General features: G+C 33.1%; 46 protein-coding genes and 6 pseudogenes (1 of these 52 running past the window's edge). 35 read left to right on the top strand and 17 right to left on the bottom strand.

Features of this window, described 5'->3' with window-relative positions:
* The first annotated feature begins 593 nt into the window (after positions 1–593).
* Positions 594–1,460, top strand: a complete 867-nt coding sequence (locus DET63_RS09605) for an MBL fold metallo-hydrolase (protein ID WP_113936548.1) — start codon at positions 594–596, stop codon at positions 1,458–1,460.
* A gap of 164 nt (positions 1,461–1,624) precedes the next feature.
* Here DET63_RS09605 and DET63_RS09595 read toward each other — a convergent pair whose 3' ends face one another.
* The gene (locus DET63_RS09595; RefSeq protein ID WP_113936547.1) at positions 1,625–2,578 is read right to left on the bottom strand and encodes a nucleoside hydrolase; all 954 of its coding nucleotides are present in this window, start codon (positions 2,576–2,578) and stop codon (positions 1,625–1,627) included.
* Positions 2,579–2,611: 33 nt separating this feature from the next.
* Entirely contained in the window at positions 2,612–3,214 is a 603-nt protein-coding gene (locus DET63_RS09590) for a DUF2441 domain-containing protein (RefSeq protein ID WP_113936546.1), read from the bottom strand.
* Between the two features lie 225 nt (positions 3,215–3,439).
* Between DET63_RS09590 and DET63_RS09585 the strand changes: the two genes are divergently transcribed.
* The 4 genes from DET63_RS09585 (at position 3,440) to DET63_RS09570 (ending at position 6,639) form a co-directional block, all read left to right on the top strand.
* Positions 3,440–3,925: a DUF2798 domain-containing protein gene (locus tag DET63_RS09585; RefSeq protein ID WP_113936545.1), complete on the top strand. Its 486-nt coding sequence runs from the start codon at positions 3,440–3,442 to the stop codon at positions 3,923–3,925.
* A gap of 467 nt (positions 3,926–4,392) precedes the next feature.
* The gene (locus tag DET63_RS09580) at positions 4,393–5,217 is read left to right on the top strand and encodes an alpha/beta fold hydrolase (protein WP_235661808.1); all 825 of its coding nucleotides are present in this window, start codon (positions 4,393–4,395) and stop codon (positions 5,215–5,217) included.
* Positions 5,218–5,302: 85 nt separating this feature from the next.
* On the top strand, positions 5,303–5,830 hold the full coding sequence (locus tag DET63_RS09575; protein WP_113936544.1) for a GNAT family N-acetyltransferase: 528 nt from the start codon (positions 5,303–5,305) through the stop codon (positions 5,828–5,830).
* A 305-nt stretch (positions 5,831–6,135) separates the two neighbouring features.
* Positions 6,136–6,639 (top strand): GNAT family N-acetyltransferase, encoded by a 504-nt coding sequence (locus DET63_RS09570; protein ID WP_113936543.1) that lies wholly within the window; start codon positions 6,136–6,138, stop codon positions 6,637–6,639.
* Positions 6,640–7,121: 482 nt separating this feature from the next.
* Here the strand turns inward: DET63_RS09570 and DET63_RS30595 are convergent.
* Positions 7,122–7,244, bottom strand: a pseudogene (locus DET63_RS30595) (MarR family winged helix-turn-helix transcriptional regulator); the annotation flags it as partial.
* Between the two features lie 456 nt (positions 7,245–7,700).
* On the opposite strand from DET63_RS30595, the gene DET63_RS09565 reads away from it, so the two are divergent.
* Entirely contained in the window at positions 7,701–8,108 is a 408-nt protein-coding gene (locus tag DET63_RS09565) for a GNAT family N-acetyltransferase (RefSeq protein ID WP_113936542.1), read from the top strand.
* A gap of 66 nt (positions 8,109–8,174) precedes the next feature.
* Positions 8,175–8,828, top strand: a complete 654-nt coding sequence (locus DET63_RS09560; protein ID WP_113936541.1) for an MBL fold metallo-hydrolase — start codon at positions 8,175–8,177, stop codon at positions 8,826–8,828.
* Positions 8,829–8,954: 126 nt separating this feature from the next.
* Here the strand turns inward: DET63_RS09560 and DET63_RS09555 are convergent, their stop codons facing one another.
* The gene (locus DET63_RS09555) at positions 8,955–9,578 is read right to left on the bottom strand and encodes a TetR/AcrR family transcriptional regulator (protein WP_113936540.1); all 624 of its coding nucleotides are present in this window, start codon (positions 9,576–9,578) and stop codon (positions 8,955–8,957) included.
* A gap of 122 nt (positions 9,579–9,700) precedes the next feature.
* Here DET63_RS09555 and DET63_RS09550 point away from each other — a divergent pair, with 122 nt between their 5' ends.
* Complete coding sequence (locus DET63_RS09550; protein ID WP_113936539.1) at positions 9,701–11,932, top strand: MMPL family transporter; 2,232 nt, start codon at positions 9,701–9,703, stop codon at positions 11,930–11,932.
* A gap of 48 nt (positions 11,933–11,980) precedes the next feature.
* On the opposite strand, the gene DET63_RS09545 is transcribed toward DET63_RS09550, so the two are convergent.
* On the bottom strand, positions 11,981–12,163 hold the full coding sequence (locus DET63_RS09545) for a DUF4021 domain-containing protein (protein WP_002012828.1): 183 nt from the start codon (positions 12,161–12,163) through the stop codon (positions 11,981–11,983).
* Between the two features lie 201 nt (positions 12,164–12,364).
* On the opposite strand from DET63_RS09545, the gene catA reads away from it, so the two are divergent.
* The 5 genes from catA to DET63_RS09515 all read left to right on the top strand — a co-directional run bounded on the left by catA (position 12,365) and on the right by DET63_RS09515 (position 16,656).
* Positions 12,365–13,015 carry a type A chloramphenicol O-acetyltransferase gene (gene catA, locus DET63_RS09540; RefSeq protein ID WP_002085665.1) on the top strand — a complete coding sequence of 217 codons (651 nt, stop codon included), beginning with the start codon at positions 12,365–12,367 and terminating at the stop codon, positions 13,013–13,015.
* A 224-nt stretch (positions 13,016–13,239) separates the two neighbouring features.
* Entirely contained in the window at positions 13,240–13,764 is a 525-nt protein-coding gene (locus tag DET63_RS09535; RefSeq protein ID WP_113936538.1) for a GNAT family N-acetyltransferase, read from the top strand.
* Positions 13,765–13,801: 37 nt separating this feature from the next.
* On the top strand, positions 13,802–14,746 hold the full coding sequence (locus tag DET63_RS09530) for a GNAT family N-acetyltransferase (RefSeq protein WP_181777904.1): 945 nt from the start codon (positions 13,802–13,804) through the stop codon (positions 14,744–14,746).
* A 185-nt stretch (positions 14,747–14,931) separates the two neighbouring features.
* Positions 14,932–15,444 carry a GNAT family N-acetyltransferase gene (locus DET63_RS09525; RefSeq protein WP_113936536.1) on the top strand — a complete coding sequence of 171 codons (513 nt, stop codon included), beginning with the start codon at positions 14,932–14,934 and terminating at the stop codon, positions 15,442–15,444.
* A 306-nt stretch (positions 15,445–15,750) separates the two neighbouring features.
* Positions 15,751–16,656, top strand: coding sequence for a DUF2935 domain-containing protein (locus DET63_RS09515; protein ID WP_002165842.1), 906 nt, complete (start codon positions 15,751–15,753; stop codon positions 16,654–16,656).
* 97 nt (positions 16,657–16,753) lie between these two features.
* Here DET63_RS09515 and DET63_RS09510 read toward each other — a convergent pair whose 3' ends face one another.
* Positions 16,754–17,644, bottom strand: coding sequence for a DMT family transporter (locus DET63_RS09510; RefSeq protein WP_113936534.1), 891 nt, complete (start codon positions 17,642–17,644; stop codon positions 16,754–16,756).
* A gap of 114 nt (positions 17,645–17,758) precedes the next feature.
* On the opposite strand from DET63_RS09510, the gene DET63_RS09505 reads away from it, so the two are divergent.
* From DET63_RS09505 to DET63_RS09485, 4 genes are all read left to right on the top strand, one after another.
* Positions 17,759–18,376 carry an XRE family transcriptional regulator gene (locus DET63_RS09505; RefSeq protein WP_181777906.1) on the top strand — a complete coding sequence of 206 codons (618 nt, stop codon included), beginning with the start codon at positions 17,759–17,761 and terminating at the stop codon, positions 18,374–18,376.
* Between the two features lie 484 nt (positions 18,377–18,860).
* On the top strand, positions 18,861–19,811 hold the full coding sequence (locus DET63_RS09495) for a hypothetical protein (RefSeq protein WP_113936532.1): 951 nt from the start codon (positions 18,861–18,863) through the stop codon (positions 19,809–19,811).
* 241 nt (positions 19,812–20,052) lie between these two features.
* Positions 20,053–20,202 carry an aspartyl-phosphate phosphatase Spo0E family protein gene (locus DET63_RS09490; RefSeq protein ID WP_002012842.1) on the top strand — a complete coding sequence of 50 codons (150 nt, stop codon included), beginning with the start codon at positions 20,053–20,055 and terminating at the stop codon, positions 20,200–20,202.
* 158 nt (positions 20,203–20,360) lie between these two features.
* Positions 20,361–21,761, top strand: coding sequence for a protoporphyrinogen oxidase (locus DET63_RS09485; RefSeq protein WP_113936531.1), 1,401 nt, complete (start codon positions 20,361–20,363; stop codon positions 21,759–21,761).
* Between the two features lie 65 nt (positions 21,762–21,826).
* Here DET63_RS09485 and DET63_RS09480 read toward each other — a convergent pair.
* Positions 21,827–22,375: pseudogene (locus DET63_RS09480) on the bottom strand (hypothetical protein).
* A 230-nt stretch (positions 22,376–22,605) separates the two neighbouring features.
* Here DET63_RS09480 and DET63_RS09475 point away from each other — a divergent pair.
* Entirely contained in the window at positions 22,606–23,157 is a 552-nt protein-coding gene (locus DET63_RS09475; protein WP_002031946.1) for a GNAT family N-acetyltransferase, read from the top strand.
* A 43-nt stretch (positions 23,158–23,200) separates the two neighbouring features.
* Here DET63_RS09475 and DET63_RS09470 read toward each other — a convergent pair whose 3' ends face one another.
* Entirely contained in the window at positions 23,201–23,386 is a 186-nt protein-coding gene (locus DET63_RS09470; RefSeq protein WP_000286202.1) for a cold-shock protein, read from the bottom strand.
* 86 nt (positions 23,387–23,472) lie between these two features.
* The gene (gene cspD, locus DET63_RS09465) at positions 23,473–23,676 is read right to left on the bottom strand and encodes a cold-shock protein CspD (protein ID WP_002012849.1); all 204 of its coding nucleotides are present in this window, start codon (positions 23,674–23,676) and stop codon (positions 23,473–23,475) included.
* Between the two features lie 382 nt (positions 23,677–24,058).
* On the opposite strand from cspD, the gene DET63_RS09460 reads away from it, so the two are divergent.
* Both DET63_RS09460 and DET63_RS09455 read left to right on the top strand, forming a co-directional pair.
* Positions 24,059–24,955 (top strand): CPBP family intramembrane glutamic endopeptidase, encoded by an 897-nt coding sequence (locus DET63_RS09460; protein ID WP_113936530.1) that lies wholly within the window; start codon positions 24,059–24,061, stop codon positions 24,953–24,955.
* A 17-nt stretch (positions 24,956–24,972) separates the two neighbouring features.
* Positions 24,973–25,614 (top strand): DEAD/DEAH box helicase family protein, encoded by a 642-nt coding sequence (locus tag DET63_RS09455; RefSeq protein WP_113936558.1) that lies wholly within the window; start codon positions 24,973–24,975, stop codon positions 25,612–25,614.
* 37 nt (positions 25,615–25,651) lie between these two features.
* Here the strand turns inward: DET63_RS09455 and DET63_RS30915 are convergent.
* A pseudogene (locus tag DET63_RS30915) lies at positions 25,652–25,843 on the bottom strand (hypothetical protein); the annotation flags it as partial.
* A 383-nt stretch (positions 25,844–26,226) separates the two neighbouring features.
* Between DET63_RS30915 and DET63_RS09440 the strand changes: the two are divergent.
* Together DET63_RS09440 and DET63_RS09435 are read left to right on the top strand one after the other, a co-directional pair.
* Positions 26,227–27,000, top strand: coding sequence for a Cof-type HAD-IIB family hydrolase (locus DET63_RS09440; RefSeq protein WP_016126914.1), 774 nt, complete (start codon positions 26,227–26,229; stop codon positions 26,998–27,000).
* Between the two features lie 102 nt (positions 27,001–27,102).
* Positions 27,103–27,708 (top strand): PRK06770 family protein, encoded by a 606-nt coding sequence (locus tag DET63_RS09435; RefSeq protein WP_113936529.1) that lies wholly within the window; start codon positions 27,103–27,105, stop codon positions 27,706–27,708.
* Between the two features lie 113 nt (positions 27,709–27,821).
* Here DET63_RS09435 and DET63_RS09430 read toward each other — a convergent pair whose 3' ends face one another.
* Positions 27,822–28,691, bottom strand: a complete 870-nt coding sequence (locus DET63_RS09430) for a LysR family transcriptional regulator (RefSeq protein ID WP_002085642.1) — start codon at positions 28,689–28,691, stop codon at positions 27,822–27,824.
* Between the two features lie 129 nt (positions 28,692–28,820).
* On the opposite strand from DET63_RS09430, the gene DET63_RS09425 reads away from it, so the two are divergent.
* Positions 28,821–29,864 (top strand): aspartate-semialdehyde dehydrogenase, encoded by a 1,044-nt coding sequence (locus tag DET63_RS09425; protein WP_113936528.1) that lies wholly within the window; start codon positions 28,821–28,823, stop codon positions 29,862–29,864.
* Positions 29,865–29,971: 107 nt separating this feature from the next.
* Here DET63_RS09425 and DET63_RS30590 read toward each other — a convergent pair.
* A pseudogene (locus DET63_RS30590) lies at positions 29,972–30,404 on the bottom strand (hypothetical protein).
* A gap of 391 nt (positions 30,405–30,795) precedes the next feature.
* Between DET63_RS30590 and DET63_RS09415 the strand changes: the two are divergent.
* Together DET63_RS09415 and DET63_RS09410 are read left to right on the top strand one after the other, a co-directional pair.
* The gene (locus DET63_RS09415) at positions 30,796–31,920 is read left to right on the top strand and encodes a C45 family autoproteolytic acyltransferase/hydrolase (RefSeq protein WP_088032974.1); all 1,125 of its coding nucleotides are present in this window, start codon (positions 30,796–30,798) and stop codon (positions 31,918–31,920) included.
* A 54-nt stretch (positions 31,921–31,974) separates the two neighbouring features.
* Positions 31,975–32,238 carry a hypothetical protein gene (locus tag DET63_RS09410; protein ID WP_113936527.1) on the top strand — a complete coding sequence of 88 codons (264 nt, stop codon included), beginning with the start codon at positions 31,975–31,977 and terminating at the stop codon, positions 32,236–32,238.
* A 109-nt stretch (positions 32,239–32,347) separates the two neighbouring features.
* Here the strand turns inward: DET63_RS09410 and DET63_RS30910 are convergent.
* Positions 32,348–32,442: pseudogene (locus DET63_RS30910) on the bottom strand (tyrosine-type recombinase/integrase); the annotation flags it as partial.
* A gap of 1,449 nt (positions 32,443–33,891) precedes the next feature.
* On the opposite strand from DET63_RS30910, the gene DET63_RS09390 reads away from it, so the two are divergent.
* Positions 33,892–34,143 carry a DUF3947 family protein gene (locus DET63_RS09390; RefSeq protein ID WP_002136277.1) on the top strand — a complete coding sequence of 84 codons (252 nt, stop codon included), beginning with the start codon at positions 33,892–33,894 and terminating at the stop codon, positions 34,141–34,143.
* A 362-nt stretch (positions 34,144–34,505) separates the two neighbouring features.
* On the opposite strand, the gene DET63_RS09385 is transcribed toward DET63_RS09390, so the two are convergent.
* Positions 34,506–36,395, bottom strand: a complete 1,890-nt coding sequence (locus tag DET63_RS09385; RefSeq protein ID WP_113936526.1) for a YVTN family beta-propeller repeat protein — start codon at positions 36,393–36,395, stop codon at positions 34,506–34,508.
* A gap of 1,351 nt (positions 36,396–37,746) precedes the next feature.
* On the opposite strand from DET63_RS09385, the gene DET63_RS09380 reads away from it, so the two are divergent.
* Positions 37,747–38,058 (top strand): heterocycloanthracin/sonorensin family bacteriocin, encoded by a 312-nt coding sequence (locus DET63_RS09380; RefSeq protein ID WP_113936525.1) that lies wholly within the window; start codon positions 37,747–37,749, stop codon positions 38,056–38,058.
* Positions 38,059–38,366: 308 nt separating this feature from the next.
* On the opposite strand, the gene DET63_RS09375 is transcribed toward DET63_RS09380, so the two are convergent.
* Positions 38,367–39,269 carry a LysR family transcriptional regulator gene (locus DET63_RS09375; protein WP_088038438.1) on the bottom strand — a complete coding sequence of 301 codons (903 nt, stop codon included), beginning with the start codon at positions 39,267–39,269 and terminating at the stop codon, positions 38,367–38,369.
* Between the two features lie 129 nt (positions 39,270–39,398).
* Here DET63_RS09375 and gabT point away from each other — a divergent pair, with 129 nt between their 5' ends.
* The 6 genes from gabT to DET63_RS09345 all read left to right on the top strand — a co-directional run bounded on the left by gabT (position 39,399) and on the right by DET63_RS09345 (position 47,006).
* A complete protein-coding gene (gabT, locus tag DET63_RS09370; protein WP_113936524.1) occupies positions 39,399–40,724 on the top strand; it encodes a 4-aminobutyrate--2-oxoglutarate transaminase in 1,326 nt (441 codons plus the stop codon).
* A gap of 11 nt (positions 40,725–40,735) precedes the next feature.
* Positions 40,736–41,428 (top strand): MOSC domain-containing protein, encoded by a 693-nt coding sequence (locus DET63_RS09365; RefSeq protein WP_016126922.1) that lies wholly within the window; start codon positions 40,736–40,738, stop codon positions 41,426–41,428.
* Positions 41,429–41,685: 257 nt separating this feature from the next.
* A complete protein-coding gene (locus tag DET63_RS09360) occupies positions 41,686–42,570 on the top strand; it encodes a GNAT family N-acetyltransferase (protein WP_063219533.1) in 885 nt (294 codons plus the stop codon).
* A gap of 33 nt (positions 42,571–42,603) precedes the next feature.
* Positions 42,604–43,200 (top strand): DUF1349 domain-containing protein, encoded by a 597-nt coding sequence (locus tag DET63_RS09355; protein WP_113936523.1) that lies wholly within the window; start codon positions 42,604–42,606, stop codon positions 43,198–43,200.
* A 262-nt stretch (positions 43,201–43,462) separates the two neighbouring features.
* Positions 43,463–45,217, top strand: coding sequence for an ABC transporter ATP-binding protein (locus tag DET63_RS09350; RefSeq protein WP_113936522.1), 1,755 nt, complete (start codon positions 43,463–43,465; stop codon positions 45,215–45,217).
* A complete protein-coding gene (locus tag DET63_RS09345; protein WP_113936521.1) occupies positions 45,210–47,006 on the top strand; it encodes an ABC transporter ATP-binding protein in 1,797 nt (598 codons plus the stop codon). The genes DET63_RS09350 and DET63_RS09345 overlap by 8 nt, the downstream gene beginning before the upstream one ends.
* A gap of 560 nt (positions 47,007–47,566) precedes the next feature.
* Here the strand turns inward: DET63_RS09345 and DET63_RS09340 are convergent.
* Complete coding sequence (locus DET63_RS09340; RefSeq protein ID WP_113936520.1) at positions 47,567–48,151, bottom strand: LysE family translocator; 585 nt, start codon at positions 48,149–48,151, stop codon at positions 47,567–47,569.
* 59 nt (positions 48,152–48,210) lie between these two features.
* On the opposite strand from DET63_RS09340, the gene DET63_RS09335 reads away from it, so the two are divergent.
* Entirely contained in the window at positions 48,211–48,825 is a 615-nt protein-coding gene (locus tag DET63_RS09335; protein WP_113936519.1) for a helix-turn-helix domain-containing protein, read from the top strand.
* Positions 48,826–49,195: 370 nt separating this feature from the next.
* Here DET63_RS09335 and DET63_RS09330 read toward each other — a convergent pair.
* A pseudogene (locus DET63_RS09330) lies at positions 49,196–49,396 on the bottom strand (BclA C-terminal domain-containing protein); the annotation flags it as partial.
* 136 nt (positions 49,397–49,532) lie between these two features.
* On the opposite strand from DET63_RS09330, the gene DET63_RS09325 reads away from it, so the two are divergent.
* On the top strand, positions 49,533–49,777 hold the start of the coding sequence (locus tag DET63_RS09325; RefSeq protein ID WP_113936518.1) for a DUF4183 domain-containing protein. It continues 700 nt past the right edge of the window; 245 of the gene's 945 nt are visible here — the first part of the coding sequence; its start codon is at positions 49,533–49,535; its stop codon lies off the right edge, out of view.

Below are 49,777 nucleotides of genomic sequence, written 5' to 3'. Positions count from 1 at the left end.
GAGTGGTGGCTTCTTCTATAAGGAAGAACTGCTCTTTTTCGAAAGGGTGGTGCAAGTGGGGAAACGATTATTCGTTTCTAGTACCAACCAAAAACATACTTGGGGTGTTACTGTGAGGTGGCATGAATGCTAGAGCGTCAACTGTCTAGTGATAGATGAAAAGACCTAGCGTTCTAACTCAAGCCCCCACTGAAACGCTTCATCTCAGTGGGGATAGTTGACTCAGCTGATAACATGGTAGCCCTCCTTATTAAATTCATTGATCAACTTTTTACCTGTTAACACATTACCGAAATAGGGTATGATTGGTTCCTTTGCATTCCAGGTTCAACACCCCTTCGATATTGTAAAATGTATCTCATTTATACAAATTGTAATATAATTTAAATGTAAATTCGTAGCGTAAAATAGATTAAAAGTAACAAATGTTGAGAAAGGATTCCCTTGTCAAAATTAGTATTTGTATTTCACTAGATAATAAAAAATGTAGAATGATTTTTTCTGACATTGTTATTTATTAGTAATCAAAATACAAAATAAAGAATTTTCTCGGCTGGAAATTGTTACACACTCATAAAATGGAGGCAATAGTTATGCAGCAAATTAAAAAAATAGGAGACTCATTTTGGTATATGACACCTGTTTCTGAAACAGATAGACCTATATTAGGAATGGTCATTGGAAATGAAAAGACTTTGATGATAGATGCAGGTAATTCAGAAGCACATGCACAATTGTTTTTAGAAATGCTAAAAGAGCAAAATATCTCAAATCCTGATTTTGTAGCATTAACGCATTGGCACTGGGATCATATTTTTGGATTACCTGTACTACAAGGTGCATTATCTATTGCGCATTCTGAAACGAAAAGAGAGATGCAGAAACTAGTTTCTTATAAATGGACAGATGACGCGTTGGACACACGAGTAAAAGAAGGCACAGAAATTGAATTTTGTGCGGACTGTATAAAAAAAGAGTTCATTGAACAACCAAGAAATATTCAAATTATTCTGCCGACCTTAACCTTTCAGAAGCAACTTGAATTAGACCTTGGTGATGTGACATGTGTGTTAAAGCATGTGGGCGGAGACCATTCACATGACTCTGTTGTTATTTATATTAAAGAAGAAAAGATTTTGTTTTTAGGAGACTGTATATATGCAGATATCTTTTCTGCAAAGCGGAACTATACAACGAAACGAACGTTTAAACTGATACAAGAATTAGAGAAATTTGATGCCGAAACCTATATTCTTTCACATGGGGAAGCTATAGATCGAAATGAATTTTTGCGAGAGATTCGTTTATTAAAAACAGTAGGAACTTATACGGAAACTCATAAAGGCGATGAAGAGAAGATAAAGGCAGCATATAAACAAGAACTAGATAGAGAATTAAATGAAGATGAGCTAGAAACAATAACGTACTTTGTAAATGGTTATGAAATGGTTAATCTGTAAAACCTAACTCAAACCAGATTGAAGCTTATTCTGATTTGAATATAATTAAACTGCACAAAAAGAGTATTGAAAATTAATTCAATACTCTTTTTAATAATTAAATATTTAGTCCCAACCAATTTCTAAATTTTTTTGCTGGCTCATCAACTGGGTTTATACGGCTTTCAACACTGGTTGTGATTAGCAGCTTTTTTAGCTAATTCAGTAATATATTCAAAGAATGCATCACGTTTTACATCATAAATGACATTTACTGGTCTTCCGTTAGCAGTTTCCACTGTACGTCCTTGGCTGGGTCCGTATGTATGAACGATACTAGCAATCGTTTTTGTTTTTGCAAGATCAGCTTTCCCAACAAACGCAGCAGTTAATACATCCCACAAATAGTAGGTAGAGTTAGTTGAAAAGTGAACGAGAGGGGGGACCATCGCATAGCATTGACCAAGAAAATCAACACCAATATATTTACGCTCTTTTGCCCACTGTTCACGTATGTCTATAGTTAGCGGAACCTGGTTTGTACTTTCTAGAGTTACTAAATCAATGATTATATTAGCATTCCAAACACGAGCTACTGCTTCGGGATCCCAAAATGAATTCCACTCGGCTGTTCCGTCATGTTCCGGCTCATGTACATTGCCTGCAGTACGAAATGTACCGCCCATCCAAACGAGACGTTCAATTTTATCTTCGATTATTGGAGATTCATATAGTGCACGAGCAAGGTCAGTTAGGGGCCCTGTAAATAATAAAGTTGTTTTTCCATCAGTTTGTAGAAGAGTCTCTATTATATGATGATGTGCAGGTTTTTTTGATGCAGGTGTAACAACTTTCCCAGACTCATTTAAAATGGGTAAAGCATCTACATAAAATGCATGCATCCGCCAATCTTTTGGAAATGGATTTTTCGCACGGGAATTTGATGCTGCTACCTCAATATTATTTTTGCCGAAGCGATCTATAATTTTACGACTGGCAGACATCGCTGGTTTTAAATAACAATCTGCAGGAATAACTGAAACACCTGTAAGCTCTACATTTTCCATCTGGAGTAGTAAAAATAGTGATATTAAATCATCTACACCACCATCATGATTGAAGTACACTTTTTTCATCATTTTAATCTCCATTCTTTAATATTTAACCAGGAATTAAATTTTAATTGATGAACAATCATCAATAATTTCCACCACTTCAATTCTCCCATTAATCAGTAACTCAGGAAGTTCATTTCTAACGTTTCCTTTCCAATACTCTCTAGCTTGTTCCATTTTTTGAGCGAAAGGAATACCATCTTCTTTCGGTAAAAGACTTCCGTCACCTTCAAAAGAACTACCGATCACTCGTAGTTTAACAATCTGCAAAACATCTCGATTATAAGAATCAAATAAAGCTTTCCATTTCAAAGCATCTTCATAGCTTTTGGCAGCATATAAGCAAGACAACCTTGACGGATATTCAGGAAATTCTTGCAGTCTAACCATTTCTACAATCGTTTCTCTAACAGCTCTAATTGTTTGATCTATATAATTCATAACTACTTTAGCATTTTCATTATTTATATGTAATCCGTCACTTTTATAATGATTGTTTAAAATGTTTATGCCATCTTCACCGTTAGAGTTTAATTGTTCTCTTTCAAAAAAGAAGTGATAGAGGGTATTAGTTTGATTTTTATCGAAATGAATGATTTGTCCAATATTCATTTTTTTCCTTGTAACGATGTGGTATACGTAAAATTTTGTGTCATTCATGGTTATCCTCCTAGTAGTAATGTAATTCAATGTTAAATTTAGTAATTCAACATTGAAATATATAAAACCTTTATAATCATAAAGTTATAGAGTGGGATAGGATTCGAGTGGAAAGTGAAAGAAATGCACGTAAACGCTTTAAAAATGTTCACAAAATGTTCACTTACGAAGGAGTTTCCAATATCGATATAATGACAAAGACTCAAAGAGAAGGGATGATGAAAATTGCCAACAACAAGAAAGGAAAACCTCCAATTTGGTATGATGATGTGCCTCGGGATGGTTATCGTTATGACGTTTTACAATTTATTAATGAATGGAGCAGGAGGGCCAATTCATATTAAGGAGATCGCATTAGAACTAATAATTGGATTTATTATTGCGCTATTAATTGAAATATGTATCGTTGGACCATGTGCGAAAAAGATTGTATTTGCATTACCATTTGATAAATCAAAAAAAGTAAACATGATTATTGCGATGGCAACAACAATGGTAATCGGAATGGTATTCTTTATGTCATTTTACGGAATGGCTATGATGTATTTACATAATGGGTTACATGGTGACTCATTCATTTCAATTTATTTCTCGGTCTTTATTAAAAATTTTATTATGGCGTACCCACTTCAATTAATAATAATGGGACCTCTTGTACGTTTCTTATTTGGAAAGTTTGTTTTGAAGAATAAAGGTGTTAATGTAGCGTAGTTAAATTTATTTTATTCGATTATAAAAATTAAACAATAATATAGATTCAATGTATCGCAAGAATTTGAAATGCATGTAAACAAATGAATTATTGAAGTCATGTGAAAGTGATTTAGTTATGATAATAAACCTCTTAGTGTATGTTGTTAAAAAGCTGTACCTTTTTTGTATAAGGGTACAGCTTTTGTTGTAATATTTGTTTGGAATTTATATGGGGAAATGTAGCGATTATTCACCTGTAAAAAAATTAATATCAATTTAAAGGAGAGAGTTAAGTATGTAAAGAAAAAATATAAGTGAATGCGATCTCGATTTGTGGTGGGATAAAATACATTTAGTAGTTAGTTAAAAATGAAAGTCTAATAGTAAGGGCATTATACATAAGGGAGAGACGCAAAGTGATTAATTATATGTTAAAAGATGGTGAACGATATTTAGATATATCTGATATTAAACATTAGTATAAAATTGCAGGGACAGCTCATAATACAGTTCCTCTCATTATTGTACATGGAGGTCCAGGCGGTAATCATTACGTATTTGAGAGAACTTTGGGAATGAGGTTAGAAGAATATTTAACGGTAGTTTATTATGAACAAAGAGGATGTGGGCGTAGTGGGGCACCTCAAGATGATAATGACTATTCTATAAATACTTTAGCAGGAGATTTGGAGGAATTAAGAAAGCGATTAAATATAAACAAGGTAAATTTGTTAGGATATTCTTTTGGTGGACAACTTTGTTTAGAGTATGCTTTAAAATACCCAGAAGCAGTTGAGAAAATGGTATTACAGGCACCATTATTAGACGATTATGATGAAGTGTATAATGTGCAGATAGAAGGGTTCCTAAAAGTAACGGAAGGGAAAATGAAAGAACAAATATCTATAATTAGTAAGTCGGAAATCTCCTTGAAAGAAAAAAATAATCAAGTTTGGAACATTGTTGATACTGAAGTTGTTGATCGGCTATTGTTTAAAAATCACGAATTTGCAAAGTTAAATCGTAGTCTTTGGGAAGAAAGTCATTTAAATAATACAGGGGAGATGAGTAAAGTTATTTTTGAAACGAAATCAATTGTACCGCTTATTGAGCGCATTAATGATTTGGAACAAGATACATGTGTCATTGTTGGAGTGTATGACTATAATACTGGTGTGGAAATGAGTAAAAGGATAACGAGTCATATGAAAAATAGTAAACTTGTTATATTTGAAAATAGTGCACATTTTCCAGATATCGAAGAGACAGATAATGTATGTGAAACGATTATAGAGTTTTTAGAAATATAGTATAAAAACACGAATAGGATTAATTGTTTGAATGTTTAATTATATAATAAATGAATTGTTTGTTTATAATTGGGGAGGATGCAATATGATTGAATATAGAAAAGCAAGAGTGGAAGATATACAGGGGATTATTAAAGTGTGTTCAGACGGTTATAGAAATACATATCCAGGTTTGTTGCCCCAGCAATACATAGAAAGTACGATCAAGGAGTTTTACAATGAAGAAAGAGTGAGAAGTGAAATATTAAATATTAGCCAAGAGTGGAATGGCTGGTTTGTTGCAAGTGATAATGGAGAAATACTCGGTGCTGGTGGAGGTGGTTTCACTGGTAAAGAGACAGCAGAGTTATTTGTAATATATTTAAATCCAAATAGAAAAAGAGAAGGCATTGGTACAGAATTACTTTCTATAATTACAAATAATCAAATTGAACGTGGTGCAAAAGAACAATGGGTTTCAGTTGCAAAAGATAATGATATGGGAATTCCATTTTATGAAGCAGTTGGATTTAAATACCAAGATGGAAGACCAGCTTATGGGCTACCTGTAGGCGAAGGTTTCACATCTATTCGATACAAACGTGAGTTAGCAATTAGCTTAGTTGAAAGATAAGTAAAAAAGACCTCGTCCGAATTAAATTTAGTTTATAGTTGTTGAAGTCAATAAAAGTAAAGGCAAGGACCTATTTGATATGTATAGTATGTTTTTGCCTTTATATTATAGTTAGTTTTGAAAAAAGTTTGATAAAAAGGTCTATTTTGTAGGGTAATTACCCATGCATAAAATAACACTAATTTTTTGTACACTGTTGCTATAAATTCTCGCGAGAGTTGGAAAATAGCCGGGTTTCCAACCTGATGTGGTGATGAGGTGCGAAGCTATTATGAGTGCAGTGACATAACTAGGAGGTTTCCACTATGACAGCTTTATTTAAAGCTATGGAGTTCCAGCTGAAAACTGAACGACTTGATCTGAGTATGTGGGAGGAATCCGATTCAGTCTGGATGAGAAAATTAATTGGCGAACGTGGTGTGGATATGCCAAACCTTGACGCCGTTGGTAGCAAGCTTATCGAGATGCGTAAGAGGGCAGTCGAAAATGGTATTTCCCTTCTCACTATCCGCCGACGAGACGAAGGTGATTTCATCGGATACTGTGGCTTGATTATCGGTCGTTCCACACTGGAAGAGCCGGAGATCGCATACGAGTTGCTCCGCAGTGCTCATGGCAAAGGCTATGCGACTGAGGCAGCATCTGTTGTTCTGGACGCTGCGATTGCTACGGGGCGCCACAGACTTTGGTCGACTGTAGGCGCTTGGAATGTTGCGTCCTTCCGGGTGTTAGAAAAGATAGGATTTAAGAGGCATCACAGTACGTGGGACGAGCGCGGTGAGATTGTTTGGAACGTACGCGACCTTTAGAAATCCCGGACCTAACTCGAAACTATTGAAAAGGAGAAGAGGTCATTAATTTGGGCGAGAATCCAGATAAAGATAAAAGAACTGATTTATAATCCAAATAGTGACAAACTATAACTGAAGCATGTTCTCCTTCCACATTCAGTAAAAGATAAGCCTTTTTATTAACAATGGGTATTTCGTGAACTCTCATTAAAACACTCTCTCGTCCTTTGTTTATCTTTAAGGCTGCCTCTAATCAAATTAGGATTTTTTATTTAATGTCCTCGAAAGCGGAGTACTGCCTTCGCACCGAGGCTTTGTCCTCCTCCAAAAACCAATCGAACGTTTCAAGTTATATATCTTTATTATACTGATTAAACTAAATATTTATTGTTTACTTATTTCATTCATTATGTAAATAAAAAGAATAATTTGCCCTCATAATGGACTAACTATCCTATAGATTATTATATGAATTTAATAAAATCGAGGTCTTCTTTTGTATACTCAACTATGTGTTGCTCTAAATGTGTAAATTCAGTGGATTTCTCTGATAATAATTTAAAAGTACCTGACATATTTAATAATAAATTCATGTATTCGTTTGTTAATTCTTTATTAGTCATTATTTTTCGTGTCCTTTATCAATTTAGTAATTATTTTATTACTAATATCAATGTTATGTAAATCGTGAGAGATGCAGTAGAGGAAAAGTTAAAGTTTTTTATGAGCGGTGAATAGAAAGATTATAAAATATTACTTTATACATAAAAAACTAATGAAGCCAATGTCTTTTTCGGTCATTATACTATTAATAATTTTATGGTAAAATCTTTTACATAATGAAATAAAGGGGTAGTACTCTATGGGTTATTTCTCAAATAGTTTATTAGTTTTGTTTGTTCTTATCGTATGTAGCTGTATGATTTTTGGTTGATAATATAATGATGGATTTATAAAAAAGAAGGTAATTCACAATGGTGAGATGCCTTCTTTTTCTTATTGAAGTATTGTTCTAGTCAGTTTAACGACGGTCAAAATTTTTTTGGAATAAAACAAAAAGGATGATAGGGAGTATTTACATGAAAACTATTTTAAATTACACGATTGAACCCCCTAAAGATTTCAATGAATTATTAACTATGTATGAATCTTTAGGATGGAATTCTCTTAAATTATCGGTTAACGAGTTAGAGCAAATGTGTAAACAAAGTTGGTATGTGATATATGCTTTTAAGGAGCAACAATTAATTGGGATGGGACGAGTAATATCAGATGGTGTAATAACGGGTATTATTTGCGGTGTATGTGTATTGCCAGAATATCAGTCCATGGGCATTGGAAAAGAAATAGTGGGACGATTAATCCAGCACTGTGAACAAAACAAAGTTATTCCCCAACTTATGTGTGTAGAAAATCTGCAATCTTACTATGAATCTATAGGGTTTAAGGCATTCTCTATTGGAATGACAAAACATATTATAAGATAGCGGGGCTTTATATTTTCGGTGTACTTGTACATATGTTCAAACTTTATCATAAAGGAGCATAAAGTTATGAAGATTGCTAAAGGGGTAGAGATGTTACATCTTGAATTTCAAGAGTATATTATTCACCCAATTCTTTTATGGGATGATGAAATGGCAGTTTTAATAGATGCTGGATTTCCTGGACAAATTGAAGATATACGAATAGAGATGGGGAAGGTTGGAGTATCGTTTGATAAACTAAAAGCCGTGATTTTGACGCATCAAGATATAGATCATATAGGTAGTCTTCCTGAACTATTACAAAACTGTGGAAGTAATATAAAAGTCTATGCTCACGATTTAGATAAGCCGTATATCGAGGGGGAGTTACCTTTGTTGAAGGATGCACAAGTACAGAATCCTCCGAAAGGAAAAGTGGATGATACTTTGGTTGACGGCCAAGAACTTCCATATTGCGGTGGTATTCTTATTATTCATACCCCAGGGCACACTCCTGGTCATATTAGTTTATATTTGAGACAAAGTAAAACTCTTATCGCTGGGGATTCAATGTATAGCGTAAACGGAATTTTAGGTGGAATTCATGCCCCAACTACTTTGGATATAAAAGAAGCGCAAAATTCTTTGAAGAAGTATTTAAATCTAGAAATTGATTCTGTAGTTTGTTACCATGGTGGAGTAAGTAAGGGGAATATAAATGCACAAATTCAAAAGCTGTAGATAAGAATTTTTTGTTAATCGGTGCTAAAGTATAATCTAATTGCTAGTATATAAATAAAACCCTTAAATTAATAAAGAGCATGTTTGAAGGAATTTCAAATGTGCTCTTTATTAAATATAATCAATTTAATTTTGATGACTTAATCCATTCCAATAAAACGAAACGATTTCTTTTGCTAATTCATCTATATTTGCAAGAGTAGGGTTGTGATTCTCATCTTTAAAATTCCCGATTGATAATAAAGCGACGAAAGCATGGGCAGCAAATTTAGGATTTCCTTTAGGAATTTCTCCAAGGAGAATTGCGTTATCTAGCGCTTTTTCCAACACTTCATACATGTTATCCTCGGCATTTTTTAATTCCTTTAATTGCTCTTCAGATAAAGAAAGTTTTGCATCTTTCATAAAATTATTCATATCAATATCCATCGTTGCGTGTAAGTATACTGTAGCAAAGTTCAATAATCTTGCTTCCAAGGTTTTATTCGTAGAGAGTATTTGATCCATATTTTCTCTTATTCGTACCATCATTTGAATCATAGTAGCGGTAAATAAATCCGCTTTTGTTGAATAGTAATAGTAGACGGTTGCTTTTGTAACACCACATTCTTTCGCGACCTCATCCATCGAAACAACTTGATAATTTTGAGTGAGAAATAACCTAGTTGCAACTTCTAAAATGATTTCTTTTGTAGACTTTGTATTTTTATTTTGACGAGGCCTTCCGAGAGGACGTTGTTTTTGATCCAAATACATTCGCTCCTGACATTTATTATTGAGATAATTATAACATAATTTTTTAATCATTCTTGATTAATTAACCGACCAGTATATATAATTAATGTTGGAGGAAAAAAGGAAGGTGGGGTTTTATGAAAAAGCACCCGTTACATATGTTAGGGAGGCTTGTAGCAGGGGAGAATACGCAATGGATAACTTTATCGGTATGGATTCTTATTACATTAGTACTTTCATTTACGTTACCACAAGTAAACAGTACGAAAGAACCGAATCCGAAAAATTTACCTGAAACAGCTATGTCACAGCAAGCTGAAGCACTTATGAAAAAAGAATTTCCTAATAATGCAGGAAACCCGTTGTTAGTTGTATGGCATCGGGATGGTGGATTAGAGTCAAAAGACTACAAATTAATACAGGACGTTTATAAAGAGTTAAAAACGGACTCTTTAAAAGAACAATCATTGTTACCACCATTTGATACAATTCCAGAGCAAGTATTATCAAAAAGTGCATCAAAAGATGGTACATCATTTGTCACACCAATATTTTTTAATAAATCTGCTGGAACGGATATATTAAAAGGTAATTTAGAAGAGTTACGAAAAATAGTAAATAGTAAAGTGGATGAAGATCCGTTCAAACAAAAAATTACCGACTCTGGTTTACATGTTCGATTATCTGGACCTGTAGGTATTCAAACGGATGCGGTAAGTTTATTTAGTCAAGCTGATGTGAAATTATTAGTTGCTACTGTACTACTAGTATTGGTTTTATTAATTTTACTGTACCGTTCACCAATTTTAGCAATTTTACCTTTACTCGTTGTTGGTTTTGCATACGGAATTATCAGTCCGACACTGGGCTTTTTAGCAGACAATGGATGGATTAAAGTAGATGCACAGGCTATCTCGATTATGACTGTCTTACTGTTTGGAGCAGGAACGGATTACTGTCTATTTTTAATTTCAAGATATAGGGAGTATCTGTTAGAAGAAGAAAGTAAATATAAAGCACTGCAACTTGCGATAAAAGCATCAGGTGGGGCAATTATAATGAGTGCATTAACTGTCGTACTTGGATTAGGAACATTATTACTTGCTCATTATGGAGCCTTTCATCGATTTGCAGTACCATTTAGTGTTGCTGTATCCATAATGGGGATTGCTGCTTTAACAATTCTTCCGGCATTTTTATTGATTTTTGGTAGAGTTGCATTTTTCCCATTCATACCGAGAACAACTTCGATGAATGAAGAGTTTGCAAGAAAGAAAAAGAAAGTAGTAAAAGTAAAAAATACTAAAGGGTTCTTTAGTAAAAAACTTGGGGATATTGTTGTACGTAAACCGTGGACAATTATTATGCTAACTGTATTTTTATTAGGAGGATTGGCTTCATTTGTACCACGTATTCAATACACGTACGATTTATTAGAATCATTCCCGAAAGATATGCCATCACGTGAAGGGTTTACATTAATTACTGATCATTTTTCAGCTGGAGAATTAGCACCGGTAAAGATTGTAGTTGATTCAAACGGAAAAGATTTACCTATTAAACAAGAAATAGAGAAATTATCTTTTGTTAATAAAGTGAAAGAGCCAATGAAGGGAAAAGAAAATAATCAATTGCAAATGTATGAAGTTTCTTTAGCGGAAAACCCATACTCAATTGAAGCATTAGATCAAATCCCTAAATTGAAAAATAGTGTAGAAAAGGTATTAAAAGATGAAGGAATTAGTAGAGCTGAGAATCATTTATGGATTGGCGGAGAAACAGCTTCCTTATATGATACAAAGCAAATTACTGAACGGGATGAAGCGGTTATTATTCCGGTTATGATTAGTATCATCGCTTTACTTTTACTCGTGTATTTACGTTCAATCGTTGCGATGATTTACTTAATTGTAACTGTCGTTTTATCTTTCTTCTCTGCATTAGGAGCAGGCTGGATTTTACTGCATTTCGGTATGGGAGCTCCCGCGATACAAGGCGCGATCCCATTATACGCATTCGTATTTTTAGTTGCTTTAGGAGAGGATTATAATATCTTTATGGTTTCTGAAATATGGAAGAATAAAAAGAAACAAAATCATTTAGAATCAGTTAAAAATGGTGTTATACAAACAGGTAGTGTAATTACATCCGCAGGTTTAATTTTAGCAGGAACATTTGCAGTGTTAGGCACACTTCCAATTCAAGTTCTTGTCCAATTTGGTATTGTAACTGCAATTGGTGTATTACTAGATACATTTATTGTAAGACCATTACTTGTACCAGCAATCACAGTTGTTTTAGGCCGCTTTGCTTTTTGGCCAGGGAAACTTTCTAAAAAGAGAGAAGAAGTACAAAAATTGGATGTATAATAGAGAAGAACCAAGGATATTTTCCTTGGCTCTTTTCTATGTAGTTCATTAATTTTTTGAAGTCAAATCATCAGTTACAACGTGATCAGCATCTTCAATGGTTGTTTCGGGCATTCCATATAAGCCGTTCATTGCTTGTTCTTCGATATTAAGATTTGCAGTATTATTATTTTGAATAGATGTAGTGTTTTCGATAACATTTTCTTTTTTATTTACATTTTTGTCATTCATGCTTGAATCCTCCAAACATCATTTGATTTATTAATAGTATGTGGATGGATTTCCAGAAATATGTGAACGAATTTCTGCAGATGTTATATAGTTAAATAAAAAGCTTAGTATTAAATTTAAACTGTAAGGAGTGAACAAGTGTGGTGAAAACAAGAAAGTTAGCCTTCTAAAATAAAAATAAAATTTTAGGAGGCTATTAAAATGAAGTTTCATGTAATTGACAGAGAAAATTGGAATAGAGAGCAGTATTTTGAACATTATTTAAAATTAAAGTGTTCGTTTAGTATGACAGCGAATGTTGATATTACGATGATGCTAGAGGAAATACATCAAAAGGAAATTAAATTTTATCCGACTTTTATTTATGTAATTTCTAGAGTGATAAATAAACATACAGAATTTCGAACATGTTTTAATGATGAAGGAGTTTTAGGGTATTGGGAGGAAATGATACCTAGTTATACAATCTTTCATAAAGATGATAAATCTTTTTCAAGTATATGGACGGATTATTCTAGCGATTTCCACATTTTCTATAAAAACTATGAAGAGGATATGAGATGTTATGCTAATGTTCATGGTTTCTTCACGAAAGAAAATATTCCGCCAAATATTTTTCCGATTTCTGGTATACCTTGGACTAGTTTTACAGGATTTAATTTAAATATTAATAATGATGGTGATTTTTTATTACCAATTATTACTTGTGGGAAATATTTCAATGATGGAAGCAGGGTTATGCTACCTGTTTCATTGCAAGTACATCATGCGGTTTGTGATGGATATCATGCGAGTCGATTTATAGAGGATTTACAGGAGCTAGCTAATACTTGTAACGAGTGGCTTAAGTAATATCTAATTATTAATTATATAAAATTGAAAATGAATAAGCGTTAAAATAAAAAGAAGAGAACATATGTATATTACATGTTCTCTTCTTTTTATTCATTCATACTAAGTAACAGTGGAAAATATAGGTTGATTTGTAGTTTAATAGTAAAGAGAGTGATTAGTTTTAAAATTCTTTATTTTATAATTATTTAAGGGTTCAAATGTTTTAATAGGGGGAAGGTAAAGTGAAATTCATACGTATTGAAAAAGATGAAATCCTAATTAATAATATGGCAAAATTGTATTGTAAAGCATTTGAGAAAACAAATTTTACTGAAATGATTGAGAGAATGAAAAGACATATAGAATATGCAGATTTTAAAGGTATAATAGCAATAAATGATGAAAATGAGGTAGTTGGTTTTACTTATGGTTATCGCTCATTAGAAGGGCAGTACTATAATCAATTAATGAGAGAAGCGTTAAATCTAGAACAAGCAGACGAATGGTTACAAGATTGTTTTGAATTTGTAGAGTTAGCAGTTCACCCACAATATCGAAATGAAGGTCTTGGAATGAAATTACATAATGAATTAATAGAAGGGATTTCAAATAGAACGAGTATTTTAACAACACAAATAAACAATGAAAAAGCGCGTTCTTTATATAAAAGATTGGATTGGATGGATGTATTAGAGCCATTTCACCCAAGTAAAAGTGATGTCCCATATGTAATAATGGGAAAAATATTAAAGACAAAAGTAAATTAATAACTATATCGTTCACAAAAGTTATCGGTTTATAACAATGAAGGGGAAAACAAAAATGACAATAATATCTATAGAAAAAGCTACAATTTTAGATGCTGAAAAGTTAACAGAAATAATGAAAAGAACATTTGATGAAGAAGCAAAGCGATGGTTATACGGCCAAGGTGATGTAATTGATTATAACATTCAACCGCCAGGATATTCTTCAGTTGAAATGATGAAATATTCAATTGAAGAATTGGATATTTACAAAGTGATAATGGATGAAAAAGTAATCGGGGGAATTATAGTTACGATCTCTGGTAAATCGTATGGAAGAATCGATCGTATTTTTGTAGAGCCTTTTCTTCAAGGAAAAGGAATTGGATCGCGGGTTATTAAGTTAATAGAAGAAAAATTTCCGAACATAAGGATTTGGGATCTTGAAACATCTAGTAGACAAATTAATAATCATCATTTTTATAAAAAAATGGGCTATGAAATAATTTTTAAATCTGAAGATGAGTATTGCTATGTAAAAAGAAAAAATGTAGATGCAGTTGGAGAGAACCTAATTAAAAATAAAGATATGAAAAATGGTCAATACGAAAACTGTAATTTGGTTAATACAGAATATTATCAAGTAAATTTAAAAAATAGTGCATTTGTTGGTAGTAATATAATGCATATGAATATGAGTAATTGTAATGTAAGTCAATCAAAGTTTAGAAATATAAATTTTAGAAATTCCTCATATGCAGATTTAAATCTTTCTAGTAGTAAATTTAATTTGGTGAAATTAGGTGGAGTGCAATTCCAAAATACAAGTCTTGGAGATGAGAAGGAACCTATTTCATTTGAAAACTGTGATTTGGAAGGTAGTACAATACATAATAGTAACCTGAAAAATATTAAAATAATAAATTGTGATATAACTGGTATGAAAATAAATGGTATTCCAATAGAAAATTTGCTTGAGTTGTATAATAGGGTAAAAAATTAAATAAAAAATCACTTAGCATATTCTAAGTGATTTTTTCATTTTGAACGAGAGGGAATATAAGAGATGATGTTCAAAAAGCGAATATTATATCGAAATAATTATATGAAAATAACACAAAGAAATAAGGGTTGGCAGGATTTTAATATGGGATATTAGAATATTATATTTGAATGGAGGGGGAAAAGATGGAGATTAACGTTAGAGCAGTAGAAACACAAGATGCTAGAGCAATTCATCGTATATGCATTCAAGATGATGTTTTACCATATATGGTTTTCCTACCTAGTATGCGTGTAGATGCAATGGAGAATAGAATTCGAAATTTAGCACAGAATCAATTTGAATTTGTAGCAGAATATGATGGAGAAGTTGTTGGATTTGTCGGTTTAACCCAAAGTCCAGGGCGAAGATCCCACTCGGGTGATTTATTCATCGGAGTAGATAGTGAGTATCACAATAAAGGAATTGGAAAAGTACTTCTTACAAAAATGCTTGATTTAGCTGATAATTGGCTAATGTTAGAACGAGTGGAACTTGGTGTATTAGAAACGAATCCTAGAGCCAAAGTATTATATGAAAAATTTGGATTTATCGAAGAGGGTGTAAAGGTTGGGAATTTGAGGGCTCATGGGAACTTTGTTAACGAAATCATGATGAGTCGTTTTAGACCAAATGGTTTGATTATACATAATAAATAGGGGGGTAAATTGAACAGAAATATCGATTTGTTTTGAAAAAATTATGGCAAAAGGACGCCATACTTTTTTTAGTTTATTAAAAATAAAGAGCAATTTTTATTTAAAGGATGTTTTAACGGATGAAGCATTAGGAATCATCTTAATCCGGAAAGCATATGACTTAATAGAATCTATTTCTATGTGCAAGGGGAATGCATATGTGGAAATTTCAAAAACCTTGAAAAAACGATTGCATAAGTATATTTAAATTTTATTTATTTTCATACATAGTATAATTGAGCATTCAAGGAACAAGGAGTGATTGTAATGTCGACAGACCAACCTATTCCTGGACATTTTATTATGGACCCACAGCGAGCTATGCTGTTGCCACCGGAATTGAAAGCAGCTCCATCTGAATCATTAACAGAACAATTATTTATTGAACGATCTATAACTGAAAATAGATTTTGGTTACGTATTATGAAAGAGCATGCTTTGTTTCTTGGTGAGGGGTTTAATCGTAACGATAAAAATTTAATTCAGCAAGTAGAACAGTTTTATAATCAGTTTGATAGGCAGCTGCAAAAAGCATTTACTATTCCACAAACTGTTCAAGCGGTAAGGCAATTAAATGAAGAGAGCATTCAGTTAGTGTATGCTTTTCGTAATTATAAAAGAAACTTACTAATTTTAATCATCAATTGTAAAGTGAAAGGGTTTAATTTTCCACTTTTAGTGGATCATGTTGCACGAGAAGCGGAATATTTTATGCGGACACTTCAAAAGTTTAATGAAGGCAAGATGGATCCTATTCAAGATGCGATTATTAGCGAGAATGTTTTCTGGTTACGAATTATGATGGAACACTCACGTTTTATTGCTTCATTACTGGATCAATCGGAGAGAAATCTTGTTCATACAGCGTTGAAATTTGGAGATGATTTTGAAATTCTTCTTAATCAAGCTAGAGATGTTGAATCGATGTTATATCAAAAAGAACCGACATATCCGATTATAGGAAAAATGAATAAAGATAGTGAAAATGCTACTGTTGAGTTAAGGAATTTCAAAAAAGCAGGATTAGAGTTAATTCAAACATGCCAAATTCGAAATGTCATAAATCCATTGCTTGCTGATCATGTTACAAGAGAGGCAGAGCATTTCCTCTTTATGATTCATGTATTGGAGCAAAGGCTAAAGCAAAAGCAAGTGGAACAATCTCCGCAATAATAAATAAACAAGAAAAGCGTGGCAAACTAATGTCATGCTTTTCTTGTTTATCCCGCTATTTGTGGGCAGTAAAACTCCCACTGATTAAAGTTTCACTTTATAAATTGTGATTCAATTGTTTCGGTTGTAATAAAAATATTGCTAATCCAATGAAAATAAGTAGAATTCCTAGTCCTTGCTGTAAAGAAATTGTTTCATCTAAAATGAAATAGGCTAAAATACAAGTTCCAATTGTCTCTCCTAAAATACTCATCGAGATAACAGTAGCGCTCATCCATTTTAATAACCAATTGAAAATTGTTTGTCCTAAAATCGTTGCAATGAATGCAAGACCTATAAAGGACCACCATGTTTGTGTAGTGTAATTGAAGAAAGATGACTGCTGTGTGTAAGCAAATATACCCAGAAAGAGTGAACTACTGCCATAACTAATTACCGAGTACGGTATTAGGGATAGGTCTTTACGAACATGTTGACTAATGAAAAAGTAAGCTGTTATGACGCCAGCAGCAATAAAAGCTAAAATATCGCCGTATAAAGCCTCACCACTAATTTGAAAATCTTGCCACCCAATCACGATACTTCCTGAAATTGCAATAAGGCAGCCTATAATTGCACCTTTCGTAAACCGTTCCTTAAATAAAAAATAACCACCGACCATTGAAAATAAAGGTTGCAACGTTACAATAACTGTAGAACTTGCTACAGAAGTATACTGTAATGATTCAAACCATAGTACATAATGAGCTGCTAGAAATAATCCAGATAAGAGTCCAAATCCCCAGTGCTTTTTTGATAATGAGCAAAGTTCGCTTCGATTGTTTGTATTAAATATTAGAAACGGTAAAAGAATTACCGTAGCAAACAATAATCGATAAAAAGCAGTGATTGCTGCAGGGGCATCTGCTATTTTTACGAAGATTGCTGAAGTAGATAAGGCGAACACACCGAAAAATAAGATGAAATATGAAAGAATAGGTGATTTCAAAGTTTGTCCCTCCGTTTGATTGTTTATTATAATGAACTGTATATAATATAATGTACAAAAGTTAGTATATAAGCCTAAGATGAAATAAGGAAGGATTAATTGCCACTGTTTAGTATGTCAGCACAAAAGGAACGAAAGATGTATTATGATGGACGAAAGGAAGTTGTAACAATGATTCATTATCGACTAGGTCAAACTGTTTTAAGTTATCGTAAGAAAAATAATATGACAATTCGTAAATTTGCTGATTATGCAGGAATCAGTACTTCACTTATTAGTCAAATTGAAAGAGGACATGCCAATCCTTCTTTAAATGTATTGGAATTAATAGCGAAAGCATTAAATGTACCGCTGTTTACTCTTTTTATTAATGATATTGATACAGACTCACTTATTTCTAAGAAGAAAGATCGGAAAAAAGTATATCGAGAAAATAATGATCATATTGTTTATGATGTGTTAACACCAGATTTTATGAAAGCTCGCATTGAAATGTTAATGATGGATTTAAACGGATATGCAAATACAACAGAAAGTCACTATTCCCACGAAGATAAGGAAGAAATTGCAGTTGTAATGAAAGGGGAAGTGTATGTGGAATTGGAAGGGAATGAATATTTTTTAGAAGAAGGAGATGTTGTGCGTATTCCACCGAACGTGAAACATAGATTTTTGAATAAGAGTGATGAAATGAATCACATCTTATTTGTATTAACACCTTCGTTAAGCTAAGGAAGTAGCTTAAGGATACATACTAAGTGGTAACATAATAGAAAGTATCAATTACATAAAGATTCGCGTGTATAATAAAACAACTATCTATAAATACATACACATTTGATTTTCACTTTGTATGTTTAAGAAGATGAGAGGCTTGACGAAAAATTAAGATAGTTCCATGACTATCAAACCAAATAATTCAGATAAACAAAGAGTGAAAATTTTTAAGGCTTTGGCAGGAGTAAAACGAGAGATTGTTCGTTATTTATTTCATAATCAAAACAAACACAATTGTGGAAGATTGAGACTGCATTAGGGATGAATAAGTATCATCTCAAAATATTATTAGAAGCAAATTTAATTCTTGTTGAGCGACAGGGGCAATTTAAATTTATAGCTGTAAAGGAGGAAACTTTTCAAGAGTTTTCACCTGGCTTTTTGCCGACTTTGTAGATGCTGAAAAGTCATTTTTATTAGGGGGGAAGAGCGGATAATAATGGGAAATATAAATGTATTAAAAGATGGGCTCTCAATTATATCTCAATGTAAAAAAGAAACAAATGATATTTGGCATGCACATTTCGGAGCAGCTGCCATTGCTAGTTATTTTTTTACGAAAAACAATAACATTGATGAAAAAACTGCCTGTAACATTTATTCTCAAGCGAAAATGATGCTCCATAAGCAAAGGTTAGGCGAAACAATTGATAATAAACAAGGTGTCGATTATCAAAGTGCTGAAGAAACGATAATCAAATCTTTGGAACAAACGATTGATGAACTCCATTGGGTTGGTCATAATGTAATTTACGCTTCTTTAAGTTTACTAGCCATTAAGGAGTTAAGTCATTGGGGGAGTGAGCAAGATATTAATAATATAGCAAACCTTATATTATCGTTTCAAAAAACAATTCCCGGTAGATCTTGGATTGGTTTTACAACTAAAGAAGTAAAGCGACTAATTATAAATAATGAGGAGATTCAAAGCGAAATTAAAAACCCGAAGCAATTATCTGAATTTATTTTAAATGAGTTATCTAAATTTAATGTTATATATAAGGCAGAATCACATCACGATTTAATTGGTCATATGCTTACCTTCTCACATGCGATTAATATATTATATGACTTAGGGCATATAGAATTATTTCAACGAGGAATAAAACCACTATTAAAGCTAGTTTATGTACTTAGAAAAAGTCGCAATTTAATGCCGAATGCCCAAATAATATTGAATTCTCCTGTAGATCGTTTACCTCTCACAAAAGCAAAACAAGTTGATACACTTCCGCTAGATAATGCATTCTGGCTTAAAGACTACAGCGAATTTAATTGGGATTTTGGGCACATATTTAAATTTTCATATAGTTATTTTGATCACTTAACAAGGGTTCCAGTATATAAAGATAAAACATTTGAGAAATTCTGTTGTATTATTAATGAGTAAAAGTGTCTAACTTTAAATTAATAGTAAATGGCACACATTCATAAACTAACATAGTTATAAAAAATGGTAGGAAATTATAATGACCTGTAATAATAGGCTTAGTTTAAGTCTCTTTTTTTGTTAGTAGTATATTGTTTTTTCAAATATGTAAGATTTTACATTAGCATGAGACTTTTACTTATTATGTAAGTAGGCTATACTAAAATACATATATTTTGAAATTGGAGCGAATAAAGACGACATGGAATTAGTGAAGTTAGAAAAAATAATTGAATTGAAAAAAGAAGAATTATTGAATCTAGTCTCAAATTATGGACTTCAACATGAAAAAGTAATAGCACTCAGCCAAGAAATTGACAAATTAATAAACTGGTTTATGTTTTTAAAATAGAAAGAACTATGACGTGAGTTGAATATGTTATAGTTCTTTTTTATTCATATATATTGTCTAATTTCTTACAGAATGCGCAAGCTGCTAGTCGACTATGATAATTTTTGGTTATAATAATAAAGGAATTATTAATTGTATCGGTTAGGGGCGCAGCAAATATGAAAACAGTCGTTGTCATCGGTGGAGGTATTACTGGACTTTCTACTATGTTTTATTTAGAAAAATTAAAGAAGGATTATAATATAGATTTAAATTTAATCCTTATTGAGAAAGAAGAGTATTTAGGTGGTAAAATCCACAGTGTGGAAGAAAATGATTTTATTATGGAATCTGGAGCAGATTCTATTGTAGCTCGTAATGAACATGTTTTGCCGCTTGTAAAAGATTTAAATTTAGAAAATGAAATGGTATATAACGAAACAGGTATTTCTTACATATACTCTGATAACATATTACATCCAATTCCTGCTGACACTATATTTGGGATTCCTATGAGTGTTGAATCATTATTTAGCAGTACGCTAGTCTCAAAAAAAGGGAAAATCGTTGCTTTAAAAGATTTTATTACGAAAAATAAGGAGTTTACAAAGGATACATCACTTGCTGTATTTTTAGAAAGCTTTTTAGGGAAAGAATTAGTGGAAAGACAAGTTGCACCTGTGCTTTCAGGTGTATATTCTGGTAAATTGAATGAGCTTACAATGGCATCTACGTTACCATATTTACTTGAGTATAAAAATAAATATGGAAGTATTATTAAAGGTTTTGAAGAGAATAAAAAACAATTTCAGTCAGCAGGAAATAAAAAGTTTGTATCATTTAAAAGTGGACTATCTACGATTATTAATCGCTTAGAAGAAGTGCTGACGGAGACTGTCATTAATAAAGGTGCTGTAACAACAGTGATAAGTAAAAAAGGGGATCGGTATGAGGTTTCTTTTGCAAATCATGAGACAATACAAGCTGATTATGTCGTTTTAGCAGCTCCACATGATATCGCACAAACGTTATTACAGTCTAATGAGTTAAATGAGCATTTTAATAAATTTAAAAATTCATCGCTTATAAGTATTTACTTAGGTTTTGACATACTAGATGAACAACTACCGGCTGACGGCACAGGTTTTATCGTAACGGAAAACAGTGATTTACATTGTGATGCTTGCACATGGACAAGCAGGAAGTGGAAACATACATCTGGTAAACAAAAGCTATTAGTAAGAATGTTTTATAAGAGCACTAATCCAGTATATGAAACGATCAAAAGTTATAGTGAAGAAGAATTAGTACGAGTTGCTTTATATGATATTGAAAAGAGCCTCGGAATTAAAGGTGAACCGGAAGTAATTGAAGTTACAAATTGGAAAGATTTAATGCCGAAATATCATTTAGAACATAATCAAGCTGTTCAATCATTACAAGAAAAATTGGCCATGCTTTATCCTAATGTATACTTAGCTGGTGCTTCATATTACGGTGTAGGAATTGGTGCTTGTATTGGAAACGGAAAGAATACTGCCAATGAAATAATTACGACATTGAATGAACAGTCAAAATAATAATATTGAATACATATGTAAATAAAATGTCCCTCCAACATAATGGAGGGACATTTTATTTGTAATTATTTAACATTAATTGCAATCTTTTTATGATTGGCTTTATTCTCTTTAATAGTTAATGTTATTTTTCCAGATTCTTCAAATGAATACGGTGAGAGCCGATAAAGTTCTTTAATACTATGTTTTTCTTTTAATTTATTTGTAGGAATTAATGTTATATTAGGCTTCCATGTTTCCTGTTTGCCTGAAGGGTAGTCTACTATTATTTCTGGATTATTTAATTGTATTGTTTCCCAAGAGACAAAATACAGTTCAACTTCTGCATCTTTTTTTAGTAATTTTTCTGAGAAATAACCAAACTCACCGACATTACCAAAAACAGTGAAATTTTAATTTTGCAATTTAATATCTAAATATCTAGGTTGATATGTTGCTGCGTGATACATTCCGTATGAAAGAGAGAGTGTGGCAGCGATTAATATACCAACTGAAAATGTCTTAAAGCTATTTCCTTTAAAACTTGTCATCATAAATGAGTTTGGTGTGAATTTTTTTGCGAATAAAAAAATGAGTAAAATGAGCAAGAGGGATAAGCCAATGAAAATATACATAAAGTTTAAGCACCTCCGTAAGAAATATTTACTGTTTTTCTATATTTTAACATGAGAGGGTGTAAATTAGGGGTGGTTTTTAGAGGGGAATTAATAAATACAACGAAGTTATATATTATTAATAGGATAAACATCGCTAGAAATATTTGATTTGTGGGACATTAAGGACTTTCCTAATTATAAATACTTTTTCTGCTATAATAAATGAGTAGAGAGAAAGGAGTGATCCTATGGTATTTCCTATGTTAGAAACAGAACGCTTGCGCTTAGTTGAAATAGAACAATCTTATTGTCAAAAAATATATGAAATATTCTCATTAGATGAGGTAACGTGTTATTATGGTATGAATTCTTTTACTGAGTTTGGACAAGCTTCACGTATGATTGAATCTTTTTCAAAAAATTACTTTGAGAAAAAGGCAATGCGTTGGGGGATTGTATTAAAAGACACAAATAATTTAGTAGGAACAATTGGATTAAATAATTTACAACTTTGGAGTAAACGCTCAGAGATTGGATATGATTTGCATCCTCGTTATTGGGGGAATGGTTATGCTTCTGAAGCTGCTCGAGAAATTATTACTTATGGATTTCGAGATTTAGGCTTATTTAGAATTGGAGCTATTACATATCCTGAAAATATAACTTCGTGTAATATGTTATCTAAATTAGGTTTTCAACAAGAAGGGCTGTTACGTGGATACATTCATCAAGGAAATAAACAACACGATGCATTAATGTATTCTATTGTACGAACAGATGTAGAGGATATTCATTATTAATAAAAAAGCCCTTCTTATTTAAAATAAGAGGGGCTTGTAAAAATCAACCTATTTTAGGTAATAAACGTTCTCCGCTTTTCATACTACTTTTACATAAAGGGCATTTAGGCTCTTCTTCAAATGAAAAGTTCTTTCTCATCCATCCTAAACAATCCTCTGATTCACATTCCCAAACAGGGGTTTGTTCTGGTGGTACTTCTGCTACATCGTTCTTTCGATTGCGATACATGTAACCACTCCTTTTATGTAAAAATTTTTAGTTATATATTAAAAAGGTTGTTAACCGAGCTGGTAACAACCTTTTTATTGATTGAATTATAGCTTTACAACGTTTTTAGCTTGAGGTCCACGGTTACCGTCTTCAACTTCGAAGCTAACTTCTTGACCTTCGTCAAGAGATTTGAAGCCGTCGCCAGTGATAGCTGAGAAGTGAACGAATACGTCGCTACCGTCTGCAACTTCGATGAAACCGAAACCTTTTTCGCTGTTAAACCATTTTACTTTACCTGTTAATGTCATGGTAATGCCTCCTAAAATTTAAAAAGATTACAATATGATCGGCCTTATTCGATTGAAAATAAAAGTTCACATATTATCAAAAATCCATAAGGAGTACAAAACATTCCTGATTGATACTTGATAATATGCAAAGAAAGTATAGTGCTAAATTGACCTTAATTACTATCTTACAACAAATGGTGGGAAATAGCAAGTGCTGGTAATACCAGTGAATGAATTGGGTGATACTGGTAAAAGGCACGAAGACATCTCTTTTATTTATATATTATTCCTAATCTGAATTTATTCCAAACAGAAATCATTTATTTTAATAAATATGTTTAAGGGAAATGATATATATTTCAAGAATACAGATGATTACAATAATAAGGAGGATAGAATATTGCTAAATAAACAATTTAAAATAATTGAAGCAGCAAAAGAAGGAAGAAGAAAAGTTCATCCTATTTTCGCTGTTATACTTGCAATTGTATTTTTAACTTTAGGTGAATTTTTCATGTTGTTTATGCTGTTTTTACCGAAAGCAGATACATCATTTGTAAAGGCAATTTATAGTAATATTGAGATGATATTAACGTTTGGTGGGGCTATATTTTTTATTTTTTTATGGATTAGGTTTGTAGAGAAAAGGTCATTTTCATCCATTGGTTTTTGGAAAGTGCAATGGATGAGAAAGTATTTGAGAGGTGCGTTAATAGGATTTATCTTCATTTCAATACCAGTAATTGTACTTGTATTAACAGGTATTGTAAAACTACAAATGCAACAAATTACGGCAACCGCCATATTTGGTATTGTAGGATCTTTAATTGCTTTTTTAATACAAGGTGCAACGGAAGAAATTATTGTACGAGGCTGGTTGTTTCCAGTTATTTCTGTTAGAAGTCGTATATGGGTTGGGATTATAGTGACGTCCTTTTTATTTGGTTTTCTTCATTTACTTAATCCAGGTATTACAATTCTTTCAATATCGAATATAATATTAGTTGGTGTATTTGCAGCTTTTTACGTATTAAAGGACAGTAGTCTTTGGGGGATTTGTGCATGGCATTCCATTTGGAATTGGGCACAATATAATGTCTATGGTTTTGCAGTTAGTGGCATGACGATATATTCAACACCACTATTTAAACCTGTAACAAATGGGTCAGAAGTGCTTCAGGGAGGCTCATTTGGTATTGAAGGTAGTATCATTACAACAATAATGCTTTCTATCGCTTCAATCGTTTTATGGAAACAGTTATGGGGGCGAAAAGTGAAACAACGAGATATTAGCTAATGAAAGAGGGAGAAAATATGGGGATTATAGCGTTTGAGGGAGCGAGTGCTGTTGGTAAGAGTAGCACATGTCGTGAACTAGAAAAAAATTATGGTGCATACATTATACCTGAAGTGAATTTTTTATTTGAAAGACCGAAAAATGAACATAATACATGGTATTTTGAAAAACAAGTAGAGCGCTGGAATATAGCAGTGCAGAAGTCGCAGCAATATGAAATTGTAATACTTGATGGTGATATTTATCAGCCACTTAGTTATAATTGGTGTTTCCATTTTGATATATTTAATCAGCCGTTATCTTTAATAGAAAACTTTTATAAAGAAAAACTGATCAATAAGGAAATTGGTTTTCCCGATCAATATTTTTATTTATATACGAATGATGAAGAGCTTAGAAAACGGAAAGAATCTGATGAGACGAAAAAAAGAAGGAACTTTGAAAAACATTTACATATATCAAAATCGTTTCAACGTTATTATGAAAATCTCAATACCGTCACAGATGGTTACTGTAATTTGATTGAAGCGAAAAGTGTAAAGTCGAATGAATTAGAAATTGTGAAAAGTTTAAACAGCTTGAACGTGTGTGAAAAAAGACGGTTTGATGTTTCGAGGTTAGAAGCTATTACGAAGTGGTTAAAAGAGAGTCGTGCATAAAAAACAACGAGTGCCTTATAAGGTACTCGTTGTTTTTTTATGCATATTGAATATGTGAGTTTATATATTGTTGTAAGTTTGATTTTTCATTTTTCTTAATAGTATTTGTATATTTAGGTAGAAAGAGTTGAGAAGGAGAAACTGGTAGTTCACTACAAACATCGATACCATAAACAGAATTATTCATAGTGAGAGAATGAATACATTTTAAAAGTGTAGATAGTTTCATCAAAGTTTGAAGATGTTAAACCATCATACAATAAGCTCATATTTATGCAGCTACTATAAATTATTAGGCTAGCATATATTTTTATAAATTTAAAACGAAATGCTTAGAGTGGAATTAGCATTTGAAAAAGACTGCACTTTTTGACGGAATAATCTTTCAATTTATAAAGAAAAGAAATACAATATAAGGAAATGCATGTATGATTCAGGAAATAGAAAATATGTAATAAATGAAAATGTATCCCGCTATTTGCGGGAAATAAGACTCGAAATTCAGCTGTGACAAAAAATTAGGCGGAGGTCTACTACCCGTAAAAGCTCGATTGGTTCAACAAATAATCGATGCTTCGAGTTATAACTTGTGAAGGAGGAATAAATATAAGCATGAAAAAGATTATTATTTCAGATCTTGATGGGACTTTATTAAGAAGTGATAAAACAATTTCAGAGAAATCTATTAATATTTTGAGGGAATGTAAAAATAATGGAGACGAATTGATTTTTGCTACGGCAAGGCCTCCAAGAGCTATAAATCAGTATATTCCCAACGTGTTAAAGAATGAGATTATCATTTGTTATAATGGAGCTCTAGTTCTTAAAGGTAATGATATTTTATATGAAATGAAGATTTCTAAAAATGATATTTTAGGAATCATAGAAATAGCAAAAAAGTATAATCTTCATCAGATTTGTCTTGAAATAAATGATAAGCTGTACTCAAATTTTGATGTTACTGATTATTTTGGTAATGTGCCGTGTGAAGTCATGGATATAAGAGAATTAAACTTTGAAAAAGCCTCTAAAGTAATTGTTTGTACTAATGGCTCAATAAATAAGGAGTTCACTAAGGAGTTGCCTGATGAGTGCAAGGCAGTCATTACAGATAACGGAACATTGTGTCAAATTATGCATACGGATGTTTCAAAATGGAATAGTATTCAGCATGTTCTACAGCACTTAAATCGAGATGTATCTGAAGTAATTGCATTTGGAGATGACTACAATGATATGGAAATGATAGAGAAGTGTGGGATTGGCGTAGCGATGAGCAATGCTGTTGAAGAATTAAAATCCGTCGCTAAATTTATTGCCAAAAGTAATGATGAGGATGGAGTTGCTACATTTCTGGAAAGTAATAGTTATATTTATGTTAATTAGTATGGAAAAATGAATCGCAGCAAGTTGCGAAAAAAGAGAAGCTACATCTGTTTTTGATAAATAGATATTATGAAAAGGGAAATATGGGAGGAAATAGGCAAGATGAAAACATTATTTAAAATAATAGGAATTATAGCTGGTATGGCAGTAATTGGAGTAGGTTTAACATATGGTATGCTGTATTATTTAAATAATAGTAAACCAGCTGCGAAAAAGACAACACCAGCAGCCCCCGCAATAGAAGTGCTAGCTGATAGTAATGTAAAAGCCGAAGATGCAAAGATGTTAGAAAACGGGAATTATTCATTGCCGAATAGTGGTTTTAATAAAAATTTCAAATGGACAGATGAGAACATACAGACAGCATTACATGAAATGGCACATCAAAAAGCGAAAGCAGATCAAAAATGGGGATATATCTTTATTACACAAGAACGTATTGAAAGTTTACTTGAAATTATAAATAGTAATGATGTTGCACAAAAAAGTACATATGTGGATATTTTAGAACGATGGAAACAAGGAAAATATGAAAAGGTTGATGTGGACCACAACAAGATTTGGAAATTACAAAGTGGGAATTTAGGAGAAGGGAAAGGAGTAATGTCAGAAAAGGAGCAAAAAGAATTAATTAATCAAGTTTTTATACAAAAAGGTACATATTCAGGTAGTAAATTAATTGCAGGTGGGGGACAAACTAATAAATAAGGTACATATTGATTTTGAAACACCTGTATTGTTATGAACACAAATGTTTTAACAAAAATGAGTAATTGCTTTTTAGAGCAGTTACTCATTTTTGTAATTACTCGCTTACTTTTCTATTCTATTCTCTCTAATAATGTAAGAAACGATTGTAAAACTGGTGATATCCATCTAGATTTATGATAGATTACGTGGCTTTGAATGACTGCTGGAGTTTCGATGGGCTGAAAACAGAGTTGCTCTTTTTGACAACTTTCTTGTACAACGATGTAAGGGAGAATTGAAATTCCTAACTCACACATCACAGATTGTTTAATGACTTCAACATTGGAAGTTTCGAATGTTTTAGCGGGAATATTCCCGCTTTGACGTAAAAAACGATCTACCATCGGTCTATAGCCGCAGCTTTGTTCAGTAAATATAAATTGAGTATTTTGTAATAAAAGGAGTGGATCAGTGTTTGAAGGGAAATGAGCAGGGAAAATCCATCCAAATGTTTCATTACATAAATTACACGTAATAAAATCATTATGCTCTATACTTTCTCCAATTATGAAGATAACATCGGTTTCTCCTTCATGTAGTTTTTTCAATGCTTGCCCATTGGTATTTGTCTCAAGTACGATATTTACTTTCGGATTTTCCTGTTTGTAAGTACGTAATAATTGTGGTAATCGATACACTGCCAATGATTCATTAGATGTAATAGTTAATGTTCCTTCTAAATGGTCACTGTTTTGAGGGATTTCTTGCGCTTTATCATAAATAGTAAGTAATTCTAATGCGTACGGATGAAATTGATGACCTGCTTTTGTAAGAAGTATTTTTTTTCCTAATCGATCGAATAGAGGAATGTTTAAATCGCTCTCTAATGATTTAATATGAGCTGTTACAGTAGATTGCACATAACCTAATGCATGAGCAGCTTTAGAAAAGTTGCCATATTTAACAATGGCACAAAATGTTTTAACATGTCTCATTTCCATAAGCGATACCTCTTTTATTATCATGATTTGTGAATGATTATATCATGTATTTCAATTTTTCAAATCATTAAATTTCTTTTAAAATTAAGTTGTGGAGAAATTTATTCAAGTGAAATTGGAGGAGAAAAAATGAGTGAAAAGAGCTATCATGTAGCTGTAGTTGGGGCTACAGGTGCAGTAGGGCAAAAAATTATTGCATTGTTAGATAGAGAAACGAAATTTAATATAGAAGAAATTACATTACTCTCGTCAAAACGATCTGCTGGTAAGGCAGTAAAATTTAAAGGCAGGGAGATTAAAATACAAGAGGCAAAATCAACTAGTTTTGAAGGTGTAGACATTGCATTTTTTAGTGCTGGAGAAGAAATTTCTAGACAATATGTAAATCATGCAGTTTCTAGTGGTGCAATTGTAATTGACAACACAAGTGAATACCGAATGGCACACGATGTACCACTCGTCGTTCCAGAAGTAAATGCACATACTTTAAGGAAACATAACGGGATCATTGCAGTTCCGAATTGCTCAGCACTACAGATGGTAACAGCTCTTCAACCTATTCGGAAATCATTTGGTATAGAACGAATTATTGTTTCAACGTATCAAGCCGTATCAGGATCAGGAATTCATGCGATTCATGAATTAAAAGAACAGGCTAAGTCAATGCTTACAGGTGAAGAAGTGAAGAGTACTATATTACCAGCGAAAAAAGATAAAAAACATTATCCAATTGCATTTAATGTTTTGCCGCAAGTGGATATATTTACAGACAACGATTTCACATTCGAAGAAGTAAAGATGATTCAAGAGACGAAGAAAATTTTAGAAGATCCAAATCTGAAAATGGCAGCTACTTGCGTCAGAGTTCCAGTTGTATCGGGGCATTCTGAATCGGTTTATATTGAACTTGAAAAAGAAGCGACCGTTGCAGAAATTAAAGAAGTACTACTGAATGCACCAGGTGTTATTTTACAAGATAATCCTAGTGAACAAATTTATCCAACGCCATTATATGCAGAGGGTAAAAGAGATACATTTGTAGGTAGAATACGCAAAGATCCGGATACGCCAAAAGGATTCCATCTTTGGATTGTTTCTGATAATTTATTAAAAGGTGCGGCTTGGAACTCAGTTCAAATCACAGAGACATTGGTGGAAAAGGGGATTATTTAGTATAAATTTATATAAACATTGAAAATAGGAGGATATATGGGAAACCGTTAATTATAATGGTTTCCCATTTTTTACTTAATGAGTATTCTCCTAACTTCAATTTGAATTTAATTTAAGTTAGTTTTTATAGTGTTTTTATAAATATCAATTTTATTTGCTGAGAATTTTAAAAATCTAGGCTCTCCATTAATTGTGAGATAAATATTAATTGAGATTGGCATCTCAACCTTTTTCACTACATCTTCTATAGCAAAATACTCATTTTCTTTTTCGTTATAAAAAACAATGGAACTATAATTAATACCTCGTTATTTTCAATATCAATACTACACATCATAGGGAATTTCTCATCATTATGTATTATTAATTCGCCAGTACTATTGAACCGTTTGATTCTTCTGTGAAATTTATAGTTTCCACTGGTTTTACCCACTTTTCATCGCACTCTTCATTTTCCTCTTCATCTATTGCCCATTCCCATATCGGGTTTTGTTTCAAGTCTTCAATAGTCAATTCATCAACTGGTTTGCTTTTATTCATATACAATTACTCCCTTTATCATAATAAATGGATGATTAAAAAAATTCTTTCTTCAACTGAACAATATGGCCATTTGCATCCCTTTGAAATACAAGTTTTCGCGTTTTCATAATTAGTTGAACGCCAATAAACAGGTTCAATGTAGAGTTTATTCCATTTGATATTATTTTAACTGGTTTCGAAATACTGTGCTCATCCTAATAACTTCTCAAACACTTGTTCTTACGGTGATTTTAACAATGTTTTGAGTAGGTATCAAATAGTTATTAACTGACCTGATTGAAAAGAAAAAAGGATCGTTAATGTATGTGGAAAAGAGCGAAAAACATCAAGAATGAACAAGAAAATTTTAGTATAATATGGATATATTCAATGTGAGGGGGAATTTAATGTGTATCAAATAAAGGGGTATTTTTCGTCACTAAAAGGAAATCATTATGAAATTGGTAAGCAACAAGGAGAATTCGTAAAGAAACATCCATATCTTATTCCACAATTTATACAGCAAGAAAATTTAATATGGGATAATCATTGGACAGAATCTAGAAATGTACTAAAACAATATTGTCCAGGAATTAATGAAGAAATTGAAGGCTTTTGCGAAGTATTGAAAATTCCTTCAAGGAATATGATGTATTATTATCAGACACTATTAAAAGCAGGTTGTAGTCATTGTGCAGTATTACCTAAAAAAACTGATTTAAAGCATACATATGTATTAAGAAATTTTGATTTATCACCCAAAATAGATGATATGCGTTTTTGTTCGACGCATGTTGAAGGTGCATATGCACATAGTGGTTTTTCTACTCAATATTTTGGCCGAACAGAAGGAGTTAATGAGCATGGGTTATCTATTACATTTTCAGCATGTGGTCAACCTGTAGGGAATATTGAAGGTTTAAGAAAACCGATGGTAAATGGTTTGCAATGTTTTGCGGTAATTCGAGTAATATTGGAGAAATGTAGAAATACGCATGAAGCTACATCTTTAATAAAAGAAATGCCTATAGCAAGTAATATTAATATAATTGTAGCGGATCCTTTAAACGCAGCACATATTGAAATATTTGACGGGCATAAATCAATAACAACAATTAATGAGGAAAGTCAAGCTTTTACCGTATCAACAAACCATGCAGTCAGTTCACCTATTCAGAAATTAAATAATAGGAAATTAGAACAATCTACAAAAAGATATCACATTTTACATGAGCATTTAAATCGAAATGAACAGGTGAGCATGGAATCTTTAAAAGGATTGGTAGAAGAAGAATATCCTATTGGGGTGACGGTGCATAATTATGAAGAGTGGTTTGGGACTTTGCATTCTGTATTAATTGATTTACAGGATCGTACATTGAATATTTGCTTCGGATCGCCACTTTTAAACGAGTGGTACTCATTGAAAGTTGGAGAAAGCCTTCCGTTTTCCGAAGTGAATGTGAACTTTAAAAATAAAACTTATGCTGACTTTTGGAGAGAAGAGAAAAATGAAATGACTCCTAAAGATTAAAAAGGAATAAGATGGTAAAATGAAGGGAGTGAAAATAGACAGGAGGGGTTGATATTGCTACAAGCCATGTTACCATTTGTTCTTATCTTATTTTTAGTCGTTTCGATGTATATAACTTATCAAAAAAGAAAAAAAGCAGGGATAAAAGGATTAAAAAGTGCATTAACTTCTATTTGTTGCTTTTTAATTGCAATCTTAAATTTGTTTGCATATTGGTTTCGTTTTGGCGGTATTTTTACTTGGCTAGTCTCAATTGTATTGTTGCTAGTAGGGGCATATTTTACAAAATATATTCCAATCTCAAAAAAGGTACACTAAAATTATATGAGTTTATATGTAATGTTTTATTTCAATGTGCTATAGATGCCTTTAAATCAATGCTTTTGAGCATTTCGATATGTGTTTGCAAACATTTTGCAAACACATATTAAAATATACTCTTCGTGAATGTTTTCGCTGCATCTTCTTGCATATTGGGTAAGACATGAGAATATACCCTTAAAGTTAAAGAGATATCAAATGCCAATGACAGAATTCATGAAGTTTGCAAAGTGCGAGAACGAAGATTTTTTTGACATCAAGCAGATGTACAGCGCGGAAAAAGCTTTCAAGAAAATGTAGAACCACGGAAATCTACATTTTGCTTACATGGGTATACGAGTAAATGTAGCTGGCAAGTGGGGTACGATCGTTGGAAACTAGAAAACTAATTTGTTCGATGGGGAAATAGAAGCGTACAACTGCCACCCTTATTGGGAAATTGCTTACTTCGATGAAGAAGGCAATGTGGTTCATAGCTGTCAAAAGGGAGAGTATGCGATATAAGTAAAAAAGGACGAGCAGTCGTACCTACTGTCCTTTATAGGAGAAAAATTATTCTGGACTAGAACTACGAATAACCAGAAAACGCGCTTTTAACCAGTGTTGTCAAAGATGTAATAATCTATGCAACAAAAAAGCTTAGTCGGAATTCAAAACACCAAAATGGCTTGCATTGGTAAACAGGCTCAAAAGTAGTATATGCAAAATGAAAAATTCCATACAAAAAGCAGACAACAATTTTGGTTGTCTGCCAGTGAGTCGAATGAGTTAGCTAATTGTGATAAATTGCTTTCCCATTACAAGAAGAGTGAAGCTGCTAGTTCAAACAGCTTGTAGGTAGTCTTTTCGATATTTTAAAAAATATACAGAGAAAGCAGATAAGTGACGAATCTACCTGCTTCTGCTGTAACAAAAGAAAGAAGTATTAGCCGTGGATACGGCGGCTTGAAAATAGTATGTATTGGTTTTGGAAAAATATTCAAGTAGTGAAGGGGAATGGGGACAAATTTGAGGGCTATTCACTCGAACAGCTTCGTACCCGTCACAGTCGTTATCCTATTGTGACGGGTATCTGACTTATATTATTGAGGGAACGGGACGGAAGGATGCCACGGTATTGTTGCAGGAATCCAGACGGACCTGCGCGCTTACCCCAGCATTCGCGAGCTGCGTCACGGCATTCAAGATAGCAGACTTTCTGCCAGATTTGACGGCTACGTTATAGTTCACGACTAGGGGACGAACTGGGTCCTGAGGAGGAAATCGATTGAGAAATGATTGATGATAGGTTGTTCTTAACGTGACGTTCGCTGTCAACGTGATACCTTCTATAGTAATGCCAGTCAGCGTTGTCCCGTTAAATGAGGTGAGTTTGACTGTAAGCATGTAACGGTTTTGCATATTTATTTTTCCTTTATTATTAGACTTAATTTATTTTATTCTTGTCTAACAATTTAGTGTAGACACTTGCATCATAATAAATTGAAAGATATATAAGATTATATTTTGATAAGGCGTGGAGATTAAAAAAAGGCAGTTGAACAAAAACGTTATTTGAATAAAAGCTAGTGGACTAGTTTTTAACACTCACTGAAATTAATACTCATAATATACTTTGTAATAACTTATATGGAAGTGAGTTGAATACTAATGTTTTATTCATATTTTGATACCCGAGATAGAATGCGTCCGTATGGTACGGCGGGTATTACGTATAGTGGAGCGCAAAGTACAATTCAAGCTGTTCAACAAGCGTTACAAGCACAGCAGCAAATGCAACAAATACAGCAAGGTATACAACCGTACTATTCATCTATGGAGTATTATTATCCAATGCATCATATTACACCATACGGAATTTCTGTTTCAACAATTCCATATGGAACTGTATACAATTTATAAAAATATGCGAGGGAATAAATTTGAGTATTTATATAAGGGCGCAAGTACAGAGCGCCCTTATAAGAAATGATTCGTATCTGATGAATTAATATTCAATTAAATGTGTAATTAAAATTAATATAAAAATTTTATTTTGTATGTATTTGAAACACGAAAAGAGCACTTAATAAAGTGCTCTCATGACGAGATCATTCACTCAAAAGAAAGGAATACACCATATCATACGAAAATATTTTGAAATGCTCTTGGGCAAATTAATTATTATTTATAAAAAAAGCAGCTAGCAAAAGCTAACTGCTCGGATATGATGGGGATTAATGGAAGAACAGAGAAATATGATTAGTGTCTCTCTGTTTTTTATATTATCCGCAAATAAATCCGGTTGCTATACCAGTTGGAGCAACACCTACTGGGACCGTATCAATAACCGTATTTGTAGCAGTATTGATGACAGAAACAGTATTACTAGCTTGGTTTGTAACATAGGCGCGAGTGCCATCTGGTATGATAGTTACTTGGTCTGGTGATAGTGCAACCGGAATGGTATCGATGACGGTGTTTGTCAACGTACTTATTACAGATACATTATTACTTACTTTATTTACAACGTAAATACGAGCTCCATCCGGTGTAATAGCTATACCAACAGGTTCGGTACCTACGTTAATTGTATCAATAACGGAATTTGTAGCGGTGTTAATAACAGAAACAGTATTGCTGTTTTGATTTGTGACATAAGCACGAGTCCCATCTAGTGTGAAGACGATTATCCTAGGTCGAATACCGACATTAATGGTACCAACAACTGTGTTGGTAGCAGTAGCGATAACAGAAATTGTATTACTTAATTCGTTTGCAACATACGCAAAGGTCCCATTTGGAGAAACAGTAATTCCTTGCGGAGCGATTCCAACATTAATGGTACCAACAACTGTGTTGGTAGCAGCGTTAATAACAGAAACTGTATTATTACCATGATTTCCAACATAAACAGTTGTGTTATTTGGAGAAACAGCTACACCAATTGGATTAGTTCCAACAGGGATGGTAGCGATAACTGTATTAGTGGCAGTATCAATAACGGAAACGGTATTAGAAAAAATATTAGTAACATAAGCACGAGTCCCATTTGGTGAAACTGTTACTTCGAGAGGTGCATTATCTACAGTGATTGTATCGACTACTGTATTTGTTCCGGTGTTAATTACAGATACTGTATCATCTGCAGGATCATCAATGGCTCCTGCGTTTGTAGCATAAACAAGGAAATTACATCCAGGTCCCGTCGGCCCAGTAGGTCCCGTCGGTCCAGTTGGCCCCGGTGGGCAATCACAATCTCCCGATGGCCCAGTAGGTCCCGGTGGTCCTGCAGGCCCTTGAATACCTTGCACGCCTTGAGGTCCAGTAGGCCCTTCGGGCCCTTCAGTTCCTTGAATGCCCTGCACGCCTTGAGGTCCAGTAGGTCCTTCAGGTCCTGCAGGCCCTTCAGACCCTTGAATGCCTTGCACACCTTGAGGTCCAGTAGGTCCTGGTGGACCAGGAACTCCTGTTCCTGTCCCTGAACCAGTAGGTCCTGGTGGTCCTTGAATGCCTTGAATACCTTGCACACCTTGAGGTCCAGTAGGTCCAGTAGGCCCTTCAGGCCCTTCGGTTCCTTGAATGCCTTGCACGCCTTGAGGTCCAGTAGGCCCTTCAGGCCCTTCAGTTCCTTGAATACCTTGCACGCCTTGAGGTCCAGTAGGCCCTTCAGGTCCCGTAGGTCCCGTCGTTCCAGTAATGTTTAATAGTGAACTATTCAAGACTCCTTGTAAAATTAAGCTAAATGTCTGCTGCAACAAGGGGTCCGATATATTTGAACAACTAATAAGCGAAGACAAGTTTTGGAATAGAAATTGGAACAATGCTGAGATTTGAGTGAGAGATGCAGTAGGTAAGGAATTGATTAATTGGTTTATAGTTCGTAAAACTAAATTTCTATTTGGTGTATTTGGTTGTACTGCTATTAATAAATCATTTAATGCCTGTAATGTTATTTGGAGTATATGTCTAGTTGTAGGATTTGGTGTTGTGAAGAAAGAAAGAATAGCTTGGTTTAATTGGTTTATTATTTGCAATAATTCTTGTTGTTGAGAATTTGAGAAAAAAACAGGTGTACAACAATTACTTTGATTACAAGGGGATACAGAAATAAAGCAGGGGAGCTGAAACTTATCACACGAATTTGGTGAGTTGGACTTATTATTATATCTCATAAATAACTCCTCTAAAAAATTTTAAATGTTAGGTATGTCTTGATAATCTATATTAGCAACTGAGTTTAAAGTATTTATGGTTATATGTTTAATATGAAATGTTCAGAAATGTTTCTTCTTTCAAAGTATATGTGAATAAAGTGAAGATGCTCTTATTTTACATGTAATCATAGGCATAGAAAATATTATGACATATGATTTTATTAATATGACGCGCATTCCATATAACGGGCATCTGATTTGAATTTTTTTCAGCCTCTTAATACATTTAAGAGACTGGATTGTTTAGTGGAAATAAAACTTAATAAAATAATCCTTTATAAGTAAGTAGATCGAACGGAGGGGAACCGTATCGTACAAATCAATTGTATTTTTTTGGAAACGCAGATGAAAAAGAGATGCGAAGACTTGTGATGAAGGAGCTGAAAAACTACAAAGCATTGTGCGTTCAGATGAAAAATCAAGAAGAACAGGCTCAAGCGGGGGCATCGTTCTTTTTTCTAAAATGAAAAGTGACGATAAGAATCATATAGAAGAGAGCAACCATGTCCGTGTGATAAGGGGAAATATATTGAAATTATGAAGGTGTATGCAATAGAAGAAATATAAAAAAGTGCTAACATGTATGCGGAATAGACATAAAACATCGCTGATATGCCATTCATAAAAATAGATTTTTCTTAGCAGAAATCACTAATTATAAATACTTATAAAATTAGCTCTAATATAGCAGATATTGAAGCGAAGAAAAATAAAGATGGGATTGCTTATTGGAAATACGAAGATGACCAAACAAAATTATGGAATATACGACTATAGAACTAGAAAATGACGACATAAATCTAAATGTTATTGTTTAAATTCATATTTTATAATTTCCATTTATCCCGCTATTTGTGGGCAGTAAAATTCCCACCTCAAAATTCGACTGGAGCAAAGAAGTTAGGTGGGAGTCGGGCTAATAATCAGTGGGGGATGAACAAAATCCCCACTGATTAAAGTGTCACTTTATAAAAATGAGCCCATAGTAAAAATAACCTAAAAATAGGCATATGAACAAGGTGCATCCTCTAGTGATAGGTCATATTTTGTTGGTGTACGTATTGAACTTAGTTTATCCCGCTATTTGTGGGCAGTAAAACTCCCACCTCAAAATTCGACGAGCAAAGAAGTTAGGTGGGAGTCAGGCTACCTGTAAACGCCCTACTGGGGCGGGCTAATAATCAGTGGGGGATGAACACTCCCCACTGATTAAAGTGTCACTTTATAGCGCTATTTCTACTTAGATTTAACGAACAGAAATATAGGAAAGCATCGATGGGGTTGTAGTTTATAAACGGAGGTCATGAAAATGAATAAGTTTCAACAAGAACTACAAGCGTTAAGCCTTAATGATTATCAGTCTGGAAATATTGTGTATTGGGACCAGCAAAACCAATATCCATATTACTATATTACAGATGATGCTCGTCGCTGTGGCGGTTGTGGTCGTTGTGGCGGTTGTGGCGGTGGTCGTTGTGGTGGTTGTGGCGGTGGTCGTTGTGGTGGATTCCGTTGTTTTGGTTGCTTCGGTTGCTTTAGTTGTTTTGGCTGTGGTGGTTGCTCTAATTGCTCTAATTGTTTTGATGGTTTTAATGGTACTACTGTAACATTTGAATATTGATAAGAGACAAAAAGGAATCCATTTTGAAAAAAGATTAATCGAAACGGATTCCTACTTTGTGAAGCATTATATAATTTTTATAAAAGTGTGCTAACAAGTTTGCAAACGGACTTGCTAACACCTATACGAAATAGACATAAAATATCGCTGATGTGTAGCTTAATAATACGATAATAATTTAGCACTTATAATGAATAATAGGTTATTAGAAAAGAAACCATAAAATGTAATGTTTTATATCATTATAAAAAGAGATTATTCTAATAGGTCGTTGTGTAACGGCTGCATAGGATAATCTCTTTTTATGCTTATTTTTGTAAAGAATGTACTGTTATTTTGAGTTGCTCAATAAATTTCCGGGTAGCAGCGCACATATATTTATCTCCTCTATAAATAAGTCCTATATCTATTGTTGGAGTGGGGTTTTCAATTTTAATAGCTTGTATGTGCTCATTTTGCAAAAAGTCTATATACGGTTTTGGTAACACGGTAATCCCCATACCTTGTGCGACCATTTGAATTAAAGATTCCATTGTACTAATTTCTAAAATTGGCTTTGGTTTAAAGTTAAAGTTTTGACAATGGGATGTAATTAGTTCAGTTAAAAAGAAATTTTTAGGTAAAAGAATTAGAGGATAGTTCTGTAATTCTGCAATAGATACACGATCATGTTCAGTTAAAGTATGACCGGTTGGCACGACTAATGTAAGCTCACTTTTATATAGTGGGATAGAAACAATCTCTTTATCTTGCACTGGAAGAAATGTAATGCCAATATCTAATTCATTTTGTAATAATTTTTCACGAATTTCCCCTGTACGAAGACCTAATACAGAAAGTTCAATATTCGGATATAAATTATTGAAATTTAAAATGGCTGGTGGCAGTAAATAATTTACGACGGTTAACAATGAGCCGATTGTTAAGGATCCATGTTGTAATCCGTTTAAATCTTGAATGGTAGAGCGGGCTTGTTCGACTTCGTGGAAGATTGTTTTACTGTGCGATAATAAAACTCTGCCTGCTTCAGTTAAAGATATTTTTTTACCAATTCGATCAAAAAGTGGCATTCCTACTTCATGTTCTAATGCACGTATTTGTTGGCTTAGTGAAGGTTGTGAAATATTTAATTTCTCGGCTGCTCTTGTGAAATGTAATTCTTTCGAAACAGCTAAAAAGTATTCTAATTGTCGTAATTCGATTGAAATCACCTCAAGTTTAATCATAGGATATACCTATCATTATTATATAAATAATTGAATTGAACAATGGTTTTGTGGGATATATAATCACTTTATCAGAAATGGATTGATTAAAAAATTAGATGAGGTGAAGAAGAATTGTTGAAATCTAATGTATTACCGGGCAGTTATTCACAAGTACTTCAAAAAAGGTATGAGGAGGCTGTACCGAAAGGAATATATCATTTAACGCCTTTATATGTAAAAGAAGCAAGGGGAGCGATAATAACAGATGTAGATGGAAATCAGTTTATTGATTTTGCTGGTGGAATTGGTATGCAAAATGTTGGACATTGTCATCCGAAAGTTGTAAGAGCGGTACAAAAACAAGCAGAATCATTTATACATCCTTGTTTTCATGTAACTCCATATGAGAATTATATTACTTTAGCGGAGAAAATTAATGAGAAAGTGCCAGGTACAAGTAAGAAAAAAACGATGTTTGCCAATAGTGGTGCGGAAGCGATTGAAAATGCTGTAAAAATCGCACGTAAAGTAACAGGGCGGAGGAAAGTAATTTCGTTTGAACGAGGATTTCATGGGAGAACATTAATGACAATGTCTTTATCGACCAAAGAAAATCCATATAAAGCAGGATTTGGTCCGTTCGTTTCAGACATGCATATATTGCCGTATCCGTACTATTACAGAGCTGAAGAAGGAGTTTCTCCTGAAGAAGTGGATTCTCAAGTCATCTATCAGTTTGAAAAGTTTTTAGAAGAAGTATCACCTGAACAAGTAGCAGCAATCGTAATGGAACCAGTGCAAGGAGAAGGTGGGTTTATTGTTCCTTCTATTTCATTTGTAAAACGATTACGAGAAATTTGTAATCAATACGGTATTTTAATGATAATGGATGAAGTGCAAACTGGATTTGGCCGAACAGGGAAATGGTTTGCAACGGAACATTTTCATATAGAACCTGACATAATGACTTTGTCAAAATCAATTGCTGGCGGTTTACCATTAAGTGCTATTGTCGGTCGTGCGGAGTTGATGGACATTCCTGGGAGAGGACAAATTGGTGGAACTTTTGCTGGGAGTCCGTTATCATGTGCAGCCGGTCTTGCTGTATTTGAAATAATGGAAGAAGAAAATCTAGTTGAAAGGGCTCAGCAAATTGGAAATAGAATAATGTCACATCTACATCAAATGCAATTAAAGTACGAAGTGATTGGTGATGTTCGTGGAATCGGTGCGATGGTTGGAATGGAACTTGTAACGAATCGCATAACGAAAGAACCTGCAAAAGAACTAACAGTAAAGCTAATTGAAGATTTTTGGAAGAATGGGCTTATAAGTATTGGAGCGGGGATATTTGATAATGTACTACGCTTTTTACCGCCTCTTGTCATTTCAAATGAAGAAATTGATAAGGGTTTTGAAATAATAAATCAATCTTTTAAAAAAATGTGCGGAAAGTGAGAGAGGCAATTATGATAAATAAATTATATGAGGTACTATCACTAAATATAGGATTCCCAAAAGAAGTTATGTATGGAGGCAAATTAATTCATACGGGTATAAATAAAACGAAAACAAAGGAACCTATATATTTATCATTTCTAAAATTTAAAGGTGATGGTCAGGCGGATTTAGTTCATCATGGTGGTGTGGATAAAGCGGTTTGTGTGTATTCGAGCGAACATTATAGTTATTGGGAAGAAACATTGAATCAAGACCTTGAATATGGAGCGTTCGGAGAAAATATAACAGTTAGCGGTATACGTGAAGAGGATGTTTGTATCGGTGATACGTTTGAGCTCGGAGAAGCGATTGTACAAGTAACGCAACCAAGACAACCTTGTTTTAAGTTAGCTAAGAAATACAATATTCCCAAGTTACCACTGTATTTTCAAGACACGGGATATACAGGATTTTATTTTCGTGTATTAAAAGAAGGGTGGGTATCACCAGTTGATACGTTAAAGTTGCTGAAGTCTGATCCAATAAGTGTTACAGTAGCGTTTGCTAATCGTATTATGCATAAGGAAAAACAGAATATAGAAGGGATAAAGAGAATATTAGAAGTACATGCACTTTCTACTAGTTGGAGAAAGACATTTGAAAAGCGACTGAGGGGAGAAGAAATTAATACGAAGGAGAGGCTTGAAGGAACGAAAGAATAAAAATTTTTTTAAAAAAATGGTGCATTTCTATTAGTAAAGACTAAATAGAAAGCACTATTTTTATATAATAACCTTATTAATATGCAAAAATCTTAATATTTTTTTATTCGACTTGTTTTCAAATGGTGAAAACATAAAATTAATTGGACTATTTTTTTATATTTTATGATAGTATATTGATTTGTAAGATCTATTATTTTAAGAGTAGGTCATATAACCATATCTAATTTTATGGAATTGACATATGGAGGTACAACATGGGGAATGTTGAAAAAATGGCAAACTTTCTATTAGAAGAACCGAGAAGAGAACAGTTATTTCCTTTATTTGAAGAAGTGTTTGGGATTACAAGTCAAACATTGAATGATTTTTCGGAGAAAGGGTATTGGGATTATACATATAAAGCATTATCATTTTTACAAGATGATAAAGCGATTGCAAATGTTGCGGCATTTTCACTTCCGCTTTTAATTAATGGTGAAAAAATAAATGCAGCGGGTATTCAATCAGTAATGACACATCCGAATTATCGTAGACGAGGATTAATGAAACAATTATTTAGTAAGATGATAGAGGAAATTGATGAGCAATTCGAGTGTACGGTCTTGTTTACTGAAAATCCGGAACTATATAAACCATTTGGTTTTCAAATTGTGCAAGAATATTTGATGACAGTATCATACGAAAACAAGAGTAATAAAGATTCTCAACTTAAAAAGTTAGATTTTTATAATGAAGCGGATAGACAATTAATATATGAGATTATTGAAAATGGCCAAAGGCTTTCTAATAAATTTTCAACGTTAAATTACCGCTCTTCGTTTTATTTAAATATGTATGATTCAACATGGAATGAAAACCTGTATTATTCAGAGAAATTAGATGCGCTGATTATTTTTACAGTAGAAAATCAAAAACTAAAATTATTTGGAGTATTTGCGCCGGTAATTCCGATTTTAGATGAATTATGTGAGGAAATCCCTGGGGAATTTACGGAGATTGAATTTTATTTTTACCCAGATCAATTAGGAATTGATGATGTACAATATACAGAATTACAGACTAGTAAGTATTTAATGGTTCGAAGTAATAAAGAATTAGATTTTAAAGGTTATAAATTCCCGGTATTAACTGAGTTTTAAATATTAATTTAAATGCTTTTTTATGGAGGAATTATGAAAACATCATATATACCAAATCATATTGAGCAACTTACTGTAATGAACGCACCTAAATTTTACAAACTTGAAGACAATGATACATTCATTGTCCATTCGAAAGAAGAAACAGATTTTTGGCTGAAAACCCATTATGGTTTTGAAGTAATGAATGGCCATGTATTTTATGATGAGATAATGACAGATTTTCAGGCTGAGGTTCAATTGCGCATGAATCCAAATGCGACATACGATCAAGCGGGTTTATTTGTTATGATTTCTGAGAAGTGTTGGTTAAAAACATCTTTAGAATATATTCCTGAGGGGCCATCACATTTAGGTGCTGTCGTAACGAATAATGGCTATTCTGATTGGTCAACGCAAGACTATCCAAATGAGTTTGCTAAGCAACGATTACGTTTTCGAATTATTAGAAAACTTGGCGATTATACAATATATGTGAAAACGAGTCAGCGATGGGAACAAATAAGAATCGCTCATTTGATGGAGGACATAGGTAATGAGCCTGTTAAAATTGGTTTTTATACGTGTAGTCCTTCTGAAAATAATGGATTCGAGACCGAGGTTTTCGATTTTAAAATTGAACAAATATAGATGGGAAAACCGCATTCTTACTAAATGAGAATGCGGTTTTTATTAAGTTAAAGAGTATTCACATCAACTGGCAGTGAAAATGCCTGGTAGATTAAAGTTCCATTTTATTGACTAAAAATGATTTAAAACTTATCATTTAATAATGTTAAATATTAATTTACCTAATATAATAGGACTAATGGAGAAATTACAGACTATATCGCTCAAATAAGGAGGAATATAAATTATTCGATGGTAATTTCATGAAAAAAGGAGATTGTGTATGAAATCATTTCGCAAGTTGTTACAGTATTTAAAACCATACATGTTCTTCGCTATTATTGGACCGCTATTTATGGTACTTGAGGTTGCGATGGACTTAATTCAACCGACAATAATGCAACATATTATTGATGTTGGAATTGCAAACCGGGATTTGAATTATGTAATAAAAATGGGGCTTCTTATGATAGGAGCAGCAGCAATCGGTTTAGTTGGAGGACTTGGTTGTATGATGTATTCTACAAAAGCTGCTGTTAATTTCGCTACAGACATACGAAAAGATGTGTTTGCGAAAATAGAAACATTTTCTAGCAAAAATCGTGATTCATTTGGAACAGGTAAATTATTAACAATCGTGACAAATGATATTACATCTATTCAATCGGCAATGACGATGACGTTACGTGTACTTGTCCGTGGACCGTTATTATTTATTGGAAGTATCATTATAGTCTTTGTAACAGCGAGAGACCTATTTCCAATTTTACTTGTTGTGGTACCCGTATTATTAGTTGCAATTGTATTGATTGCAGGTCAATCGAGCGGTTCATTTAAGCGAGTACAAGAAGCATTAGATAAAGTAAACACAAAGCTACAAGAAAATTTATCCGGTGTACGTGTTATAAAAGCATATGTAAGACAAAAATATGAAATCGCACAGTTTGAGAAAGTTAATACAAGTTTAACTGAAATAAATATCCGTGCAATACAAATTATTTCATTGATGATGCCAATTATTATGCTAGTTGTAAATAGCGGAATTGTAGCAACTTTATGGATTGGTGGCGAGAAAGTTTTTAACGGTACACTCCAAGTAGGGGCCATTTTAGCTTTTATTAACTATTTAAATATCATTTTAATGTCACTTATGTCTATTAGTATGGTATTTATTCAAATTGCCCGTGCTTTTCCATCAGCTGATCGTGTACAACAAGTCTTACATACTGAAGTTGATATTACAACTGAAGGCGACGTATATGAACCAAAACAAGTGGGTGGTAATGTAGAGTTTAAAAATGTTAGCTATAGTTATACGAAAAATAATGAATATGTTTTAAAAGATATTTCATTTACTGTACGTAAAGGTGAAAAAATAGGGATTATTGGATCGACCGGAAGTGGTAAATCTACATTGGCGAAACTATTGCCACGACTTTACGATGTTGATCAAGGTGAAATATGTATAGATGATGTTAATGTGAAAGCATACGATTTGCAAAAACTTCGTGCTTCCATTGGCTTCGTTCCACAAAAGGCACTTCTTTTTTCAGGTAGTATAGAAGAGAATTTACGTTATGGCAAAGAAGATGCAACTTATGATGAATTGGAATTAGCATCTTCATCTGCTTGTGCGACTGAGTTTATCAATAAGCTGGAAGACTCTTATGAATATAACTTAACACAAGGTGCAACCAATCTATCTGGTGGTCAAAAACAACGTATATCTATTGCAAGAGCCCTAGTGAGAAAGCCATCTATTCTTGTATTAGACGATTCTACATCGGCAGTTGATGCGAAGTCAGAAGCTGTAATACAGGAAGCGTTAAGGACAAGATATAGTGGCACAACGACATTTTTAATTGCATCAAAAATATCTTCTATTATAGATGCTGATAAAATCCTCGTTTTGAATAACGGTGAATTAGTTGGAAATGGTACGCATGAGGATTTATTGGCAACTTGTGAAGTGTATCAGGAAATTTATCTTTCCCAAGGTGGTAGCCTGCAGCAAGAAGGAGGGGAAGAGCATGCGTAATTTTCAAGGACAATTTGGAAATAAAGGTGGACGTAACAATCCGAAAACTGGAAAAACAAAGAATACTAAAGGAACTATAATGCGAGTATGGAACTACATGGGGTATCAAAAAGCATCTCTTATGTTCGTTATTATTCTTGTATTTATCACGACATTACTAGGTTTACTTGGGCCATATTATATGGGGGTCATCATTGATGAATACATTGTACCGAAGGATTTAAGCGGGACAGCGAGAATGTGCATGCTGCTCATTGCAATATATGGGATAACCGTATTGTTAACATGGTTACAAACATTTGTAATGATTAATGTTGCATTAAAGACGATACAAAAAATACGACAAGATATTTTTGAAAAAATCCAAACACTTTCTCTACGATTCTTTGATGTACGTTCTCAAGGTGATTTAATGAGCCGTGTGACAAATGATATTGATAACTTAAATCAAGCTTTGACACAAAGTGTTGTGCAAATCATTTCATCAGCGTTAACGTTTATAGGTGTAACAATTGCGATGTTTTCATTAGATTGGATTTTAGCGATTGTAACTTTAATTACAGTACCTATTATGTTTTTCGTTACGAAAAAACTAGTTGCTTATAGTGGGAAAAACTTTGCGAAGCGTCAAAAGGATTTAGGAGAATTAAATGGATTTATTGAGGAAGCCATTACAGGTGCAGACGTAACTACGTTATACGGAAAAGAAAAAGAAACCGTACATAACTTCAATAAAATTAACGAACAGCTAAGAATTTCAGCAACGAAGGCTGAAACGTTTTCAGCATTTATTTTTCCAAGTATGAACTTTATTAATAACTTAGGAATGGGGCTTGTAATTGGAACTGGATCGGTAATGGTATTAAACGGAATGACAACAGTAGGTGTCATTGCAGCTTTTATTAATTATTCTCGACAATTTTCAAGGCCACTTAGTCAATTTGCAACTTTAATGAATACGATTCAAGCGGCAGTTGCTGGAGGAGAACGTGTCTTTGAAATTATGGATGAAGTACCAGAAATTCAAAATAAAAAAGATGCAGTACTTGTACAAAATTTACAAGGACATGTTAGGCTTGAGAAAGTTTCATTTGGATACGCACAGGACAACATGATTTTAAAAGATGTGAGTCTCAAGGCGAATCCTGGGGAGACAATCGCTTTAGTCGGTCCAACTGGATCAGGAAAAACAACAATTATTAATTTGTTAACTCGCTTTTATGACATTCAAAAAGGGCAAATTAGCATTGATGAAAAAGATATAAAGGATTATGATATTAATTCTTTGCGGAGTAAAATAGGGGTTGTTTTACAAGATACGTATTTATTTGCAGGAACGATTATGGAAAATATTCGATATGGACGTTTAGATGCAAGTGATGAAGAAGTAGTTGCAGCAGCAAAAGCAGCATCAGCACATTCTTTTATAAAACATCTACCGAATCAATATGAAACGGAAATTGCTTCAGAAGGTTCGAATTTAAGTCAAGGACAAAAACAACTCCTTGCGATTGCACGAGCGATTTTAGCAGATGCAGATATATTAATTCTCGACGAAGCAACATCTAATATTGATACGAGAACAGAATTACAAATTCAATCTGGATTAAATAATTTAATGAGAGGGCGAACAAGTTTTGTAATCGCTCATCGGCTGAAAACGATTGAAAAAGCAGATCAAATACTTGTAATTAAAGATGGTAGTATTTTTGAAAGAGGAAATCACGAATCTCTTATGGAAGAGAAAGGATTCTACTTTGATTTGTATACGAGTCAGTTTAAAATTTAACAAAAATATTGATGTGGTGAGGTTTCTCTAGAAAAGAGAAACCTCATTTTTTATATTTGCAAACATTGCTATCCGAATAGTCTTTCACTGAATGTTTTAACAGCGTACTTTTGCAGACTAGGTGAAAAGAGGTTGGCTTGATCATAAGGCTGGTGGTATGAAGTTGAGTAAATTTGAAGTAAGATTGATTCGGTGTTTGTTGCTTTGTTATGTTGGGGGGCAAGTCAGTTTGGTTTCAGCTTATATTTAGTGGGAAATGAACAAAAATCCGCTTCGATTAAAGCTATACGTTATTATTTTTTTGCAGAAAACTCCCGCCTTAAGGAGTGAATAGAGCAGAGTCCAATAAATAGGTGGGAGATTTGAGCTGACTAGGTAAAAGCTTTAAGCATTTGTGACATATCGGAATTAGTTCGTTTCGATATGTCACAAATGGTATATAGAGTATCACCTCAACCCATGAATGAATTAGAACTATGAAATAGATTACTATTAAAAACAATCTAAGTTTTAAAAATATATAGAAAGGTAGTTTATAAGTAACCGGAATGAGTATAGAGCTAGTTTATAACGATTGATATAGCGCTGAAAACCAATAAAACAGCCATAATGATGTTAAATAATTGAGTATGTTGTAATAAAAGTTTTTGGAATATTGAACCAAACAGGCTCCAACTAAATGTACTCATTAAACCGACTACACCTAGAAATAATGAAAAAAGTAGAAAACTGGAATATGAATTGTAGTAAGGGAGAATAAAAGTAGAAACTACAGTCAGTCCGAATAATATCCCTTTAGGGTTAACAAACTGAAGAAAAATCCCCACTGTAAATAAGTTTTTATTATCTTTTTCATCGGGATCTGTACTGCCTTTACTAGTGAGTATTTTAATAGCTAGATATAGCATGTATGCTACTCCTAAAATTTTTAAAGGTAATTCGATTTTGGGTAAAATATTAATTAGTACGATATTAAAGAAACTACATAAAGAAGTGAGGAGGAAAAAACCGAAAGCTACTCCAAAGCAAAATTGCATGCTCCTTTTCAAACCAAGTTGATTTGCGTATGTCATAGCTAAAAAATTGTTAGGACCTGGTGTGAAGCTACTAATAAAAACAAATAATAAAAAAGAAAATAAAGGCATTTCAAAACCCCCTAAGTATTTTTCGTGTGTTATAATGACCGAAAAGAACAATATAACGCGTGCTTTTTATTATACATAACGGTCGTTATATTGTATATAGTATAGGAGTGTTTTTTATGGAAGAAATTCAACTTATTTTGGCGAAAAATATAAAGGCAATACGTGAGAAAGAAAAATTAAGTTTAGAAAAGGTTTCCCAATTAACGGGTGTGAGTAAAACGATGATTGGACAAATTGAAAGAGGAGATTCAAGCCCGACACTAACAACGATATGGAAAATTGCGAATGGTTTAAAAGTGTCTTTTACGTCTTTAATTAATAATCCACAGCCTGATACGAAAGTGGTTTTACGAAACGATGTTCAAGTATTATCAGAAGACAATGGGAGATATAAAGTGTATCCTTCTTTTCCTTTTCAAGATGATAGGAACTTTGAAATCTATACGGTTGAAATTGAAAAGGAAGGAAAATTAAGTTCGGAAGGCCATAAAGAAGGGACCGAAGAATTTATAACGGTGTTTGAGGGAGAATTGACAATTGAAATAAATGATTGTCAATATACATTAAATAGCGGAGATTCAATTCGCTTTAAGGCGGATAGACCGCACTCTTATCATAATTCCGGACGAACGCTAACTCGGTTAAGTATGACCATTTATTATCCAGCTTCATAAACTTGCTATTTTATTTAAAATATAAAGAGATATGTTTTGATAAAACCATCTATAAGAGATGGTTTTATTTATTACAATTTACAAAAAAAGACACTCATTTGAGTGTCAACACAGTATTGCTCTCGCGTATAGGATTGGAGAATATTTCTCAAATACGTATTGAGATGGTTCGTAAAGGAGAAACTGTCTTCTTATTTAATGTAACATCAGCATGGGCGCAGTGTAAATTGATAATATATATACGGAAAATTTAGTAAAGATAGTTACTACTATGAATATAGTGAAATGTGTTTTTGTTGCTTAATCACTGTCGTGATAGTTACTAGTTTAGTATCTAAAAATGTTTATTAAAAAAAGAATGAATCATTTTTTAATCGATTCGTATAATTGTTAGAAAGGTACCTGTTGAACCACCTTCAACTAAATTAAAGATGGATAATATGCCGAATAATTGAAGTGAAATTGTATTACCAGCAAATAAATTGGTAATTAAATTATTATTATAATTTGAAGTTGATATTGCGGGAGTAAAAATAGATCTAGGAAGTGGAATGGAAGAGTTCAATAGTAGTTATAGCAAAGGTAAATGTTTAATGTATGTAAAAATCATTTGAGAATGAAAAAAAGATTAGTTATGGAATTTTTCTAAAATGATAGAGTTATTATTATATAAATTAGTAGACAAAAATGTGGAATGAGGTATTAAATTGAAGCGTGATGATAAATTATCAATAAATAAAGCTATGATAGAACCTGGAAATATTGGACCTACATTTCCAGTTCTTCCCCCAATTTATATTCCAACGGGACCAACAGGTACAACGGGACCAACAGGTGTAACAGGCCCGACCGGTCTAACGGGATCCACAGGTGTAACGGGCCCGACCGGCACAACGGGATCCACAGGTGTAACGGGCCCGACCGGCACAACGGGATTCACAGGTGTAACAGG

Source organism: Bacillus sp. DB-2 (assembly GCF_003315125.1).
Taxonomy (GTDB): Bacteria; Bacillota; Bacilli; order Bacillales; family Bacillaceae_G; genus Bacillus_A; species Bacillus_A mycoides.
The sequence above is the reverse complement of the archived record's forward strand: the minus strand, read 5'-3'. Positions and strand labels throughout refer to the sequence as shown.

What these genes read in the sequence shown, in the direction of transcription:
- DET63_RS09475 (WP_002031946.1), top strand. Translation starts at nt 22,606, where the DNA reads ATGGTATTTCCTATGTTAGAAACAGAACGCTTGCGCTTAGTTGAAATA.
- DET63_RS09545 (WP_002012828.1), bottom strand. Translation starts at nt 12,163, where the DNA reads ATGAATGACAAAAATGTAAATAAAAAAGAAAATGTTATCGAAAACACT.
- DET63_RS09435 (WP_113936529.1), top strand. Translation starts at nt 27,103, where the DNA reads ATGAAAACATTATTTAAAATAATAGGAATTATAGCTGGTATGGCAGTA.
- DET63_RS09355 (WP_113936523.1), top strand. Translation starts at nt 42,604, where the DNA reads ATGAAAACATCATATATACCAAATCATATTGAGCAACTTACTGTAATG.
- catA (WP_002085665.1), top strand. Translation starts at nt 12,365, where the DNA reads ATGAAGTTTCATGTAATTGACAGAGAAAATTGGAATAGAGAGCAGTAT.
- DET63_RS09565 (WP_113936542.1), top strand. Translation starts at nt 7,701, where the DNA reads ATGAAAACTATTTTAAATTACACGATTGAACCCCCTAAAGATTTCAAT.
- DET63_RS09385 (WP_113936526.1), bottom strand. Translation starts at nt 36,395, where the DNA reads ATGAGATATAATAATAAGTCCAACTCACCAAATTCGTGTGATAAGTTT.
- DET63_RS09550 (WP_113936539.1), top strand. Translation starts at nt 9,701, where the DNA reads ATGAAAAAGCACCCGTTACATATGTTAGGGAGGCTTGTAGCAGGGGAG.
- DET63_RS09605 (WP_113936548.1), top strand. Translation starts at nt 594, where the DNA reads ATGCAGCAAATTAAAAAAATAGGAGACTCATTTTGGTATATGACACCT.
- cspD (WP_002012849.1), bottom strand. Translation starts at nt 23,676, where the DNA reads ATGACATTAACAGGTAAAGTAAAATGGTTTAACAGCGAAAAAGGTTTC.
- DET63_RS09360 (WP_063219533.1), top strand. Translation starts at nt 41,686, where the DNA reads ATGGGGAATGTTGAAAAAATGGCAAACTTTCTATTAGAAGAACCGAGA.
- DET63_RS09490 (WP_002012842.1), top strand. Translation starts at nt 20,053, where the DNA reads ATGGAATTAGTGAAGTTAGAAAAAATAATTGAATTGAAAAAAGAAGAA.
- DET63_RS09515 (WP_002165842.1), top strand. Translation starts at nt 15,751, where the DNA reads ATGTCGACAGACCAACCTATTCCTGGACATTTTATTATGGACCCACAG.
- DET63_RS09505 (WP_181777906.1), top strand. Translation starts at nt 17,759, where the DNA reads ATGTCAGCACAAAAGGAACGAAAGATGTATTATGATGGACGAAAGGAA.
- DET63_RS09470 (WP_000286202.1), bottom strand. Translation starts at nt 23,386, where the DNA reads ATGTATCGCAATCGAAAGAACGATGTAGCAGAAGTACCACCAGAACAA.
- DET63_RS09390 (WP_002136277.1), top strand. Translation starts at nt 33,892, where the DNA reads ATGTTTTATTCATATTTTGATACCCGAGATAGAATGCGTCCGTATGGT.
- DET63_RS09345 (WP_113936521.1), top strand. Translation starts at nt 45,210, where the DNA reads ATGCGTAATTTTCAAGGACAATTTGGAAATAAAGGTGGACGTAACAAT.
- DET63_RS09440 (WP_016126914.1), top strand. Translation starts at nt 26,227, where the DNA reads ATGAAAAAGATTATTATTTCAGATCTTGATGGGACTTTATTAAGAAGT.
- DET63_RS09485 (WP_113936531.1), top strand. Translation starts at nt 20,361, where the DNA reads ATGAAAACAGTCGTTGTCATCGGTGGAGGTATTACTGGACTTTCTACT.
- DET63_RS09425 (WP_113936528.1), top strand. Translation starts at nt 28,821, where the DNA reads ATGAGTGAAAAGAGCTATCATGTAGCTGTAGTTGGGGCTACAGGTGCA.
- DET63_RS09495 (WP_113936532.1), top strand. Translation starts at nt 18,861, where the DNA reads ATGGGAAATATAAATGTATTAAAAGATGGGCTCTCAATTATATCTCAA.
- DET63_RS09365 (WP_016126922.1), top strand. Translation starts at nt 40,736, where the DNA reads ATGATAAATAAATTATATGAGGTACTATCACTAAATATAGGATTCCCA.
- DET63_RS09570 (WP_113936543.1), top strand. Translation starts at nt 6,136, where the DNA reads ATGACAGCTTTATTTAAAGCTATGGAGTTCCAGCTGAAAACTGAACGA.
- DET63_RS09340 (WP_113936520.1), bottom strand. Translation starts at nt 48,151, where the DNA reads ATGCCTTTATTTTCTTTTTTATTATTTGTTTTTATTAGTAGCTTCACA.
- DET63_RS09350 (WP_113936522.1), top strand. Translation starts at nt 43,463, where the DNA reads ATGAAATCATTTCGCAAGTTGTTACAGTATTTAAAACCATACATGTTC.
- DET63_RS09380 (WP_113936525.1), top strand. Translation starts at nt 37,747, where the DNA reads ATGAATAAGTTTCAACAAGAACTACAAGCGTTAAGCCTTAATGATTAT.
- DET63_RS09530 (WP_181777904.1), top strand. Translation starts at nt 13,802, where the DNA reads ATGAAGGGGAAAACAAAAATGACAATAATATCTATAGAAAAAGCTACA.
- DET63_RS09455 (WP_113936558.1), top strand. Translation starts at nt 24,973, where the DNA reads ATGGGGATTATAGCGTTTGAGGGAGCGAGTGCTGTTGGTAAGAGTAGC.
- DET63_RS09430 (WP_002085642.1), bottom strand. Translation starts at nt 28,691, where the DNA reads ATGGAAATGAGACATGTTAAAACATTTTGTGCCATTGTTAAATATGGC.
- DET63_RS09560 (WP_113936541.1), top strand. Translation starts at nt 8,175, where the DNA reads ATGAAGATTGCTAAAGGGGTAGAGATGTTACATCTTGAATTTCAAGAG.
- DET63_RS09575 (WP_113936544.1), top strand. Translation starts at nt 5,303, where the DNA reads ATGATTGAATATAGAAAAGCAAGAGTGGAAGATATACAGGGGATTATT.
- DET63_RS09590 (WP_113936546.1), bottom strand. Translation starts at nt 3,214, where the DNA reads ATGAATGACACAAAATTTTACGTATACCACATCGTTACAAGGAAAAAA.
- DET63_RS09595 (WP_113936547.1), bottom strand. Translation starts at nt 2,578, where the DNA reads ATGATGAAAAAAGTGTACTTCAATCATGATGGTGGTGTAGATGATTTA.
- DET63_RS09525 (WP_113936536.1), top strand. Translation starts at nt 14,932, where the DNA reads ATGGAGATTAACGTTAGAGCAGTAGAAACACAAGATGCTAGAGCAATT.